This window comes from Cedecea colo (assembly GCF_011808225.1).
Taxonomy (GTDB): domain Bacteria; phylum Pseudomonadota; class Gammaproteobacteria; order Enterobacterales; family Enterobacteriaceae; genus Dryocola; species Dryocola colo.
Window position 1 is genome coordinate 1 of record NZ_SOYS01000006.1, and the last position, 56529, is coordinate 56529.

Genomic DNA, 56529 nt, shown 5'->3' on the forward strand with positions numbered 1-56529 from the left:
CGGTGCTCAAAGATTACTTTCAAATAATTCACTTAAATGAATTACTGTCTGGTCACTCTTCAAGGCTTGATATTTTTTTGCACCCGAAGATGCTGAGATATCAATCCTGCGAGTGCCCACACAGATTGTCTGATAAATTGTTAAAGAGCGGTGCAATCAGCGGCTCAGCCTGCTGTTGCGAGGTGGCGTATATTACGCTTTCCTCTTTCAGAGTCAACCCCGAATTTCAGGATTTTTAACTCTCATCGCCGCCGTTACTCTGTGATGTTGTTCACATGTTCCGTGTCGATGGAGGCGCAGTATAGGGATTTTTCGGAACGTGACAAGCATAAAATAGAAAAAACTTATCGTTTGCTTATTTTCCAGGCAATAAGTCTGCGATTAACTATTTATCGCCTGGTTTTTAAGCAAAAACGAACCCAAAAGGGCTCGTTTTTGCTTTTTGGTGTATCACTGCACTGCAACAATATGACCGTCTTTTACTTCCAGCTTGACCATTTTCCCTGGAATCAGCTCGCCGGACAGGATTTGCTGAGCCAGCGGGTTCTCAATTTGCTGTTGAATCGCACGTTTCAGCGGCCGCGCCCCGTAAACCGGGTCGTAACCATTTTCGCTCAACAGCTTCAGTGCATCGTCGGAGATAGTAACTTCGTAGCCACGCTCTTCCAGACGTTTGTACAGACGCTGCAGCTGAATCTGCGCGATAGAAGCAATATGACGCTCACCCAGCGGGTGGAATACCACAACTTCATCTATACGGTTGAGGAACTCCGGACGGAAACTATGGCTGACAACGCCCAGCACCAAATCCTTCATATGCCCGTAGTCCAGTTCACCGAAACGTTCCTGAATCAAATCCGAGCCCAGGTTTGAAGTCATAATGACAACGGTGTTCCTGAAGTCGACCGTCCTGCCCTGCCCGTCGGTAAGACGACCATCATCCAGCACCTGCAGCAGAATATTAAAGACATCCGGATGCGCCTTCTCGACTTCATCAAGCAGGATCACAGAATAAGGACGACGACGAACCGCTTCTGTCAGATAGCCGCCCTCTTCATAGCCTACATAGCCCGGAGGCGCCCCAACCAGACGCGAGACCGAATGTTTTTCCATAAACTCGGACATATCGATACGCACCATCGCATCGTCGCTATCAAACATAAAGTTCGCCAGCGTTTTGCATAATTCGGTTTTACCAACCCCAGTCGGCCCAAGGAACAGGAACGAACCAATAGGTCGATTAGGATCGGACAACCCGGCACGGCTGCGGCGGATAGCATTCGAAACCGCTTCTACCGCTTCATCCTGGCCGATAACGCGCTGATGCAGGTCGTTCTCCATCCGCAGCAGTTTTTCACGCTCACCTTCGAGCATGCGGGCAACAGGGATCCCCGTCCAGCGCGCCAGCACGTCAGCGATTTCTACATCCGTTACTTTATTACGCAGCAGCCGCATGGTTTTGCCTTCGCTCTGGGTCGCAGTCTCAAGCTGCTTCTCAAGCTCAGGGATTTTCCCGTATTGCAGTTCGGACATACGCGCCAGATCGCCCACACGGCGAGCCTGCTCGATAGCAATTTTCGCCTGCTCCAGCTCGGCTTTAATTGTCTGCGTGCCAGAGAGCGACGCTTTTTCTGCTTTCCACTCTTCTTCCAGTACCGAATAGTCGCGCTCTTTCTGTTCTAACTCTTCATTAAGCATGCTGAGGCGTTTCTGGCTGGCTTCATCCGACTCTTTCTTCAGCGCCTGCTGTTCCAGCTTTAGCTGGATGATACGGCGATCGAGGCGGTCAAGCTCTTCCGGCTTCGAGTCTATTTGCATACGAATGCTGGAAGCGGCCTCATCAATAAGGTCGATGGCTTTATCCGGTAGCTGGCGGTCGGCAATGTAGCGATGAGATAGAGTCGCCGCCGCAACGATGGCCGGGTCAGTGATTTGCACATGGTGGTGCAGTTCGTAGCGTTCTTTCAGCCCACGTAAAATAGCGATGGTATCTTCAACGGAAGGTTCCGCCACGAATACTTTCTGAAAGCGGCGCTCAAGCGCTGCATCCTTCTCTATATATTGCCGATATTCATCAAGCGTGGTGGCACCCACACAGTGAAGCTCACCACGCGCCAGCGCTGGTTTGAGCATATTGCCCGCGTCCATTGCGCCGTCTGCTTTACCCGCGCCAACCATAGTATGCAGCTCATCAATAAACAGAATGACGTTGCCTTCCTGTTTTGAAAGATCGTTAAGCACGGCCTTCAGGCGCTCTTCAAATTCACCGCGATACTTCGCCCCGGCTACCAGCGCGCCCATATCCAGAGCCAGTACGCGACGGCCTTTCAGACCTTCCGGCACTTCACCATTAATAATGCGCTGCGCCAGACCTTCGACGATGGCTGTTTTACCCACGCCGGGCTCGCCGATAAGCACCGGGTTATTTTTGGTACGACGCTGCAATACCTGAATGGTGCGACGAATTTCTTCATCACGACCGATAACCGGATCCAGCTTGCCCTGTTCGGCTCGCTCGGTAAGGTCGACGGTATATTTCTTCAATGCCTGACGTTGGTCTTCAGCACTCTGATCGTTCACGCTTTCGCCTCCACGCATTTGCTCAATCGCAGATGTCACATTTGCCGTGGTGGCGCCGGCTGATTTCAGTAAGTCGGTTAATGTGCCGCGCGATTCAAGCGCAGCCAGAACAAAGAGTTCTGACGAGATAAAATTGTCGTTTCGTTTTTGTGCGAGCTTGTCGCAAAGATTAAGCACGCGCATCAAATCCTGCGAAGGCTGCACATCGCCACCGGTTCCTTCAACCTGCGGTAAGCGACTCAGCGCCTGCTCGATTGCCGTGCGTAGCTGCCCCGCGTTCACGCCAGCGGAGGTCAATAAAGGACGTACAGATCCTCCTTCCTGATTGAGCAGCGCGCTCATCAGGTGAAGAGGTTCGATGAATTGATTGTCGTGCCCGAGAGCCAAAGATTGGGCATCGGCGAGGGCAAGCTGGAATTTATTGGTAAGACGATCCAGACGCATAACTCCTCCCATATACAGGTCAAATTTGCTACTGGAGATTAAATGAGGTCATCCCTCAATTATTCAAGGTTAATGACCTGAAATAGGCAAGCGTTGAGTTACCCGTACTGGATCGTCTTGATTCTATAGGTTATATCAGCCAAACGAAACTTGCCATACGGCCGGTGATTCTGTCGCGGCGATATGAGAAGAAATCGCCTGTTTCGCTGTGAGTGCAGCGATTACCGCCGTAGACCTGTTTTATCCCTACATTTGCAAGACGCTGACGTGCAAGGCTGTAGATATCGGCATAATATTTTTCACCCACGGGGCGAAAAGCCGTATCTGCTTTTGCATCTTTAGCCATAAACGCTTCGCGAACTTCCGGTCCAACCTCGAATGCGCTCGGGCCGATGGCAGGCCCAAGCCAGGCTATAATGTTTTCCGGACGGTCTTTAAAGCAAGCGACCGTCTCTTCGAGAACGCCTTCGCATAATCCCCGCCATCCCGCATGTGCCGCAGCGACTTCGGTTCCGGCCTTATTACAGAATAGCACCGGTAAACAATCCGCGGTCATTACGGCACAAACCGTCCCCGGCGTATTGCTATAGCTGGCATCCGCCCGCTTTGAAGCGTAAGGTTCACCACCGAGTTGCAACACCGCCTTACCATGCACCTGCTCCAGCCAAACCGGTTTTGCAGGTAAGCCAGCCGCCGCATAAAACAGGCGACGGTTTTCTTCAACATGTTCAGGGACATCGCCGCAATGCGCGCCAAGATTGAGCGAATCATAGGGGAACTGGCTGACTCCGCCGATACGCGTCGAACTGCAGGCGCCGACGCCGTGCGGAACCGGCCATTCCGGGACTATCAGTTGCGGGGTAAGCGTTTTACTCATAGCCAGTCCATTTGGTCCTTATGGGCTTCAGTATCCACGCGCAGCGCTTCAATCAGTTCCACCATGTCCGGTGGAATCGGCGCATGCCATTCCATCAGCATGCCGCTAATCGGATGATAAAGACGCAGCATTGTCGCGTGCAGCGCCTGGCGGTCAAACTTACGCAGCACCGCTACAAACTCCTCGGACGCGCCTTTTGGCGGACGCGGACGGCCGCCGTATAGCTGATCGCCAACCAGTGGATGCGTGATATGGGCCATGTGAACGCGGATCTGGTGCGTACGGCCTGTTTCCAGACGTAAACGTAGACGAGTATGCACGCGGAAGTGTTCCATAATGCGGTAATGCGTTACCGCCGGTTTGCCCATCGGGTGGACGGACATATGTGTACGTTTGGTTGGGTGACGGCTGATAGGTTCTTCCACCGTGCCGCCCGCGGTCATGTGACCAATCGCGACCGCTTCGTATTCACGGGTGATTTCACGCAGCTGCAGCGATTCCACCAGCCGAGTTTGCGCGGGAACGGTCTTGGCCACCACCATCAAACCCGTGGTGTCTTTATCCAGACGGTGAACGATGCCCGCACGCGGCACATCGGCAATCGGTGGATAATAATGCAGCAATGCGTTTAGCACCGTGCCGTCCGGGTTGCCAGCGCCAGGGTGAACAACAAAGTCACGAGGCTTGTTGATGACCAGAATGTCATCATCTTCGTAGACAATATTGAGCGGGATATCCTGCGCTTCCCAGCGTACATCCTCTTCGATTTCGGCATTGATGGTGACGCTCTCACCACCCAACACTTTTTCTTTCGGTTTATCGCTGACTTTGCCATTGACCAGCACGCGCTGGTCAAGAATCCATTCTTTTATACGCGAACGTGAATAATCCGGGAACAATTCGGCCAAAGCCTGATCTAAGCGTTGACCGAGTTGAGATTCGGATACTGTTGCGTTGAGTTGTACTAGTTGTGCCATAGACAGCTTCTTCGTTAACGTTGGGTTTTACGGCAATGCCGTTTAATATAGTGTGCTATTGTAGCTGGTCTTCATCGGGAGCTGGAACTGTGAGCCTCCCGGAATAACATTCTGAGGAAAGTCAAAACGTCATGACGCGTATGAAATATCTGGTGGCAGCTGCCACGTTGAGCCTGGCTTTGGCTGGTTGCTCCAGTTCCAAGGATGAGGTTCCTGATAATCCACCTTCTGAGATCTATGCGACTGCTCAGCAAAAGTTGCAGGACGGTAACTTTAAAGCGGCGATAACGCAACTGGAAGCTCTGGATAACCGTTATCCGTTCGGGCCTTACTCGCAGCAAGTGCAGTTAGATCTGATTTACGCTTACTACAAAAACGCTGACCTGCCGCTGGCTCAGGCGGCGATTGATCGCTTTATGCGCCTCAATCCTACCCATCCAAATATCGACTACGTGCTTTATATGCGTGGTCTGACGGACATGGCGTTGGATAATAGCGCATTACAGGGGTTCTTCGGTGTTGATCGTTCCGATCGCGATCCGCAGCACGCGCGTGATGCCTTCAATGATTTCTCAAAACTGGTCCGCGGCTACCCAAACAGCCAGTACGTCACTGACGCTACCAGGCGTCTGGTGTTCCTGAAAGATCGTCTGGCTAAGTATGAGCTTTCCGTGGCGCAATACTACACCAAACGCGGCGCGTGGGTGGCAGTTGTTAATCGTGTCGAAGGCATGCTGCGTGATTACCCGGATACCCAGGCAACTCGTGACGGCTTAAAACTGATGGAAAATGCGTATCGCGAAATGCAAATGCCGGGTCAGGCGGACAAGGTGGCGAAAATTATCGCAGCCAACGGCAGCAATACCTGATTAGCGAACTCCGGAACGACAAAACGGCAGCCGCGGCTGCCGTTTTTATTGCCTGAAACGCAAAACTGAAACGGTTTAGCGTCAGGCCATCCCATCAAATATGAACGCTATTTTTGCGTTCCACAAGCAGTATCGATGGTTATCCTGTTCTGTCTCACAAAAAGGCTTCCTTGACAAAAAGTGACAAAATAACGTGATTTTGATCACACATTTTGACATTGAGCGAGGTATGCTGAAGTTACCAAGACGGGAAAGACAAGAGGTAACTTTATGACAATGAACATTACCAGCAAGCAAATGGAAATCACCCCAGCTATTCGCCAGCACGTCGCGGACCGTCTCACCAAACTGGACAAGTGGCAAACTCATCTCATTAATCCACACATAATCTTGTCCAAAGAACCCCAGGGTTTTGTGGCTGATGCCACCATAAGTACGCCGAACGGACAGCTCGTCGCGAGCGCCAGGCATGACGATATGTATACGGCCATCAACGAATTAATCAATAAACTGGAGCGGCAGTTAAATAAGGTGCAGCACAAAGGTGAAGCGCGCCGTGCCACAGGCTCAGTGAAAGATATTGCCTTCGCGGAAGAATCTGAAGAAGAGTAATTTTGACAGTGAATTCACATTAGCAACGCGCCTTCGGGCGCGTTTTTTATTGCTAACCAACCCTATGCTGGCAAAAACAACAAGCAGACCTTCTGTAGAAATAAACTGGAAAATCAATAAATTAATATTCAGCAATGTCATGACAAAAAAGGAAAAACCCCGCTTTCTCCTTCTTTGGCAGCTACCTTCAACGCGCCTCCGGGCGCGTTTTTTATTGACAGGGCGAAAACAGAGCGAGTAAGTTAACCCTCAGACTTGTCAGGAATCAGCCCATGAGACTTCTACCGTTTTTCTTCGCATTCTTTTTTACCTTCCCCTGACCGGGAGGCAATTCGTCGTGTGATAAAGAATGCGAAGACGAACAAACAGGCCTCCCAAAACGGGAGGCCTTTTTTATGGACATCGAAAAGGTAGCGTTATGAATGAGACAAACCCCTTGCTGGCTCTGCGCGATAAAATTAGCGCCCTGGATGTAAAGCTGCTGGCGCTGCTGGCGGAACGCCGCGGGCTTGCCGTAGAAGTGGGTAAGGCGAAGCTCGAGTCTCACCGCCCGGTACGCGACATTGACCGCGAGCGGGATTTGCTTGAGCGCCTGATTACGTTGGGTAAAACGCATCAACTGGATGCGCACTACATTACCCGTCTGTTCCAGCTCATCATCGAAGATTCGGTTCTGACCCAGCAGGCATTACTGCAACAACATCTGAATAAAACCAATCCGCACTCTGCCCGCATCGCTTTCCTCGGTCCTAAAGGTTCTTACTCTCACCTCGCTGCTCGCCAGTATGCCGCGCGCCATTTCGAGCAATTTATCGAAAGCGGCTGTGCCAAATTCCATGATATTTTCAATCAGGTAGAAACCGGCCAGGCCGATTACGCCGTGGTGCCAATTGAAAACACCAGCTCCGGCGCGATTAACGAGGTATACGATCTGCTCCAGCACACCAGCCTTTCAATCGTTGGTGAGATGACGGTACCTATCGACCACTGCGTACTGGTAAGCAGCACAACAGCGTTAGAAGAAATCGAAATAGTTTACAGCCATCCGCAGCCTTTCCAGCAGTGCAGCCAGTTCATTAACCGTTATCCGCACTGGAAGATTGAATATTGCGAAAGCACCTCCGCCGCGATGGAAAAAGTTGCTCAGGCCAATTCTCCCCGTGTCGCGGCCCTGGGTAGCGAAGCCGGCGGCGCGCTCTATGGCCTGCAGGTGCTTGAGCGTAACCTGGCAAATCAGTCGCAAAATATTACCCGCTTCGTCGTACTGGCGCGTAAAGCAATTGACGTTTCAGAGCAGGTTCCGGCCAAAACGACGCTGCTTATCGCGACAGGTCAGCAGGCTGGCGCGCTGGTTGAGGCCCTGCTGGTCCTGCGCAATCACAATCTGATTATGACAAAGCTTGAATCCCGCCCGATCAACGGCAATCCGTGGGAAGAGATGTTCTATCTGGATATTCAGGTCAACCTGAAAAATATGGAAATGCAAAAAGCTCTGCGAGAGCTGGGCGAGATTACCCGCTCGATGAAAGTGCTTGGCAGCTACCCGAGTGAGAATGTCGTGCCTGTCGATCCTGTCTGACGCTGCCCTAAGAAAGCCAGCCTGAGGCTGGCTTACCGGCTTTCTTTAAACTTCGGTTTTGTCAGGCCCGCAACGTTCACCTGCAGCGTGAAAATAGCCCCCGAAAGCGGACGTTCAGCGATTTCTGCTTCATCCATATTTTCCCGCGTAGTGGTGATAAACAGCGTTTTCATATCGTCGCCTCCAAAGCACACCATTGTCGGGCAACGTACTGGCAAAGCGTGTATCTCCAGGATTTCACCCTGCGGGGATAAGCGCGCGATGCGATAGCCATCGAACAATGCGGTCCAGTAGCAACCTTCCATATCTATGGCGGCACCATCAGGAATGCCCTCCCCCGGCGCAAATCGTTTGAATACCTGCCGTACGCCGGGCTCACCTCTCTCATCCAGCGGCGTGCGATAAATCACGCTGTTTGGCGTATCAGATGTGTACATCCACTTTTTGTCTTCGCTAAAAGCCAGACCGTTCGCGCCATGAATATCGTGCTGAATAATATGCGGCGTCAAATCATTATCAACGCGGCACAGCAGAGCACCGTTATAATCGCCCGGCCCCCAGAATGTTCCCGCATAAAAACGTCCTTCACGATCGGTACCGCCATCGTTAAAACGCGCAAGCTCGGGATTATTCGGGTTATCACAGATCTTTTGGGTGATAAGACCCGTTTGATTGGTAAGGTAGATCCCGCTGCGTAACGCTACGATAAAACCGCCGTTTTCACGAAAGGCAAAGCAGCCCACCTCTTCGGAAAACTGAATAACGTCATGCCTGGCGCTTACCGGGTGGTAGCGATGAATTTCGTTTTCAAGAATATCGGTCCAGTAAATGCTCTGTTCTTCTGCATTCCACGTTGGGCATTCGGGTAGGTGACCGGTGTAATCAAACAGGACTTGCGGCTGTGCCATCTCAGGTATCCTTATCGCAAAAAAAAGCCAGCGGGCTTTTCCACTGGCTTTGATTATAAAACCTTTTTACTGCTACTGGCGGTTATCATTTGCCTGACGTAACAAGGTGCGGCTTTCGCTCTGGAAACGCTGGGCGTAGTCCCCGAACCAGTGTTCAATTTTGCGGAAACTGTCGATAAACGCCTGCTTATCGCCATGCTCAAGCAGGCTAATCGCCTCGCCGAACCTTTTGTAGTAACGCTTGATCAGCGCCAGATTATTCTCCGACGACATGATGATATCGGCGTACAGTTGAGGATCCTGTGCAAACAGACGCCCGACCATCGCCAGCTCCAGCCGGTAAATGGGTGATGAAAGCGCCAGCAACTGCTCCAGTTGCACATTCTCTTCTGCCAGATGCAGACCATAGGCAAAAGTGGCAAAGTGGCGCAACGCCTGTATAAACGCCATATTCTGATCGTGCTCAACGGCACTGGAGCGATGTAAGCGCGCGCCCCAGACCTGTATCTGCTCCAGGAACCATTGATAGGCTTCCGGCTGGCGCCCATCGCAATAGACCACAACCTGTTTTGCCAGGCTGCCGCTATCCGGCCCAAACATGGGGTGTAGACCTAATACCGGCCCGTTGTGGGCAGCTAACATCGCCTGCAACGGCCCATTCTTCACTGAGGCGAGATCAACAAGCACGCAGTCTGCAGGCAGCGGCGGCAGTTGAGCAATAACCTCTTCGGTAAGATGGATCGGCACGCTGACAATCACCATGCCGGCATCGGCCATCATTTCAGCAGCCCGGGGCCAGTCTTCTTTTTCAAAGATGCGAACCTGGTAGCCAGAGAGCATGAGCATTTTTTCGAATAAACGCCCCATCTGGCCGCCACCGCCGACAATCACCACTGGCCGTAATGCCGGATAAAGCGTTTTGAACCCTTTATCGTTCTCGCTGGAATAGGACTCACGCATCACGCGACGCAGCACATCCTCAATGAGATCGGGAGGAACACCGAGCATTTCAGCTTCTTTACGGCGAGAGGCCAGCATTGTCGCTTCACGTTCGGGAACATAAATGGGTAAACCGTAGCGGCTTTTGACTTCGCCAACTTCCGCTACCAGTTCCAGACGGCGCGCCAGAAGATCCAGCAACGCCTTGTCTACCTCGTCGATTTGATCGCGTAACGCGGTCAATTCAGCAACCATAGTAAAACCTCTTATGCCTTACGCGCCGCAAGCGTACCGTGCAGATCTTTATGAATCTCACGCAGCAGGCCTTCCGTTGTTTCCCAGCTGATGCAGGCATCGGTGACGGAAACGCCATATTTCATTGCGCTGCGTGGCTGCTCAGACGATTGATTGCCCTCATGGATATTACTTTCAATCATCAGACCAATAATCGAACGGTTACCATCTTTAATCTGCGCGATGGCGGATTCAGCCACGCCCGGCTGGCGGCGGTAATCTTTGTTGGAATTGCCATGGCTGCAATCTATCATCAAGGCCGGACGCAGTCCCGCTTGTTCCATCTCTTTTTCGCACTGGGCAACGTCAGCCGGACTGTAGTTTGGCGCTTTACCGCCGCGCAGAATCACGTGACCGTCCGGATTGCCCTGGGTTTGCAGCAGGCAAACCTGCCCCGCCTGGTTGATGCCGACGAAACGGTGCGGCATCGCAGCCGCGCGCATCGCGTTAATTGCCGTACCCAGGCTCCCGTCAGTCCCGTTTTTAAAGCCAACCGGCATTGAAAGACCTGAAGCCATTTCACGGTGAGTCTGGGACTCGGTAGTACGGGCGCCAATTGCCGACCAGCTAAACAGATCGCCCAGGTATTGCGGGCTGTTCGGATCGAGCGCTTCAGTCGCCAGCGGCAAGCCCATGCTGACCAGTTCCACCAGCAGATTGCGCGCTATTTTCAGACCCGCTTCCACATCAAACGAGCCATCCATGTGCGGATCGTTAATCAGCCCTTTCCAACCCACGGTAGTACGTGGTTTCTCAAAATAGACGCGCATGACGAGGTACAGACTATCGCTGACTTGTGCAGAAAGTTCTTTAAAACGACGAGCGTATTCAATGGCGGTTTCCGGATCGTGGATCGAGCAAGGTCCACAAACCACCAGCAGACGAGGATCGCGGCCGGCGATAATGTCCGAAATCGTCTGGCGTGACTGTTCGATCTGTGCCGTCTGTGCGGCGGTGAGCGGGAACTCGGCTTTAAGCTGATCCGGAGTGATTAATACCTGTTCGTCAGAAATATGAACGTTATTCAGCGCGTCTTTTTGCATGATGGCGGTCCTGTTTGGCTCGTTTGCGATAGTCGTTTCCTCAGTGAGGAAGCAATACCTTACCATGCATAGTAAAGATTGCAATCCATATTACGTAAATAATACGTTACACTGACGAGTTATATGGCGCTTAATAGGCGATCACCCATAAATTTCGTAAAGTTATTTTTACACAACCGCTAGTTACATAGTCTGGTAACGGGCCGGTTAAACCAGCGCAGCTATGAGCTACTCCGCATAAACGCCCGCGATGAGTTTTCGATGACCTTCGCTCAGGCGCTAAGGGAAACATTCCCGGCCTCGCTTGCTATTAATAACCAGGTTGTTAAAGCCAGATGCGTAGACGTTTACGGCACGGCGGTGTTTTTTACGGAATATTCTGATGACCGCTTATCGCTTAAGATTAATTGCCAAATTATTTACTTCTTTTAACAATTTACTGCGCCAAATTTTCGGCCTCTATCTTTTTTGATCTATGCTTAACAGGGTATGGATAAATAACTTTATAAGTTTATGTCAGCTATTCCTGTTATTTATTAGGCATTTATTTAAGTAGCAATATGTCCGGGTAAAATATGTCAAATAAAAGTGACACCGAAAAAGAGCTGGCCACGACCAAAGACACCGTATCCCTTGCAGAGGAGCGTGTTGAGCTGGGCACAAAGAAAGTTATCGACCGACGCGTACGCATCACGCGCTCCACGCGGGCCGACCAGAAGCTGATTGAGACGGAACTGACGCACGAAGATGCGATAATTAAACGCGTCTTAAAAAACGAAGCGGTAAAACCCGAAAATATCCCTCAGGTTCGCCAGGAAGGTGACGTCACAATAATCCCTGTTATCGAAGAGCGTGTTGAAATAGTTAAATATTACGTTCTCACCGAAGAAATTCACGTTATTAAAAATCTCAGGAAAGAGACTCATCAGGAAAATATCACTTTGCGATCGCAGGAAATTAATATTTCAACGGAAGATGAATGACAACCTTTTAGACTTATCAAGAGGAACATTAGATATGGCACACGAAAAAATCGTTACGGCTTTCACCCAACCTCAGCAGGCAGAAGTTGCTAAAGAGAAACTCATTGCGGAAGGTATCTCGGGGGATGACATCGATATTATTTCGGGCGAAAGGTTACGCGTTGAAGATAAAGAAATTCGTCACCCCAGTTTCTGGCAGCGTTTGTTTGGCGATGATGTTGATGATGATTATGCGTCAGAGTACAACAAAGCCATTCGCGCTGGCGGAGTGCTGTTAATTGCCCGCGTTGATAAAGATGATGCAGACAGAATCGAAACGCTGCTGGATAACTGTGCCAGTGATTACGCGACAGGTAGCGGCGTTGGCGATGATGTCTATGGTAAAAATTTCCTTGGGGAAACCGATGATGTCGCGTCCCGCCCCATCGGACAGGACATCGCCACCGACCCGACATTAAGGGATGAAGATGTCGTGGCTAAAACGCTTCCCGGCGACGCTGACTACGTAAGTGGGCGTACCGCCTCTGCGGATATCGCAGGAGGCGTGACAGACGATGTTCAGACTAACCAGGCTTACAGAGAGAGCGATAACCGTGAAACCCTGACGCTGGCCGAAGAAGAGATTGACGTAGGCAAGCGCCGGGTCAGCGACGGTAAAGTCCGTCTGCGCCGTTATACGGTTGAGGATGAAGTAGCGGAAGATATCTCGCTTACCGAACAGCACGCCGATGTGTTCCGTTCCGCCCTTAACGAACCGGCCTATCTTAACGATGTGGACTGGTCAGAGAAGACGCTTGAAGTTGAAGAGTCGCATGAAGTGCCTACGGTGAATAAAACCGCTCATGTGCGTGAAGAAGTAGGTCTGCGCACTGAAACCACGGCGCGTGACGAAACGGTTAAAGATACGGTTCGCCGTCAGGAAGTTGAAGTGGATAAAGACGGCGTTGAAAGCGATCTGAACAAATCGAAATTCCCACCAAAAGAGTAATGTTCCGTTGGTGTATTAGTGATTAATACGCTAAATGGCCTGCTGTGGGCACCAGAAACAAAAAAGGGGTTAGCATATTGCTAACCCCTTGTTTCACTTTAACTTTTGGATGTCGCGTTAGCGATATCTTAGTTAAGACGCTCTTTGATACGAGCAGACTTACCAGTACGCTCACGCAGGTAGTACAGTTTAGCTTTACGAACGGCACCACGACGTTTAACGGTAATGCTGTCGATTACCGGGGAGTGAGTCTGGAATACGCGCTCAACACCTTCGCCGTTGGAAATTTTACGAACAGTGAATGCAGAGTGCAGACCGCGGTTACGGATAGCGATAACCACGCCCTCAAATGCCTGCAGACGTTTTTTAGAACCTTCAACGACCCATACTTTCACTTCCACGGAGTCGCCCGGACGGAAGGAAGGTACATCCTGTTTCATCTGTTCTTGTTCAATTTGCTTAATAATGTTGCTCATAATTTAATCTCTTATCCTGGGTAAACTGATGTTTCCCCTGCATATTTGAAGCTGTATCCGCGCTGACTGCGTTTCTTCACCTGAATAACTTACTAAAGTAAGCTCATCGGGATTCACTCGCTTGCCGTCTTGCTACAACTCCAACTATTTTGGGGTTCTGGGAGGTATTAACCTTGCCCATCATGTTTATGCTGCTGTAGCGCGTGTTCCCGTTGGAACTCGGCCAGCAACCTTGCTTGCTCTTCAGTCAGAGCCAGGTTTTCCAGAAGTTCAGGTCTTCTAAGCCAGGTGCGGCCCAGCGACTGTTTCAGGCGCCAGCGGCGAATCTCTGCATGGTTCCCCGACAGCAACACCGGCGGTACTTCCATGCCCTCTAACACTTCAGGACGAGTATAGTGCGGGCAATCCAGCAATCCATCAGCAAACGAATCTTCGATCGCTGATGCTTCATGGCCCAGTACACCCGGAATAAACCGTGAGACGGAGTCAATCAGCGTCATTGCCGGTAGCTCACCACCGCTGAGAACGTAATCGCCGATTGACCATTCTTCGTCAATTTCGGTCTGGATCACGCGCTCATCGATTCCCTCGTAACGGCCACAAACCAGAATCAGCTTCTCGTTGGTTGCCAGTTCACAGACGCCTGCTTGATCAAGCTTGCGTCCCTGAGGTGAAAGATAAATTACCTTTGCGCCTTCCCCTGCCGCCGCTTTCGCTGCGTGGATGGCTTCCCTTAACGGGTTTACCATCATGAGCATACCCGGTCCGCCGCCGTAAGGCCTATCGTCCACGGTACGGTGTCGGTCATAAGTGAAGTCACGCGGACTCCAGCTCTGGATGCTCAGCAGGCCATTTTTAACTGCCCGGCCAGTTACCCCGTAATCGGTAATTGCGCGGAACATCTCTGGAAACAGGCTAACTACACCAATAAACACAAGCCTTTCCCCATCACGCCGTTTTGTTACCGTTTATCCGGAGGTTTAGAAACCAGGATCCCAATCTACTTCAATCGTTTGAGTAGCGAGATCGACTTTCTTGATAACCTGCCCATCGAGGAACGGAACCAGCCGCTCCTTGATACCGAACGCATCTTTCAGGTTTGCCTTAATGACGAGTACGTCATTGGAGCCGGTTTCCATCATATCGATGACTTTACCGAGCTGATATCCCTGAGTGGTTACTACCTGGCAGCCCATAAGGTCTTTCCAGTAATAGTCACCCTCTTCGAGATGAGGCAACTGCGATGAATCAACCACAATTTCGCAATTAGTGAGAAGATTCGCGGCATCCCGATCGTCAACGCCTTTCAGCTTGATGATCAGATCCTGATTGTGGTGCTTCCAGCTCTCAAGCTGTACTTGCTGCCACTGACCCGCCTTCTGGATAAACCAGGGCTGATAGTCAAAAATGCTTTCGGCGTCTTCGGTGGAGGAAAACACTCTGAGCCAACCACGAATACCGTAGCAGGAGCCCATTTTCCCCAACACGATTGGGTTAACAGGTACCGAAGCTGCGAATTGATTGCTCATCATGACCACCGTGACAGATTAAGCTGCTTTTTTTGCTGCTTTGATCAGCGCAGATACGCGATCGGAAACGGTAGCGCCAAGGCCAACCCAATGCTCGATACGATCCAGATCCAGGCGGCTTGCCTCGTCTTTCTCACTGGCGATAGGGTTGAAGAAACCAACGCGCTCAATGAAGCGACCGTTACGTGCATTACGGCTGTCAGTAACAACAACCTGGTAGAACGGACGCTTTTTAGCGCCGTGACGTGCTAAACGAATAGTTACCATAACATCCTCTTTAGTGAATAAAACACCGGGCTCCATCGAGGGACGGAACCCGGTGTCATATTAAAAGCCCGAAAATTTTACTCATTTGGGCGCAAAAAGCAATCTAAATGAGCTTAACGGCCTGGGAAACCTGGCGGCATCATGCCTTTCATGCCGCGCATCATTTTCGCCATTCCGCCTTTCTTCATCTTCTTCATCATGCGCTGCATGTCATCAAACTGCTTGAGCAGACGGTTAACGTCCTGCACCTGCATGCCGGAACCCTGCGCGATACGGCGCTTGCGGGAACCTTTAATGATTTCTGGCGCCGCGCGTTCTTTGAGGGTCATGGAGTTGATAATCGCCTCCATGCGCACCAGCACTTTGTCATCCATCTGGGATTTGACGTTGTCCGGCAGCTGCCCCATGCCCGGCAGCTTGCTCATCATGCTCGCCATGCCGCCCATGTTTTTCATCTGCTTAAGCTGCTCAAGGAAATCGTTGAGGTCGAAGCCATCGCCTTTCTTCAGCTTGCTGGCGAGCTTCTCGGCCTGAGCGCGATCAACTTTGCTTTCGATATCTTCGATAAGCGACAGCACATCGCCCATACCCAGAATACGCGAAGCAATACGATCCGGATGGAACGGCTCCAGCGCTTCGGTTTTCTCACCGACGCCGAGGAATTTAATTGGCTTGCCGGTGATATGGCGAATAGACAGAGCCGCGCCGCCGCGCGCATCGCCGTCGACTTTCGTCAGAACCACGCCCGTCAGCGGCAGCGCTTCGTTAAACGCCTTAGCGGTATTTGCGGCATCCTGACCGGTCATGGCATCGACCACAAACAGGGTTTCAACCGGATTAATCGCGGCGTGTACCTGTTTGATTTCGTCCATCATCGCTTCATCTACGTGCAGACGCCCGGCGGTATCCACCAGCAGCACGTCGTAGAACTTCAGCTTCGCTTCTTTCAGCGCCGCGTTGACGATATCGACAGGTTTTTGCCCAACGTCAGACGGGAAGAAATCGACACCGACCTGCTCAGCCAGGGTTTCCAGCTGTTTGATTGCCGCCGGGCGATATACGTCGGCAGAAACAACCAGCACCTTCTTCTTATGCTTTTCGCGTAAAAATTTACCCAGCTTGCCGACGCTTGTGGTTTTACCGGCACCTTGCAGGCCCGCCATCAGCACCACGGCTGGCGGCTGCGCGGCAAGGTTCAGCACGGCGTTTTCTTCGCCCATTGCCGCAACCAGTTCGGCGCGAACAATTTTGACGAATTCCTGACCCGGCGTCAGGCTCTTGTTAACCTCGTGACCAACCGCTTTTTCTTTTACACGGCTGATAAAATCGCGCACCACCGGCAGCGCAACGTCCGCCTCCAGCAGGGCCATGCGCACTTCGCGCAGCGTTTCTTTAACGTTCTCTTCAGTCAGCCGCCCACGGCCGCTGATATTGCGCAGGGTACGCGACAGACGGTCAGTTAAATTATCAAACATTGTATTTTGCCTAACGTGGTAACTTAGGGCCGCAGTACGCGACACAAAACAGAATTTGGCGGATTATAACATGAAGCCGCCCTGCATGTGATGCAACGGTTAGAGTTGGAGCAGGCGACAGGTGACGTTATACTGCTTTTTTTCATCTCTGGCTAACTGACCGACACCTTATATGCCTGTTTTCGCACTCCTTGCGCTTGTAGCCTACTCCACCAGCCTCGCGCTGATTATTCCTGGTCTTCTCACGAAGAACAGTGCATGGCGCCGCTTAGCAATTTTATCGGCCACCATTGCGCTTGTCAGCCACGCGCTGGCGCTGGAAGCCCGCATTTTTGCGGGTGACGGCGGGCAGAACCTCAGCCTGCTGAACGTCGGTTCGCTGGTCAGCCTGATGATCTGTACGGTAATGACGATTGTTGCCTCACGCAACCGCGGCTGGTTACTTTTGCCGATTGTCTATGCGTTTGCCTTAATTAACCTCGCCTTTGCCATTTTCGTGCCTAACGAGTTTATTACTCATCTGGAAACCACGCCGGGCATGATGATTCACATCGGCCTTGCGTTATTTGCCTATGCCACGCTGATTATCGCCGCCCTGTATGCGCTGCAACTGGCGTGGATAGACTTCCAGCTAAAAAACAAAAGGCTCGCCTTTAGCGCTGAAATGCCGCCGCTGATGGCTATTGAACGCAAAATGTTTCACATCACTCAGGTTGGCGTGGTGCTGTTAACGCTGACGCTCTCCACCGGCCTGTTTTATATGCACGATCTCTTCAGCACGGAGAACGTCGACAAAGCCGTGCTGTCTATTCTTGCCTGGTTTGTCTACATTATTTTGCTGTGGGGACACTATCATGAAGGTTGGCGGGGCCGCCTTGTGGTGTGGTTTAACGTCGCCGGGGCCGCGATCCTGACCCTCGCCTACTTCGGTAGCCGGGTTCTGCAACAGTTCGTTGGCTAATTTTGCAATTTAAAGGATATAACTTTTGGAACACATCTCAACCACCACGCTGATCGTCACTCTGGTCATCATGGTGGTGGTTTCAGCGTACTTCTCCGGGTCTGAAACCGGCATGATGACGCTCAACCGCTATCGTCTGCGCCATCTTGCCAAGCAAGGTAACCGTGCCGCCAAACGCGTCGAAAAATTACTTCGCAAGCCGGATCGCCTGATTAGCCTCGTTCTGATCGGTAATAATCTGGTGAATATTCTCGCCTCCGCCATTGGCACCATCGTGGGTATGCGCCTTTATGGCGATGCTGGCGTGGCTATTGCTACCGGTATCCTTACTTTCGTGGTGCTTGTCTTTGCCGAAGTGCTGCCGAAAACCATTGCCGCGCTCTATCCGGAAAAAGTCGCCTTTCCAAGTAGCTTCTTGCTTGGCCCGCTGCAGGTTCTCATGATGCCGCTGGTCTGGCTGCTGAACGTTATTACCCGCATGTTGATGCGCATGGTGGGTATTAAAACCGATAACGTGATCAGCGCAGCGCTCAGCAAAGACGAGCTGCGCACCATCGTGCATGAGTCCCGTTCGAATATGTCGCGTCGTCACCAGGACATGCTTCTTTCGGTGCTGGATCTGGAAAAGATCGGCGTGAACGACATCATGGTCCCGCGCAATGAAATTGTGGGTATCAATATCAACGACGACTGGAAATCTATCGTCCGCCAGCTGACGCATTCCCCGCATGGCCGCATCGTGCTTTATCGCGATACGCTGGACGACGTCATTAGCATGCTACGGGTGCGGGAAGCTTACCGCCTGATGACAGAGAAACAGGAGTTCACCAAAGAGACGCTGCTGCGCGCCGCTGATGAAGTTTATTTTGTCCCGGAAGGCACGCCGCTGAGCGTGCAACTGGTGAAATTCCAGCGCAACAAAAAGAAAGTCGGCCTGGTGGTGAATGAATACGGTGATATCCAGGGGCTGATCACCGTGGAAGATATTCTGGAAGAGATCGTGGGTGACTTCACTACCTCTATGTCGCCAACGCTTGCCGAAGAAGTGGTGCCGCAAAATGATGGTTCAGTGATTATTGAAGGCAGCGCTAACGTGCGCGAAATCAATAAAGCTTTTAACTGGACGTTGCCGGAAGACGATGCCCGCACCATAAACGGCATGCTGCTGGAGGAGTTACAGGAGATCCCGGCTAACGATACCCGCGTGCGTATTGAACACTACGACATTGATATTCTCGACGTGCAGGACAATATGATTAAGCAGGTACGCGTCACGCCGGTGAAACCGCTACGTCAAAGCGTGGAAGAGTAACAGACAAAAAAGCCAGCCCCGAGGCTGGCTTTTTGTTAAAAAATTACTTCCCTTTCGCCACGGAAACCATTGCTGCGCGAATGGTGCGGCCATTGAGGGTGTAACCCTTCTGCATCACCATCAGCACGTGATTTGGCGCAACCTCTTCAGATTCAACCATCGCGATAGCCTGGTGAACATCCGGGTTGAACGGCACATTAATGTCGCCAACCACTTCTACGCCAAACTTGCGAACCACATCCAGCATCGATTTCTGAGTCAGCTCGATGCCTTCGATCATGGCCGCCAGATCCGGGTTGGATTTGTCAGCCACTTCCAGGGCGCGATCGAGGCTATCAATCACCGGCAGCAGTTCGTTTACAAATTTATCCAGCGCAAATTTGTGCGCTTTTTCGATATCCAACTCGGTGCGACGACGCAGGTTTTCCATCTCGGCTTTGGTGCGCAGCAGGCTGTCACGCTCGCGCTGCTGGACTTCTTCCAGCTGTGCCGTCAGATCGGCAATGTGTTCGTCGCGCGGATCCACCTCGACGCCTTCTACGGCCTCTACTTCGTCGTGGCTTTCCATTGCAATATCTTCCGGGACTTGCTCGTCTGGTGTTTTCTGTTCTTTACTACTCATGAAATTCTCCGCGTTTTTAGCATTCATCTCGCTGGTTCGCTTATTATGGGGATCAGTTTCCGGGATTCAAGGGAACGTGACATATTGTCATAAACGTCTGCGTATAAGGACCACCACGATGACTACCAGAATAGCGAACACTCATTTCAGTTGCATTGGCATTGTCGGGCATCCTCGCCACCCTACGGCACTGACCACACATGAAATGCTTTACCGTTGGCTATGCGAAAAGGGCTACGACGTCATCGTGGAACAGCAAATCGCCCAGGAACTGAAGCTTAAAAACGTCAAAACCGGCACGCTGGCGGAGATCGGCCAGCTTGCCGATTTGGCCGTGGTGGTCGGCGGCGATGGCAACATGCTTGGCGCTGCACGGGTGCTTGCGCGTTACGACATCAAGGTCATCGGCATCAACCGTGGCAATCTCGGCTTCCTCACCGATCTCGATCCCGATAATGCACAGCAACAGTTGGCAGACGTGCTGGAAGGCCATTACATCGCCGAAAAACGCTTCCTGCTGGAAGCCCAGGTATGCCAGCAAGATACGCCAACCCGCCTGAGTACCGCTATCAATGAAGTGGTGCTGCACCCCGGCAAAGTTGCACATATGATTGAATTCGAAGTCTACATTGATGAAGTCTTCGCCTTCTCGCAACGCTCTGACGGCCTGATTATCTCAACGCCAACCGGTTCAACGGCCTATTCACTTTCCGCCGGCGGCCCAATTTTAACACCTTCCCTGGATGCCATAACGCTGGTGCCGATGTTTCCGCACACGCTTTCAGCCCGCCCGTTAGTTATCAATAGTAGCAGTACCATCCGCCTGCGCTTTTCGCACATGCGCAGCGATCTGGAGGTGAGCTGCGACAGCCAGATTGCCCTGCCGATACAGGAAGGAGAAGATGTGTTGATCCGCCGCTGCGACTATCATCTCAACCTGATACATCCCAAGGATTACAGCTACTTCAATACGTTGAGCTCGAAACTCGGCTGGTCAAAAAAATTATTCTAAAATATGCTTAAGCCACTTTACTGTATAAGCAACCAGGATATACTGTACGTAACTACAGCTATGTTGTTATATACAGGAAGGTGGCTATGCTGGCACAACTTACCATCAGTAACTTCGCAATCGTTCGTGAACTGGAAATTGACTTTCATCACGGCATGACGGCTATCACCGGCGAAACCGGTGCCGGTAAATCCATTGCGATTGATGCCTTAGGGTTGTGCCTGGGTGGCCGGGCAGAAGCAGACATGGTCCGTCAGGGCGCCAGCCGCGCTGATTTATGCGCGCGCTTTTCGTTAAAAGATACGCCCGCCGCCCTGCGCTGGCTGGAAGAAAATCAACTGGAAGATGGCCGGGAATGCCTGTTACGCCGCGTTATCAGCAGCGATGGCCGCTCGCGTGGCTTTATCAACGGCACCGCCGTTCCCCTTTCCCAGCTTCGCGATCTTGGTCAATTGCTCATTCAAATCCACGGCCAGCATGCGCACCAGCTTCTGCTAAAACCTGAACATCAAAAAAATCTGTTAGACGGTTACGCAGGCGAGCACGCGCTCATTGCACAAATGACGGAACGCTATCGCGCATGGCACCAAAGCTGTCGCTCTCTGGCTCAGCATCAACAGCTTTCCCAGGAACGCGCTGCACGCGCAGAGCTGCTGCACTACCAGCTTAAAGAACTTAATGAATTTGCACCTGTTGCCGGTGAGTTCGAACAAATCGACGAAGAATACAAACGGCTGGCCAACAGCGGGCAGCTGCTTTCAACCAGCCAGCAGGCTCTGAATATTCTCGCCGACGGTGAAGACTGCAATTTGCAAAATCAGCTTCATACCGCAAGGCAGCTAATGGCCGAACTTATCGGTATGGATAACAAGCTCTCCGGCGTGCTGGATATGCTTGAAGAGGCCGCCATCCAAATTTCCGAAGCCAGCGACGAGCTACGCCACTATAGCGACCGCCTGGATCTCGACCCTAACCGCCTGTATGAACTGGAACAACGCATTTCGCGGCAGATAAACCTGGCGCGTAAGCACCACATATCTCCAGAGGAGCTGCCGTTGTTTCATCAGAAATTGCTTGATGAACAACAACAGCTCGACGAGCAGGCCACCTCGCAGGATGAACTGATGCAGGCGGTGGCGCATCATCATCAGCAAGCGCTGTCCGTGGCTCGTGAACTACACCTGCGCCGTACCCATCACGCAGCCGAACTGTGCCAGCTCATCACAGAAAGTATGCACTCACTTTCTATGCCGCACGGTAAGCTGGCTATTGACGTTGAATTCAATGAAAACCATCTGACCGCCGAAGGCGCCGATCGTATCGATTTCCGCGTCAGCACCAACCCTGGGCAGCCTTTGCAACCCCTGGCGAAAGTCGCCTCCGGCGGCGAGCTGTCGCGTATCGCGCTGGCCATCCAGGTGATCACCGCTCGTAAAATGGAAACACCGGCGTTAATCTTCGATGAAGTGGATGTCGGTATCAGCGGGCCAACGGCTGCCGTGGTAGGTAAGCTGCTGCGTCAGCTGGGCGAATCAACGCAGGTTATGTGCGTAACGCATCTGCCGCAGGTCGCAGGCTGTGGGCATCATCACTTTTTTGTCAGTAAAGAAACCGATGGTGAAATGACGGAAACCCATATGCAACAGCTCGACAAGCGCTCACGTCTGCAGGAGTTGGCCCGTCTGCTTGGCGGCAGCGAGGTCACCCGCAACACGCTGGCTAACGCTAAAGAGCTGCTGGCAGCATAATTGCACTCAAGGGCGCGGCAGGGCGATCTGCCGTCCACCGTTCAAAAAATCAGCATTCAGCCAACGCTTTGGCAATTGCGCAGCTTTTGAGCCAACTTTTTTGGCCTCTCAGGGTCTGAGTTGAGCGCCTTAAGGTTTTAAACTGCGAAAAGGTTTATTATCATCGGCATATTACGAATGAGCCACGTGCTGCTCGGGCCCGAAAAGGAATCAAAACATTATGCGCTGTAAAACGCTGACTGCTGCCGCAGCGGTTCTTCTGATGTTGACCGCAGGCTGTTCCACTCTGGAGCGAGTGGTTTACCGCCCCGATATCAACCAGGGGAACTACCTGACACAGAATGATGTGTCGAAGATCCGTACCGGTATGACTCAACAGCAGGTTGCTTATGCCCTGGGTACGCCGATGATGTCCGACCCGTTCGGCACCAATACCTGGTTCTACGTGTTCCGCCAGCAGCCTGGCCATGAAGGCGTAACGCAGCAAACGCTGACTCTGACCTTCAATAGCAGCGGCGTATTAACCAACATCGACAACAAGCCAAAGCTGGAAAAAAATCAATAAGGTGAGATGGTGAGATACCAATAAAAAAAGGCGCTTAATGCGCCTTTTTACTTTTGTGCTTTAGCCGCGCGTTGGCGCCGTAGCTCTTTGGGATCGGCAATCAGTGGGCGATAAATTTCCACCCTGTCGCCTTCGTTCACCTCATCGGTGAGTTTTACCGGACGGCTAAAAATACCGACTTTATTTTTGCTTAAATCGATATCGCTGCGCAGTTCCAGCAGACCCGAAGCTTCTATCGCCTGCGCTACCGTGCTGCCCTGCGCCAGTTTTACCTGACGCAGGTATTGCTTTTCGGACAGAGCATAAACCACCTCAACCTTGATTTCAGGCGACACTGTAAACCTCTTTGGCCCGCACGGTGAAAGCCTGAACCATACTGCTGGCAAGCTCTTTAAAGATGCGGCCAAACGCCAGTTCGATTAGCTTGTTGGTGAATTCAAAATCAAGCTGGAACTGAATGCGGCAGGCATCGGCATCCAGTGGCGTAAAGGTCCAGCCTCCTCTGAGCGATTTAAACGGCCCATCGACGAGGTGCATTGAAATGCTCTGGTTGCTGGTTAATGTATTGCGTGTGGTGAACGTTTTGCTGATCCCCGCTTTCGAGACATCTACCGCCGCCGTCATCTGGCTGGCGGAAGCATCAATGACCCGGCTGCCGGTGCAACCAGGTAAAAAGTCCGGGTAGGCGTCTACATCGTTCACTAACTGATACATCTGCTCCGCGCTGTAAGGCACCAGGGCAGTACGACTGATCTGAGGCATAGTAATTCCTGTGAGTCATACACCCCATAAATAATAACATCTATCCTCAGGCAAAGAAAAACTCTTAGCCCGCAGGCATGCTAAGATATCTCCTTTCCGCCCGTGAGCTACGCGGGATGTCTTTGAACTCTTGATTGCGTATACTGAGCAGCACTATGACAAAGAAAAAAGCACATAAACCAGGCTCAGCCACCATTGCGCAGAATAAGCGCGCCCGTCACGAATACTTTATCGAAGATGAATTTGAAGCGGGTCTCGTACTGCAAGGCTGGGAAGTAAAAACACTGCGCGCCGGGAAGGCCAACATCAGCGACAGCTACGTCATACTGAAAGACGGCGAGGCCTTTTTGTTTGGCGCAAACTTTACGCCGCTGAATGTCGCCTCCAGCCATGTTGTCTGCGATCCAACCCGCACCCGTAAGCTGCTGCTGAACCAACGCGAACTGGATAACTTATACGGCCGCATCAATCGTGATGGCTACACCGTCGTTGCGCTTTCCATGTACTGGAAAAACGCCTGGTGCAAAGTAAAGATTGGCGTCGCGAAAGGTAAGAAACAGCACGACAAACGTACTGACTTGAAAGACCGAGAATGGGCGTTGGATAAAGCGCGTATTATGAAGCACGCGGGCCGCTGATTCCTGCCGTGTGAGCGTTAACAAAGCAGAGGGCTGGTAACGGACGGCATAACTCTGTTATACTGACAAAACACTTGTGGGGCTGATTCTGGATTCGACGGGATTTGCGAAACCCAAGGTGCATGCCGAGGGGCGGTTGGCCTCGTAAAAAGCCGCAAAAAAATAGTCGCAAACGACGAAAACTACGCCCTAGCAGCTTAATAACCTGCTAAGAGCCCTCTCTCCCTAGCCTCCGCTCTTAGGACGGGGATCAAGAGAGGTCAAACCCAAAAGAGATCGTGTGGATACCTTGCCTGGGGTTGAAGCATTAAAGTTAATCAGGATAGTTTGGTAATGGCGTGTCTGTCCGCAGTTGCCCGGCGAATGTAAAGATATGACTAAGCATGTAGTACCGACGGTCTAGGAATTTCGGACGCGGGTTCAACTCCCGCCAGCTCCACCAAAATCCTCCGTCAGTGGTTACCAGAGCCACCTGATGAAGTCCTGAAAGCCCGCATAGCGAAAGCTACGCGGGCTTTTTTGTGCCCTCAATTTGTCCCGCGAAGAAGAGCATCGGCCCCTACCCGTCAGTTACGCTTACCGATACCAGAAACTATCGGGCAGAGTCTCGCCCTCTCCTGGCGAAATAGATCGATCCGCAGGAACATCAGCAAGAACAACTGCGCAGTTCGCATGAAGCCAAAACCAATACATTCCAATTCGTAGCTGAACGTCGGTGGAATGTAAAGAAAGCCAGTGTGACAGAGGACTACGCAAAGGATATCTGGTGCTCTCTTGAGAGAGATGTCTTTCCTGCGATTGGCGACGTTAGCGTTACAGATATTAAAGCTCATAACTGGTTCAGGCCGTTCAACCTGTTCAGGCCAGAGGAGCACTGGAAACTGTCCGTCGTCTTTGCCAACATATCAATGAAGTCATAATATATGCCCAGAACACAGGCCTGATTGATGCGGTCCCCAGCGTTAATATTGGCAAATCCTTCGAAAAACCGCAGAAAAAGAACATGCCCAGTACAGACGCAGCAGGCGTCCAGCGAGGCGCTGGAGATTAAACGCGCTGATCCGCTGGTTGATTTCTGCGCCTACCTGATGCCGATAAGTATCGCAACCAGCCTCTTTATGGGTAACGCCAATATCCGCCCGCTGAATCCGAAGCGCTATTTTTATCACACTTATCTGGCGCTTATGGAATCACGTGGGCATCAGCACCCGCTCAGCCTGACAGCCTTCGGCCAGGCTATGCCGCAGACGCTGGAAGAGTATGAACGAGTGTTGCTAAAGCGCCGCACGAATAACGACATACAAACCAATCTCACGCTACATGAAGATAGCGAGGCAGATGGCTACCAGCATGTAGCGCCAGATAAAATCACCCCGCACAAACCGGCCTAAGCCGGTTTTTTATCATCCCCGCTAAGGTGATCACTCTTAGTGCACCCTCGTGCACATCTCGCCTCGAACCATTCGCCATCTAACAGATTGAATTTAATAAGTAAAAAATCGCAGTGAACAGTGTGAAAACTTTTCTATAAGATCATTTTTGTTTGATCGGCTCATACGCAGAAATCGACATTGATCACTGTTTGATCAACTGACTATTTATAGATTACATTAAAAAATATTAATGAATTAATAAGGATCATTCTTATGGACGAAGTTGATAAGCTACAAATAAAACCCTTTCTCTCAATACTTTTAGGGATGTGTCATCAAGCTACAAGTGCAGCTGAAACGCACGAAAAAATTGCGGGTATAATTCGAACTGAAGGCCGAAAAGAACAGATCGTTGAGATGAACCCCACTAAAGAGAGTTCATCTGGCGAAACTCTTATTTTTTATACTCATTATGCAGTTTTAAAAAACCCAAGCTGGTTTTCAGGAAATACACTAACTGATGTTGAAAATCATGTTTTCATTACCTTTAACCTAAACAATATATTTGCATTCTATATGTCTGAGAAAGGTTTAAAAGATGAAATAAGAACGTATTTTTTCACACCATTACTTCCTAATCTCAAAGTAATTAACATTAGCCATCTAAATTATCTTTTCATTAATGAAGATAACATCAAAATGCTATGGCTTTTGGGTACGCATGGTAGAGAAAGTTTTAAGGCTGATTCGAAAGTTTTAGGCGGAGAGAGTGTGGCAGACACTTTAAATCCTCTTGAGGATCAATCGTTTGTAATGTCCGCAGTGCGAACATCCTTAGACGGTACAGAAAAAACAATCGGCTTAAACCCATATAAGTCATCTTTATGGAGAGGCCCATGTAAGGATTGGGAAACATTTGAAAATAGAGTAATTGAAATAATAGACACAATTGATAAGAACAAAAATGAAGTCGAGAACCCAATAAGCATACTAGCCATACCAATTGCAGAGATGAAAGGGGTGAACAATCTTTATGACCTATCATTTCTCGATCCTGAGTTCAATAGAAGTGATCTAAGCGAGAGCAAATTCGAACGACTGCATACAATTAAAAGCACATATACTTTTAAGATATTGGATACGTTAAATTCACCTGATATAAATCTAGAAGTATTTAAAGGCCTCGGAAGCATTGGGGAAATAAAGGTATCCCCAAAAATATTGGACTACACAGTCGATTTTGATGTAATTGAGAAAATCCCTAAAAGAGGAAAAAAACCTGAGATTGAATACTTTGCCAATACATTTAAATATCCAGAACTAATTAAATGCTGGTATGAATCAGGGCATGCAATAATTAACAGCAGAGTATTCAAAACAGAATATCGCGATGTTGCTTATAATAATTTTATATGGGCAAACTTTGAAGGTTTTGACATCTCACAAGAAAAACCCGAACTAAATGGAAAAGTGGCATTAGATAAAATTGGCAACCAAAAATCACTCTTTTGCTGGATGAAACATCATTGGAGTGGTCTTTGGGATTCACATGAAAATTTCATGACGACTGATAAGCCCTCCGGGTGGCTATTCTGCGATGATGGAGCAGGAGAAAAAGCTGATTTCATTCATATTGATGAGCATAAAGACAGGGTCTACATTTCTTTAGTCCATATCAAAGCCGCGAACTCAAAAAGTCCAGATCGAAGAATTTCAGTTGGTGCTCATGATATAGTTTTAAATCAAGCAATCAAAAACCTTCGATACATTAGTAGGAAAAAATTAATAACTGATCTTAGAGAGCGAGCTGACAATGCTGCCACAAAGTTTTGCTGGAATGATAATAAAATAAGTGATCACAACTCATTTTTAAATGCCATCGAGACGCTTGAAAAGAATAGCAAGATCAAATTTAGAGTGATAGTTGTACAACCTCACACTATGAGAAGTTACTATGATAGGAATATTCAATCTAACATAAGGAAACAGCTAGACGTCTTGTTAGTTAGCGCCGAATCAGCCATTAGAGCATCAGGTGCAGAATTCTACATAATAGGTCATGACGATGTTCAGCCGAAAAATCGACTTAATTGATAACGAATTGTAAGTATGAATAAGCAGAATTGGAACACGTTTAGATACACGCAACAAAACTGTATTGTCGTAAAACGTTTAATTTCATGCGGTTGCGCAATATACCTAAACTCCCGCCAGCTCCACCAAAATCCTCCATCAGTGGTTACCAGAGCCACCTGATGAAGTCGAAAGCCCGCATAGCGAAAGCTACGCGGGCTTTTTTGTGCCTAAGCAAAAGCTGTTGCGGACCGCCTCAGCGGCAGGATACGACATCGGCCGTAAGTTTTCTCGCCCAGCATGGAAATAGTGTAGGAACATTCGGTGAAGCTTATAGGCACCGATTTTTTACCCACCGTTATATCAGTGATATCAATGGATAGATCCGAACCGCCTGCCCGTTCAGAAACCACTCAAGCCCCTCTTTTCAGCATTCCCTTATGGTTGAGCCATAATTATCGTACCAGGCTTGTCTGTTTTCTCCATAAGGATCTATCCGTATGCGCCGTTTTCTTATGTCAATTTTTTCCAGTCCCGAGCTGCTTTTACAGGTGATGAGCCATCAGGATGTTGTTGAATCCGTTGAGGACGGAGATCGCATTATTATCGATCAGGACGGTAACGCATCGGTGAATTTTAAAAGCAAAGAAGCGCGACAAGATTTTCTGCGTCATGTTAACGCCCTGAAGCGAGCCTGATATGGGAACGGCAATTTTTATGGTGTTGATGGTATGCGGCTACTGGTACACAAGCCGGGATCTGTCCACGCGTTTTAAAATTAAGCGCTCCTTTGGCTGGGATGTCTATTTCCTCGTCGCCCTTTATGGCTGCGTCTTCGTGCTGCAGGGCGTGATTGCCACAGGGCTTATCTGGCTGCTTTTGCTGGGCTTGTCTGCCGTCGTCAACGGACTGCACCTCATGCCGGGTAAATATGCCGACTGGCAAATGGAGTTCATGAACTGGAGCTTTCTTGGCATCCAGGCTCCCGTAGTTATCATGCTGACCTTCGCCGTATTTTTCTGCCTGTATCGTTCTAACTGGGCGGGCAGCGCGAGGCTGGACGGCAACGGCAGGAAAACGCTCTATAAAAGTCTTGCACGCTCAAGCGGCATCGAACAACTGCTCTATCAGTGCATGGAAGAAGGTGAGCTGGCGCTGGTTACGCTTAAGTCGAGGCGGATTTACATCGGAATGATACATACCGCGACCCTTGAATACGAAAAGACGGCAAACGTAGTTCTGATCCCGATGCTGAGCGGCTATCGCGACGGGGAGTCGATGAACCTGTGTATTGAGCATAATTACAGCAAATGGTATGCCGATCATGACATCACCCTGGATTCAGAGCCTAAAAGCGCCATGGCTTTTCGTAAGGTGATTATGCTGGATCAGATTGAGAGCCTTTCCCTCTTTGATCCCGCCAGTGCGAGCGCGCTGGCGATGGAGCAGCATCCGCAGAAGATCGATTAACGCTGCTCAGGTCTTTGTATTATTCCAGTCGCGAAAGAAACCGGATCGCTGTTATCCCACAGACGTCAGCGCTCCGGTTTTGCGGCAATCGATCTTAAGTCAGATCAACGTCTTTATGACCAAAGAACCAGGTAATAATAAAACCGCTAATATAAGAGATCAGTACGCCCGCCGCGTAAATCCCCATGCCCGCATAAATACCCTGTGCGGAGGTCATCAGCGGCAGCGATACCAGACCGGACGGACCGAACACGGTGTTAAGGCCAATCGGCAGGCCGAACCATGCCACCAGCCCGATAAAGAAGCCGCCGCAGGCGCCGCCAAGACAGGCGGTGACAAAAGGCTTCACGCGCGGTAGCGTTACGGCGTAAATCAGCGGTTCGCCAACGCCCAACAGGCCCGGAATAATCGCGCCTTTAACCTGGTTACGGGTCATGGAATGCTTAGCCGAACGGAAGTAAAGCGCAAGCGCCGCGCCAACCTGTCCGCCACCGGCCATGGCCAGAATCGGGAACAGCGAATTGAAGCCCTGCACATCCATCAACGCAAAATAGACCGGGATAAAGCCCTGGTGAACGCCAAAGACCACCGCAATCAGGAACAGGCCCGCGAGGATAGCGCAGCCAAACGGGTTTCCGTTCAGGTGCAGAAACAGCCAGGACATGCCTTTAAACAGCTCGCCACCGAAAGGCATAATCAGCGTAAAGGTCAGCGCCCCGGCGATCAGCAGCGTCAGCAGCGAGGTGACGATCATATCCAGGTTATCCGGAACGATCTTACGGATCTGGCGCTCAATCCACGCGCCCAGAATAGACGCAATCAGCACGCCGATGATATTGCCGCGCGGGTCAATGCCCATACCGAAGAAGTTATCGATACCGGAGAAATAACCCACCGTCGCTTCCGGGTTGTAACCCAGCAGGAACAAAGAGGCGATAATGGCACCGTTTACGCCCGAGCCGCCAAAGGCTTTCTGCGCGTTATAGCCAATCAGGACAGGCAGGAAGGTAAAGAGGCCTTTGCCGAAAATCTTCATGTAACCAACGATATGCACGATGGTGGCATTTTTTTCGGCGGCCTCCGCCAGCAGGCCTTGTTCAATTAAGGTAGCAAAGCCCAGCAGCATCCCCGCGGCGATAAAGCCCGGGATCAGCGGCGTAAAGATGGTGGCAAATTTAGCAAGGAACTGGTGTACCACGCTGGTTTGCTTCGCCTTCATCTTCTGTCTGGTATCACTGGCAACTGAACCCACGCTCGCTTGCTCAGCGGCAGAATCAGGCCCGCCGGCCAGCATGGCGTTCATCATTTCCGCAGCGGTTTGAGCTTTACCCGGCCCGAGGATAATTTGCAGTTGTTCGTCGCTGTTGATAACGCCCAGCACGCCAGCCAGTGCCTTAAGTTTGTCATGCTCGATCAATTGATCGTTGTTAAGCGTCAGACGCAGGCGAGTCATACAGTGCCCGCAGGTCTGGATATTACTTTTATTGCCCACCAGTTGCAGAATGGTGGCAATTAATTGTTCTGTGATCTTCGCCATTGCTAAATCTCCGTATTGGCCAGGGCCTTGCGAATAAATCCGTTATTTTTATTTAACAGCGCTTTTGCCTGCGGCGCTTCAAGCCCGGTCAGCACCATAACAATGGCCGTTTTGCAGTGGCCTTCGCAGGCTTCGAGCGCCTGTGCCGCGGTTTGCCCATCGCAATCGGTCGCCTGCATAACGATGTTTTTCTGGCGCTGCACCAGCTTCAGATTGGTCGCTTCCACATCCACCATCAGGTTGCCGTAAACTTTCCCGCTGCGGATCATCGCCCCGGTGGTCAGCATGTTCAGCACCAGCTTTTGCGCCGTGCCCGCTTTCATACGCGAAGAGCCCGTCACCACTTCCGCCCCAACGACCGGCATAATGGCGATGCTGGCAATTTGCGTGATTTCACTGCCCGCGTTACAGGTCAGCGCAACGGTGGTCGCGCCCAGGCTGTTGGCATAGTTCAGCGCCGCCACGACGTAAGGCGTACGGCCGCTGGCGGCAATCCCAACCAGCACGTCATTGGCGTTGAACCGGAGGTTTTTCAGATCCTCAACGCCCATCGTCAGGCTGTCTTCCGCATTTTCGACCGCCTGTAAAATGGCCTGATGGCCGCCTGCAATCAGCGCAACCACCTGTTCACGCGGCGTACCGTAGGTTGGCGGGCATTCACTGGCGTCAAGGATACCCAGACGGCCGGAGGTGCCGGCGCCGCAGTAAATTAAGCGTCCACCCTTCTGAAAAGCAGCAACGATGGCATCGACAGCCTGAGTAATAGCCGGGATCGCCTTCTCAACCGCCAGGGCTACCTTCTGGTCCTCTTTATTAATAACTCTCAGCATCTCTTCTGTAGAGAGCATGTCGATATTTTCGCTTTGAGTATTACGGCCTTCGGTAGTCAGGGCAGATAAATCGATTTTCATCATTGTCTCGCTATTCGTTGATGCCGGTTGGCAACATTACAGTTCCAGCGCCCAGCGCAAAAAAGCTTTGCGTTGAGTCGCATCTAATTTCAAAAATTCATTCTGGATCTGGTTTAAAGACGCGCCATGTCCGTTCGGTGCATCGTCTCCGGCCCGTGGAGAGACTGAAGTTCCGGGTAAATACTGGCTGTAATCCGTCAGTAAAGTGCTTTGCGGCAGCGTCAGAGGCTGGCTTTTTAATTCAATCGCCGGGCCATGAATATTCCTGAGCGCAAAGTGAGGATCTTTAGCAGCCTTACGCGTTTCATTTTCCGTACGCGGCCTCGCCGTGGTCAGAATAATCTCCCCGGTGAGCGGCGCATCAAAGGTCAGCAGCCAGGCATCGGAGGTAATACGGCCCTGGCTTTCGTTTGCGGAGCCGGGATTGGTCGGCGCATCAAAGCGCACAATCATTGCCTGTTCGCCGGCCCCAAGCGTTATCGACTTCGCCAGGGGATTGATCTGCGCATCGCGTGCCGCCAGGACATTCACATTTTCCCCCATTTTCAGCGTGGCGGCCACGCCGAGGCCGGAAAACGTAAGCAACAGCAGAGTTATCATAGTTCTGAACATCGAATACTCCTTTTGCGGCCGGAACAGTTGCCCTGCTCCGGCCAGCCAGCTTTATCAGAATTCGTAGCGAAGCCCGGTATGCCAGAAGCTCTCTGAAGCAGAGCTTCCGCCGAATGAAACGCTGCGGCCGGTCATAACGTTTTTGCCGTCGTGTCCGTTACGCAAAATATAAGCCGTGTAGATTGAGCTACGCGGGGTCAGCTTATATTGCGCCTCGAAAGTGGTATCACGCAGCACCAGCTCATCGCCGCCGTCATTATTGAGATAACGGTAACCGGTTCGTATCGCCCAGTCGCTGTTGACGTTATAAACGGCGGTGAACTCCCAGTTTTTATCTTTGCTGTCCGCCAGCCCGTGGGTATAGGCCACCGCGTCCTGCGAGTAGAGCAAACCAAGCATCAGTGAACCGAGGTAGTAACGCGTACCTGCGCCACCATAAGTAAAGGTGTCTGCTCCATTGGTGCGGCCGTTATCGCTCTGCTTCGCACGGGTTTTCTGGAAAGCAACAACCGGAGCCAGTTTCCCCGCATCGCCCATATCCAGCGTGTAACGCATCGCGGCGTTATAGCCGTAATCCAGATCGGAGGTGTTATTACCGATGATATACGCGGTAGAAAAATCAAAATTACCGAACGTGTTCTGGTACTGCACCGTGCCGTCCTGGCGGAATACCTGTACGGCTGTCGGGTCGATGTGCCTTGCCTGACGGCCGGTTGAAACGTCCGAGCTCGCGAACACATCGCCAATATCGGTAAACATAATCAGCCCGGAGGAAACGCGTCCGCCGGTAATTTTTCCGTATTCGGACATATCCAGACCTGCCCAGACATAGCGCGCGGTCAGGCTGTCGTTTTTACCTTCAACGTTGTTGGCGTACTCAGCAGAGTTGACCTGATACTGAGCAAGGCCGATAACCGAAACGGTATCATTCACCACCTGACGCCCGCTCAATCCGAAGCGGCCATCAAAATCGCCCTGGATATCGCCGGTTTTTTTATCGGAGATGTTAAACCCTAAACGCCCGTACAGCTCCACGGCAGATCCGTGTTTATCTTTATAAATTTCAGCGGCTTGTGTAGTAAAACTCGCCATCATGGCAAGGAGAGAAACGGTAAAAACCTTTATTTTCATTATCGTCATTCCATTAGCGAATAAATTATAGAGTGGTCTGGCGCCGGATGGAATAATTAATGATCAAAATTTAATTTAAAAGGAATATTTTATTCTTTGGCAAGTAAATGTGAGCTAACGCATACTTTTTGTGCGGTTAATTTAAGCTTATAAAAACAGATTTGTAGCGAGGATTGTTGCTTTTCAGGCCAGAGAAGGTAACGATCGCGCAGGATTTTTTTGAGAGGAAACTCTGGCGCTGTAACGCCAAAAATTGATTGCGAACCTGGCGCGCTTTACTCCCGGCGAACGCAAAATTGCGGATTTCATTATCAACGGTCCCGACGCTTTGAAAGAGCTCTCTTCACAACAGCGTGCGCAAACGCTTGCCGTCGGGGCGGGCCATTTCCTTCTCCGGCCAGCGCAAAGAAATGCTGCTGGCAGCAGAGATAGCCAAATCCAGAGGCGCAGTTGCGATCGCGATAATTTCCCTGCGGGACAGCGGCCTCAGAAAGCTGGCCGCTCACACGCTCAACACGGTTTCGGATGAACAGCGCTGTCGCAGTTTCTCCATTTCATCGCGCACGGGGCAATTGTGCGTAATCGCTCTGCTGTTTATGGGCCTGCTTCAGCTTAACGAAAGCGAAGGCATGAAGATGATAGAACAGAGCCGCAAGCTGGTTGATAAGCTATCCTGACTGCGCCCTTGTCTTCGCAAAATGACTCAAATTTCCTGAGGAACCACATGATTATTCAAAGTATTTCCCCTGCCGAAGCCAGAGCGCTGCTTGCACAAGGCGCGGCGCTGATTGATATCCGTGAGCGGGATGAATATGCACGCGAGAATATCCCTGAGGCGCATCTCCTGTCGCTTTCTGCGATTGAACATGGCGACCGGCTTGGCCCATTCGAACCGTACGATACGGTGATTTTTTATTGTCAGTCGGGCACGCGCTCGTCGCAAAACGCGCAGAAACTGGCAGAGGCCGTCGCCCCGGCAAAAATCCTGCTGCTGGAAGGTGGGCTGAACGCGTGGAAAAAAGAGGGACAGGAAATCCTTGCCGATAAATCACAGCCGCTGCCGCTGATGCGCCAGGTGCAGATAGCGGCGGGTACGCTGGTACTGGCCGGTGTCGTGCTGGGATATGCCATTAATCCCGCGTTCTTTTTGCTTTCCGGGTTTGTGGGTGCGGGCCTGCTGTTTGCGGGTATCAGCGGATTTTGCGGTATGGCTCGTCTGTTGGCCGTCATGCCGTGGAATCGTCGCTAACAGTCATACATTTCCGTCCAGTTATAGTTGGTGAAGGCAAGCCGGACAGCAGAGGAAACTTTACCGTAATTGTCCGCCTGATGCGCCATGAAATACTCTCTGAACCGGGCGGGCAGAAAGTCCGCCTGGTAACGCAATATCGTGCTGTGCCAGAACGGCGGCGGCAAAGGTATATCGCCGTGCCGTTCGCGCAGTTTATCGCGCCAGGGAGAATCAAGCAGCTGCCGGACGAACGCCTCTTTTGCCTCATAGCTTTTCACGTCCGGCGTTCCGGCAATCAGCAGTTGATTAGGCAACGCAACCAGCCGCAGGTTGTTAATGGTTACCGTCTGGTTTTTTACCTGTCTGGCGAAGATAGCCAAAAGATAAGGATCGGTGTCGGCAATATCCGCACGCTGGTAAACCGGCATGGTGATGGCAAAAAAGGTAAAATGCAGCCCCGATAAAGGCATGACATCGGCCAGCGGATCGTGCTGAGCGAGTTCGCTTATCTCATATAATAAATCGCGTAGCGGCGCAGTGAGCGGAGGCTTAATGCCGCTGGTAATAGCAAGCTTATGCTGGTCGTAAAACGCCTGCTGCATGACTTCCCCGCAATCGGGGTGCATTGTCCATTTCGCAAGGGTATCCTCGCTCGTCATGGAATAAAGCTTTTGTAACTTATTGGGATTAAACATACTGCCTCCTTTCCTTTACCTTATATCAGAGACGGCTTTATCGCCTGGGCAGTCTGATCTATGGTTAAAGATACCGGCTGTCAGCCGCGCTGGCTGGCAGTTTACTACCTGACTTTTAAGAGGCTGGATATGTTTAAAGTGGGCGATCTTGTTCAACCCAAAAAGGGTGGACCTAAGCTTGAGGTGCTTGACGTGCAGGGAGATGAGGTGATTTGTACACCGGCCAATATTCTCAGCGGCGAGAAGGTCACGCTAAAGGTATCAGAAGTAACGCTGTATGAAGAAGACGGTGATTTCGGCGTTTGCTAATGGTTCAGACGGGCGTTGTCGCCCGTCTGAAAGTAATAAAATATGCCCTTTCCCTGTCGTCGCCAGTTCTCAATAACCGGGCATAGCGGTATATAACGCGCTAATCAATAGCCTTTTTCGTAACCCGCCAAAAAACATTTAACAGCGACCTCAGCGTTAACTTCTTTAAAAAAGTCCACCACCGCTTCTTTATCAAGGTTGTAACGGCGCGTCAGAATACCTGCTTCCCAGGCAGCACGCTGGCGATCGCCGGTTTGCTCAGAAATGCGGTGGGTGAACCCCAACACGAAGCCGCGTTTATAGTCGGAGCAGAACCGCGTCACTTTGGTGACACTGTCGGCTTCACGAGCCTTAAGCCCCGCCATCAACCCCTTGCCAAAATGGTTTTCCATTTGCCTGCCCTCGCCTGAATAATCGCTATATAAAATAGTATATAACGATAGTTTAAACGCCGGATAGCACAAAAAACGGCACGCAGATTAACCCTATGATATTAAAGTTAAAAAATAGAAAAAGGCGACAAAATCAGGAAATAGTGGCGGATAACTGACCTTTAGCAGATTTTATTGACAAAACGCCAGTAAATAAAAATTTTACGCTAATTGCTCAATTCAATGTAGCGATATAATCTACTACCAATAAATAACACAATCCTTATCACTGCGAATAGCGCCAAAAACTGGTGCTTACAGCTAATATATTCCCGGAGTCAGAATAATGTTTTCTCCTGAGTCGCGCCTGCGCCACGCTGCAGCGGATACTTTTGCGATGGTGGTTTATTGCTCGGTAGTGAACATGATGATTGAGATCTTTCTCTCCAGTATGAGTTTTGACCAGTCGCTCTCATCGCGCCTTGTCGCTATCCCGGTGAACATTCTCATCGCATGGCCATACGGCATATATCGTGATGCTTTCATGCGCCTCGCCAGACGCCACAGCAATGCAAGCTGGGCCAGGAACCTGGCGGACGTGCTGGCTTATGTCAGCTTTCAGTCACCGGTCTACGTGGCGATCCTGCTGGTGGTCGGCGCCGACTGGCATCAGATTATCGCAGCCGTGAGTTCAAATATCGTTGTGTCGATGATGATGGGTGCCGCTTACGGTTATTTTCTGGACTATTGCCGCCGCCTGTTTCGTCTTAGCGGCTACCGGAACGCGAAAGCCGGAGCGTAAGCGGTGTGACTGGCGCTGCGCCAGTCCTGAAGATTAATGCTCGCCAAATAACCCTGATAAGTAGCGCTCCAGCGCGATGCGTGAGCTAAAGCCGTGCGGGATGCCGTAATGCTGGTGCGTTTCCCCGGCAAGATAAAGCGGAAACTGCTGATAGTGATCGCAAGTTTTAACATCCGACGCGGGCTCGGCTAGTGACTGGCTGCGTTCTTTCAGCGTCGGATGAATAACCAGCGCCGTACGCCCCATACGCGCTTCACGGTTAACATACACATAGTTTTCACCGCGGCGATAGCCATAGGCTTTAGGGGTCACTTCATCCATGGTAAAACCGGCTTTTTCAAGTACGCGGGCCACCTCGTCAGGTCTTAAATACATAATTTTTCCTCGTCATCTTTTTAGCCACTGCACCATACATTAACCAGCATTAGCAGGGCTTTCAGATTAGTCCATAAAGACGGTGAAAGACCGTGACCTGACTCATTACTAAAAATTCTGGTCTACACTAAAAGTCACATCGCAAATAGGGAGAGACACATGCTTAATCGACCAAATCGAAACGAAGTTAATGAAGGCGTTGACGATATTAACCACGACGTGAGCCAGCTGGCGGACACGCTGGAAGAGGTTCTTAAGTCTTTCGGTAGCGATGTTAAAGAGGAAGGTGAAGCGGCGCGTAAAAAAGCTGAGTCTCTTCTGAAAGAGACCCGGGCCCGCATTCAGGGCCGTGGCCGTGTGAAACAAGCTGCCTGTGACATGGTAAGCTGTGCGGATACTTACGTTCGCGACAAGCCATGGCACAGCGTTGGAATCGGCGCTGCCGTCGGTCTTTTCCTCGGTGCTCTCCTGACTTCACGCCGCTAGGACTCATCTGTACATACTAAAACAGAGAGTGATAGCTGATACTGAATACACGTAAAACCCCGGCCCCTGCTCCGGGGTTTTTACGTTATTGCCTGCCGTAATCGTTTTGCATAGTGCTGCGCCATCTACAGCGAGCCTACGTTCGTAAAACTCATGAGAATTCCCCCCTCGCCTTTTGAGGTCATTCGCCAGTCGCTTAATGCCTGAACGGCAAGACCAGACGCACGGGCGACCAGAGCACGATCGTCACCCTTCATGCGCATCACCAGCTGAATGCCTGCTTTCTGCGGCACCACGTCAAACCCTTCGCCCTGGAGCGCCGTTTCCAGCCAGGCAATCAGTATGCGGAGGTAATTTTTGTGGTGAATTGAGCTGACGTTTATTCACTCTAAGTAACACCTTCAAATTTATCCGGAGCCGGTAAACAACTTGCCAATCGCCACTCGGCCCTCGCCAGGCTGCTTCCTCACCGCCACGCTATTCATGCGTAGATTGCTTATCTAAAAATACTATATCTTGTATGGTTGATAATTTTATCTCCCACATCTAGTATTCATATTCTCAACCACAGAGAGAATAAGAATCATGCGCATTACCATATACACTCGTAACGACTGCGTGCAGTGCCATGCCACGAAGCGCGCTATCGAAAGCCGCGGCCTTACTTTCGATCTGATTAACCTCGATTTACACCCTGAAGCAGCGGACGATTTGCGCGCCCAGGGCTACCGCCAGCTACCGGTGGTAATGACCGAGCAGGAAAGCTGGAGCGGCTTCCGCCCGGACATGATTAACCGGCTACGCGTCCAGGCCAGCGCATGAGTAATCTCGTCTACTTCTCGAGCGCGTCGGAAAATACTCTGCGTTTTGTTGAACGCCTTGGATTACCCGCCCTGCGTATTCCGCTGGACGTTAAACAGCGGCTGGAAGTGACGGAACCCTACATTTTGATGGTGCCGAGTTACGGCGGCGGCGGTATTGCAGGCGCGGTGCCCGCCCAGGTGATTCGGTTTTTAAACAACCCTGCTAACCGGGCGCTGCTGCGCGGCGTGATTGCCAGCGGTAATCGTAACTTCGGAGAAGGGTTTTGTCGGGCGGGCGACATCATCGCCCAAAAATGCCAGGTGCCCTATCTCTACCGTTTTGAGCTGCTCGGCACCGAACAAGACATTGAGAACGTGCGTAAGGGAGTAAGCGAATTTTGGCAACGACAGAAACAATCCGCGTGACGGCGACAGACGGTGCGGACTATCACGCGCTAAACGCCATGCTGAATCTCTATGATTCAGAAGGCCGCATTCAGTTTGAAAAAGACGAACTGGCGGTGGAAAAATTTCACCAGCAGCATGTGCTGCCCCGCACGCGACCGTTTGCCAGCCAGCATGCGCGTCTTACCTGGCTGGTTGCGGAAGGCTATTACGATGAGCATGTGCTCACGCGTTACGATCGCGGATTTGTCGTCGCTTTGTTTGAAAAAGCGCATAACAGCGGTTTCCGCTTCAAAACCTTTCTCGGCGCATGGAAGTTTTACACCAGCTACACGCTGAAATCTTACGACGGCAAAGAGTACCTTGAGCATTTCGAAGACAGAATAACCATGGTAGCGCTGACGCTGGCGCAGGGTGACGAGAAGCTGGCATATCGCCTGGTGGAAGAGATGCTCAGCGGCCGCTTCCAGCCCGCCACGCCGACTTTTCTGAACTGTGGAAAACAGCAGCGCGGGGAGCTGGTCTCCTGCTTCCTGCTACGCATTGAAGACAATATGGAGTCGATCGGGCGCGCGGTGAATTCTGCGCTTCAGCTTTCCAAACGCGGCGGCGGCGTGGCATTCCTGCTCTCTAACCTGCGTGAGGCGGGCGCGCCAATCAAGCGCATCGAAAACCAGTCATCCGGCGTTATCCCGATTATGAAAATGCTGGAAGATGCGTTTTCCTACGCCAACCAGCTTGGCGCGCGTCAGGGCGCCGGGGCCGTTTATCTCCATGCTCACCACCCGGATATCTTCCGTTTTCTTGATACTAAGCGAGAAAACGCCGACGAGAAGATCCGCATCAAAACGCTTTCGCTTGGGGTAGTCATCCCGGATATCACTTTCCAGCTGGCAAAAGATAATCAGCCGATGGCGCTCTTCTCGCCTTACGATGTGGAACGTATTTACGGTAAGCCGTTTGGCGATATCGCCGTTAGCGAGCTTTATGAAGAGATGGTGGCGGACGAGCGCATTCGTAAAACGTTTATCAACGCCCGTGATTTCTTCCAGCGTCTGGCTGAGATCCAGTTTGAATCCGGCTATCCGTACATCATGTTTGAAGATACGGTAAACCGCGCCAACCCGATTGCCGGGCGCATTAATATGAGCAACCTGTGCTCGGAAATTTTGCAGGTTAACAGCGCCTCGACCTACGACGAGAACCTTGACTATGCGCAGATCGGCAAAGATATCTCCTGTAATCTCGGCTCGCTGAATATTGCCCATACCATGGATTCACCAGACTTCGGTCGCACCGTGGAAACCGCGATTCGCGGGCTGACGGCGGTTTCAGATATGAGCCATATCCGCTCGGTGCCCTCCATTGCAGCGGGGAATACCGCCTCTCATGCCATTGGGCTTGGGCAGATGAACCTGCACGGCTATCTGGCGCGCGAGGGAATCGCCTACGGCTCGCCGGAAGGGCTGGATTTCACCAATATTTATTTCTACACCATTACCTGGCATGCGGTGCGCGCTTCAAATTTGCTGGCGCGGGAACGCAAACAGCGTTTTGCAGGGTTCGAAAATTCACGCTATGCCAGCGGGGAATATTTTAATCAGTACGTGCAGGAAAGCTGGGAGCCAAAAACTGCGAAAGTGCGCGAACTGTTTGCCAGAGCGGGCATTGCCATTCCGACGCGCGAACAGTGGCAGCAGTTGCGTGACGATGTAATGGCGTTCGGCCTGTACAACCAGAACCTGCAGGCGATTCCGCCGACCGGCTCGATTTCCTATATCAACCACGCCACGTCGAGCATTCACCCTATCGTCTCGCGTATTGAGATCCGCAAAGAAGGCAAAACCGGGCGCGTTTATTATCCCGCACCGTTTATGACCAACGACAACCTGGCGTTTTACCAGGACGCCTACGATATCGGCCCGGAAAAAATTATCGATACCTACGCCGAAGCCACACGCCATGTGGATCAGGGGCTTTCCCTGACGCTATTTTTCCGCGATACCGCCACGACGCGCGACATCAACAAAGCGCAGATTTATGCCTGGAAGAAAGGTATCAAAACCCTTTACTACATTCGCCTGCGGCAGATGGCGCTGGAAGGCACGGAGGTGCAGGGCTGCGTGTCCTGCGCTTTATAAGGAGCAAACATGACACAGTTAACCCGCATCAGCGCCATCAACTGGAATAAAATTGAGGATGAGAAAGATCTCGAAGTCTGGAACCGGCTGACCAGTAATTTCTGGCTACCGGAGAAGATACCGCTGTCTAACGATATTCCCGCGTGGCAGTCGCTTGCACACGATGAGCAGCAGCTTACCATCCGCGTGTTTACCGGGCTGACGTTGCTGGATACCATCCAGAACAATATTGGCGCTCCGGTGCTGATGGCGGATGCCGTCACGCCGCACGAAGAAGCCGTCATGTCGAATATCAGCTTTATGGAGGCGGTTCACGCTCGTTCTTATAGCTCGATTTTCTCAACGCTTTGCCAGACCAAAGATGTGGATGCGGCCTACGCCTGGAGTGAGGAAAACGAGCCGTTGCAGCGCAAGGCGCAGACGATCCTCGCCCATTACCATGCGCACGATCCGCTGAAGAAAAAGATTGCCAGCGTGTTTCTGGAATCTTTCCTCTTTTATTCAGGCTTTTATTTGCCGATGTACTGGTCAAGCCGCGGCAAATTAACCAACACCGCCGATCTGATTCGCCTGATTATTCGGGACGAAGCGGTTCACGGTTATTACATCGGCTATAAATTCCAGAAGGCGCTGGCGCAACAAAGTTCGCAGCGGCAAAGCGAGCTGCAAGACTTCGCGCTGGATTTGCTGATGGATCTCTACGATAACGAAGTAGCCTACAGCGAAGCGCTGTACGACGGCGTAGGCTGGGTTGAAGAGGTGAAAGCTTTCCTGTGTTATAACGCCAACAAGGCGCTAATGAACCTCGGTTACAACGCGCTCTTCCCGGCAGAGATGGCGGAGGTTAACCCGGCGATTCTGGCCGCGCTTTCTCCCAACGCCGATGAAAACCACGATTTTTTCTCAGGCTCGGGATCGTCGTATGTGATGGGCAAAGCGGTCGAAACGCAGGACGAAGACTGGGATTTCTGATTTATAAATCAACTGCGGGTGGATATCGCCAAATGCTTATCCGCCCGCCAATTTATTCATTCCGCCCTTCCTCAATATATGAATACTCGTTCTGTCTGAATATCACCCTATTCACACAGAATTATCCACTGCTGACAAAAAATATCGCTTTCATCTGATTTGCTCGCAGCCCCCGGTATCACGGGAAATTTCAGCCGCACGCGCAATGCGGATATTTGTTATGCCGCTAATTGAGGGTTGTCTCAGATTCTGAGTATGTTAGGGTATATCCAGGTGATTATTTCCATCAGGAATTGTATATATAAATTAAATATGGGATTAACTTTATTGCATGGCAATTAAATTAGAAGTAAAGAATTTATATAAAGTATTTGGTGAGCATCCACAACGCGCATTCAAATATATAGAAAAAGGTTTATCAAAAGCTGAGATATTAGAAAAAACAGGGCTGTCGCTTGGCGTGAAAGACGCCAGTCTGGCCATTGAAGAAGGCGAGATCTTCGTCATCATGGGGTTATCGGGTTCCGGTAAATCCACCATGGTTCGCCTTCTCAATCGCCTGATTGAACCAACCCGCGGACAGGTACTGATTGACGGCGTAGACATCGCCAAAATATCAGACGTTGAACTCCGTGAGGTACGCAAAAATAAGATCTCGATGGTCTTCCAGTCCTTTGCTTTGATGCCGCATATGAACGTGTTAAATAACACGGCGTTTGGTATGGAATTAGCTGGCATGCCGGTGGCTGAACGTCAGGAAAAAGCGCTTGACGCCCTGCGTCAGGTTGGGCTGGAAAATTATGCCCATGCTTATCCCGATGAACTCTCAGGCGGTATGCGTCAGCGCGTTGGTTTAGCCCGCGCGCTGGCCATCAATCCAGATATATTACTGATGGATGAAGCTTTCTCAGCCCTCGATCCATTAATTCGTACTGAAATGCAGGACGAATTAGTTAAATTACAGGCTAAGCACCAGCGCACCATCGTATTTATTTCTCACGATCTGGATGAAGCGATGCGTATTGGCGACAGAATCGCCATTATGCAGGGTGGTGAAGTGGTGCAGGTCGGCACTCCGGATGAAATCCTTAATAATCCGGCGAATGACTACGTGCGCACCTTCTTCCGCGGCGTGGATATCAGCCAGGTATTTAGCGCAAAAGATATCGCCCGCCGCAGCCCGACGGGCCTGTTGCGCAAAATTCCCGGCTTTGGTCCGCGTTCCGCCCTGAAACTGTTGCAGGATGATGACCGCGAATATGGCTATGTCATTGAGCGCGGACAGAAGTTTCTCGGCATCGTCTCAACCGATTCACTGAAAGCCGCGCTGGCCGAGGGCCAGGGTTTAGACAGCGCGTTTCTGGATTCCCCGGCGGCGGTCTCCGCCGATACGTCACTGAGCGACTTGCTCACCCATGTAGGCCAGGCACCGTGCGCGGTACCGGTAGTGGGTGAAGAAAATCAGTACGTGGGCATCATCTCAAAAGGGGTGTTGCTGCAGGCATTAGACCGTGAGGGGGCAACCAATGAGTGATTCATCAAATCCGTGGGATACCGGTAGCGTGGCTGCCGATACAACAACTAATCAGGCCGCATCCAGTGCAGATGCATGGGGCAGCCAGGCCACCACAACGCCAGATGCGAGTAGCGGTGCCGACTGGCTAACCTCCGCTCCAGCGGCGCAGCCTGAACATTTTAATATTCTCGATCCGTTCCATAAAACGCTGATCCCGCTCGACAGCTGGGTAACGCACGGCATCGACTGGGTAGTCACCCATTTCCGTCCGCTGTTCCAGGGCATTCGCGTGCCGGTGGATTATATCCTGAGCGGCTTCCAGCAGCTGCTGCTGGGGATGCCCGCGCCGGTTGCCATCATCGTGTTTGCGCTGATTGCCTGGCAGATGTCCAGCCTCGGCATGGGTATCGCGACGCTGGTTTCCCTGGTGGCGATTGGCGCAATCGGCGCCTGGTCGCAGGCGATGGTGACGCTGGCGCTGGTACTGACGGCGCTGCTGTTCTGTATGATTATCGGGCTACCGCTCGGCATATGGCTTGCCAGAAGTGAACGTGCCGCGAAGTTCATCCGTCCGCTGCTGGATGCGATGCAGACTACGCCGGCGTTCGTTTATCTGGTGCCGATCGTCATGCTGTTTGGTATCGGTAACGTGCCGGGCGTGGTGGTGACTATTATCTTCGCCCTGCCGCCTATTGTGCGTCTGACTATCCTCGGCATTAAACAGGTGCCGGCAGATCTGGTCGAGGCCGCCCGCTCGTTCGGCGCCAGCCCGCGTCAGATGTTGTTCAAAGTACAGTTACCGCTGGCCATGCCAACCATTATGGCAGGTGTAAACCAGACGCTGATGCTTGCCCTCTCGATGGTAGTTATCGCTTCAATGATAGCCGTTGGTGGGCTTGGCCAGATGGTGCTGCGCGGCATTGGCCGTCTTGATATGGGCCTTGCTACCGTCGGCGGCGTGGGGATTGTTATCCTCGCCATTATTCTCGACCGACTGACACAGTCCATTGGCCGCGATTCACGCAGCCGTGGCAACCGCCGCTGGTATACCACCGGCCCACTGGGTCTGCTGACCCGCCCCTTCAGTAAAGCGGATAAGCGCTAGCGCCATCCACCATCTCAATACTCTCCGGCGGGTAGCACTACGCTTACCCGCCCTACGACAAAAAAGGAATAACGATGCGACACACAGCTATTTTAGCCACGGCCCTTGCCACACTCGTTACCACCAGCGCCTTCGCGGCTGACCTGCCGGGTAAAGGCATTACCGTTAAGCCTGCGCAAAGCACCATCTCAGAAGAGACGTTCCAGACGTTAATCGTCAGCCGCGGGCTTGAAAAACTGGGCTATACGGTCAATAAGCCAAGCGAAGTTGATTACAACGTGGCCTATACTTCAATCGCCTCTGGCGATACCACTTTTATCGCCACCAACTGGAAGCCGCTGCATGACGATATGTATGCCGCAGCAGGCGGCGACAAAAAGTTTTATCGTGAAGGTACTTATGTAGAGGGTGCTGCTCAGGGCTACCTCATCGATAAGAAAACCGCCGAGCAGTATAAAATCACCAATATCGAGCAGTTAAAAGATCCAAAGATCGCCAAACTTTTTGATACCAACGGCGACGGCAAAGCAGACCTGACCGGCTGTACTCCAGGCTGGGGCTGCGAGGCGGTTATCAATCATCAGATTGACGCGTATGGCCTGAGCAAAACCGTGGTGCATAACCAGGGTAATTACTCCGCGATGATCGCCGATACCATTACCCGTCACAAAGAAGGCAAGCCAATCCTGTACTACACCTGGACGCCGTACTGGGTGAGCGATGTAATGGTTCCGGGTAAAGATGTGGTGTGGCTGCAGGTGCCGTTCTCATCCATGCCGGGCGAGCAGAAAGGCATCGACACCAAACTGCCAAACGGCGCCAACTATGGCTTCCCGGTGAACACTATGCACATCGTGGCGAACAAAGCCTGGGCGCAGAAAAATCCACAGGCGGCAAAACTTTTCAGCCTGATGAAGCTGCCGCTGGCGGATATCAACGCCGAGAACGCGATGATGCATAACGGTCACGCTTCTGAAGCCGATATTCAGGGTCACGTTGACGGCTGGATCAAAGCTCACCAGGCGCAGTTCGACGGCTGGGTAAAAGAGGCTCTGGCAGCTAAATAACCTCTCGCTTTTCGCCTGTCCCTCTTCTTCTCAGGAAGAGGGACATCGATCTTTCCCCCGCCGCACAATCTGACGCCTGTCCTTATAAATTTTCGTTATTATTCCCGCTTCCCCACCACTTGCAGAAGATAACAATGAAAAATTCCGCACATGGACTGAGCGCCACGCTGATTGTCCTGATGTCCGTGGCGACCGGGCTTGCGGTTGCCAGTAACTACTACGCGCAACCCCTGCTTGCTACCATCGCCAACGCTTTCTCCCTGTCCATCAATCAGGCCGGTTTTATTGTTACCGCCGCGCAGCTCGGCTATGCGGCAGGGTTGCTGCTGTTGGTCCCGCTGGGCGATATGTTTGAGCGCCGGGGGCTAATCGTCTTTATGACTTTGCTGGCCGCGGGCGGCATGCTGATCACCGCCACCAGTCAGACTTTGGGAATGATGATCCTCGGCACCGCGTTAACCGGCTTGTTCTCCGTTGTAGCGCAGATTCTGGTGCCGCTCGCCGCTCATCTTGCCGAGCCGGAAAAACGCGGTAAGGTCGTTGGCACTATTATGAGCGGCCTTTTACTGGGTATTTTGCTGGCGCGTACCGTGGCTGGCCTGCTGGCAGACATGGGTGGCTGGCGCACCGTTTACTGGGTTGCGAGCGTGCTGATGATGTTGATGGCGCTGGCGCTGTGGCGCGGCCTGCCCACGGTGAAACAGGAAAGCCATCTCAATTATCCGCAGCTTCTTGGCTCTGTCTTCAGCCTCTTTATTAAAAACGGTCTGCTGCGCACCCGCGCTTTGCTGGGTTGTCTGACCTTTGCTAACTTCAGCATCCTGTGGACCTCAATGGCATTTTTACTGGCCTCGCCGCCGTTTAACTTCTCTGAAGGGATTATTGGTCTGTTCGGGCTGGCTGGCGCTGCGGGGGCGTTAGGCGCGCGCCCTGCGGGAGGTTTCGTTGACAAAGGCAAGGCGCATCTCACCACAACGGTGGGCCTGGCGCTGCTTCTGCTGTCGTGGATTGCCACGGCGCTGGGGCAGTTCTCGGTTATCGCGCTGATTATCGGCATTCTGGTGCTGGATCTCACGGTACAGGGCGTACATATCACCAATCAGGCCGTGATTTATCGCATGATGCCGGAAGCCCGTAATCGCCTGACCGCCGGGTATATGACCAGCTATTTTATCGGCGGCGCGGCTGGGTCGTTGATTTCGGCAAGCGCCTATCAGCACGCCGGGTGGAATGGGGTCTGTCTCGCGGGTGCCATTATGGCCCTACTAAATCTGGTGGTGTGGTGGCGTGGTTATCACCGCCAGACGGAGTGCCGGTAAACCTTTATAACCTCTGTGGGCATTTGGGGGTGTTAAGGCCAGGGACAGTCTGTTAAGGTTGTTCCTGATTATTAATTCGAGTGACATTAACGCTGGTTATTTATAAATAATTAATATGGACAGTCCCGCAATAATTTCTGGTGAGAATCAACCCGTTGAAGCAACCTGGCTTGAAGGACTGAAAGACAGTTTACCCATCGTCATCAGCTATATTCCCGTCGCCTTTGCCTTCGGTCTCAATGCTACCAGGCTTGGATTCACTCCGCTCGAAAGCCTGTTTTTCTCCTGTATTATTTACGCCGGCGCCAGCCAGTTTGTGATAACCGCGCTGCTCGCGGCGGGAAGCTCCCTTTGGGTTGCAGCGCTCACCGTTATGGCAATGGATGTGCGCCACGTGCTTTATGGCCCTTCCCTGCGTAGCCGCATCACAAAAACGCTCAGTAAACCAAAAACCGCCGTTTGGGCCTTTGGCCTGACGGACGAAGTGTTCGCCGCTGCCACCGCGAAGCTGGTAAGAGATAACCGCCGCTGGAGCGAAAACTGGATGATCGGCATCGCCTTCTGCTCCTGGTCCTCCTGGGTGCTTGGTACAGCTCTGGGTTCGTGGTCCGGCAACGGTTTGCTTGATGACCTCCCGGCGGTGGAAGCCGCGCTGAGCTTTATGCTGCCCGCGCTGTTTCTCAGTTTCCTGCTCGCCTCATTCCAGCGTCAGCAATCCTGGATCGTGGCTGCGGCGCTTGCAGGTGCTCTGCTGGGCGTCACCCTGGTGTCGATTCCGGCAGCTATTTTAGCGGGCATTGTCTGCGGCTGCCTGGCGGCCCTGGCACAATCGCTCTGTCACAAGGAGGCGTGATGCATACGCAAGTGCTGCTGCTCGGCCTGCTGGTCGGTTTAGCTAACTATTTATTCCGCTATTTACCGCTACGTTTGCGGGCGAACGCCCCTCTTGCGACAAAACGCGGTGCAACCAGCGTGCTGCTGGATAGCATTGGCATCGCGTCTATTTGCGCCCTGCTGGTGGTATCAAGCGCGCCGGAAATCATGCAGGACAGCAAACGTGCGCTACCGACGCTTGTCGGCTTTGCCATCCTTGGCATGAGCTTTTATAAAACCCGCAGCATTATCATTCCGACGCTGCTTAGCGCTCTGGGTTATGGATTAGCCTGGAAATTTATGATGGTGATGTAAGCCAGATGAATTAAAGCGTCTGAATAATACATTTACTTTATTTGTCACCATCGTTACTATATCGGCTGCAACTAATGAGGTTATGCCAAAATGGATAGTTCGTTTACGCCCATTGAACAAATGCTAAAATTTCGCGCCAAGCGCCATCAGGATTTTCCCTATCAGGAAATTCTGCTGACCCGTCTGTGTATGCATATGCAGGGGAAGCTGCTGGAAAATCGCAATAAGATGCTGAAAGCTCAGGGGATTAACGAGACGTTATTTATGGCGTTAATTACTCTTGAGTCTCAGGAAGACCATAGCATTCAGCCGTCCGAACTGAGCTGTGCCCTGGGTTCGTCACGCACCAACGCGACCCGCATCGCCGATGAACTGGAAAAACGCGGCTGGATTGAACGCCGCGAAAGCGACAACGATCGCCGCTGTCTGCATCTGCAACTGACCGATAAAGGTCACGAGTTCCTGCGTCAGGTCTTGCCGCCACAGCATAATTGCCTGCATGAGCTGTGGTCTTCCCTCAGCGGTACTGAAAAAGAGCAGCTGGAAGCCATTACCCGTAAGCTGCTCACCCGCCTTGATAAAATGGATGTAGATCAGTCAGTACCTGAAGCCGTGCGCTAAGTACCGCCTTCACGCCGATTCACCTGTCTCATAAAAAATGGCAACTTAGAGGCCAGCAACTCACCTTGCTGGCCTCTAAGATCTAACAGGTCGGCCCTTTAGCCGATCACAATAATAAAAAAATAAAGTGTGGAGATAAGCATGAGCGCACATGCGGAGACTCAAAACCCGCAGCAGCCGGTAAACAAGAAAGGTAAACGTAAAGGTGCCCTTCTGCTGTTGACCCTGCTGTTTGTAATTATTGCTGTGGCGTACGGGATTTATTGGTTTTTGGTATTGCGGCACTACGAAAATACGGACGATGCGTATGTGGCGGGGAATCAGGTACAGATTATGTCCCAGGTTTCAGGCAGCGTAACTAAGGTCTGGGCCGATAATACCGACTTCGTCAAAGAGGGTGACGTGCTGGTAACGCTCGACCAGGCTGACGCTGAACAGGCGTTTGATAAAGCACAGACCGTGCTGGCATCAAGCGTGCGTCAGACGCGCCAGCAGATTTTCAACGGCAAGCAGTATCAGGCCACTATCGAACTGAAAAAGACCGCACTGGCACAGGCGCAAAGCGACCTGAACCGCCGTGTGCCTCTGGGCAGCGCGAACCTGATTGGCCGTGAAGAGCTGCAGCACGCTCGCGATACCGTGGCGTCCGCGCAGGCTGACCTTAACGTTGCCATCGAGCAATACAACGCGAACCAGGCGATGATTCTGGGCAGCAAGCTTGAAGACCAGCCGGCTGTGAAACAGGCCGCTGCCGATTTACGTAACGCCTGGATGGCGCTGCAACGTACTAAAATCGTCAGCCCGATGACCGGCTACGTTTCTCGCCGCGCCGTACAGGTTGGCGCGCAAATCAGCCCCACAACGCCGCTAATGGCTATCGTGCCGGCCAGCGGCTTATGGGTGGATGCAAACTTCAAAGAGACGCAGCTTGCGCATATGCGTATCGGCCAGCCAGCCACCGTGGTCAGTGATATTTATGGCGACAAAGTAGAATACACCGGCAAAGTGGTCGGTCTGGATATGGGGACCGGCAGCGCCTTCTCTTTACTGCCTGCCCAGAACGCCACCGGTAACTGGATCAAAGTGGTTCAGCGCCTGCCGGTACGTGTCGAGCTGGACGCAAAACAGCTTGAACAGCATCCGCTGCGCATCGGCCTCTCTACTTTAGTCACCGTCGACACCTCAAACCGCGACGGCAGCGTGCTGGCAAGCCAGGCTCGTACTTCTCCGGCTTATGAAAGTAACGCGCGTGAGCTGAAGCTGGAACCGGTTAACGAACTGATTAAGCAGATAATCCAGGCAAATGCGGGTTAATAAAGCGGAGGTTGTATGGCACAGCAAAAACCGCTAGAAGGCGCCCAGCTGGTCATCATGACCATCGCTTTGTCGATGGCGACCTTTATGCAGGTGCTGGACTCCACCATCGCCAACGTGGCGATCCCAACGATTGCCGGTAACCTTGGCTCATCCATGAGCCAGGGGACATGGGTTATTACCTCGTTTGGCGTGGCCAACGCTATCTCGATTCCTCTGACCGGCTGGCTTGCCAAACGCATCGGCGAAGTCAAACTGTTCATGTGGTCGACGATACTGTTTGTTATCGCTTCCTGGGCGTGCGGCGTTTCCAACAGCCTGGAAATGCTGATCTTCTTCCGCGTGATTCAGGGGGTGGTCGCCGGGCCGCTAATCCCGCTGTCGCAGAGTTTGCTGCTCAATAACTATCCGCCAGCAAAGCGAAGCATCGCGCTGGCGTTATGGTCGATGACGGTGATCGTTGCGCCTATCTGCGGGCCCATTCTCGGCGGTTATATCAGCGATAATTACCACTGGGGCTGGATCTTCTTTATCAACGTGCCGATTGGTGCTGCGGTAGTACTGATGACCCTGCAAACGCTGCGTGGCCGCGAAACCAGGACGGAACAACGCCGCATTGACGCCATCGGCCTTGCGCTGCTGGTGGTCGGTATCGGTAGCCTGCAGATCATGCTCGACCGGGGCAAAGAGCTGGACTGGTTTAACTCGACGGAAATCGTGGTGCTGACCGTGGTCGCCGTGGTGACGATAAGTTTCCTGATAGTCTGGGAGCTGACCGACGATAACCCGATAGTCGATCTGTCGCTGTTTAAGTCGCGAAACTTTACCATCGGCTGTCTGTGTATCAGCCTTGCCTACATGCTCTACTTCGGCGCGATTGTTCTGCTGCCGCAGCTGTTGCAGGAGGTATACGGCTACACGGCGACCTGGGCGGGTCTGGCGTCGGCGCCGGTTGGGCTGATTCCCGTACTGCTGTCACCGATAATTGGCCGCTTTGCACATAAGCTCGATATGCGACGGCTGGTAACGTTCAGCTTTATTATGTACGCGGTCTGTTTCTACTGGCGTGCCTGGACCTTCGAACCGGGAATGGATTTTGGCGCGTCGGCCTGGCCGCAGTTTATTCAGGGCTTCGCCGTGGCATGCTTCTTTATGCCGCTGACGACCATTACCCTTTCCGGCCTGCCTCCGGAACGTATGGCCGCAGCCTCGAGCCTGTCGAACTTTACCCGTACGCTTGCCGGCTCGATAGGTACATCAATTACGACAACGCTCTGGACTAACCGTGAGGCGCTGCACCATGCGCAACTCACGGAGTCGGTCACGCCGTTTAATCCGAATGCGGTGGAAACCTATAATCAATTGCAGGGCTTAGGGATGACGCAGCAGCAGGCTTCCGGCTATATCGCGCAGCAGATAACCAACCAGGGACTGATTATCTCGGCTAACGAGATATTCTGGTTCTCCGCCGGCATCTTCATTCTGCTGTTAAGCCTGATATGGTTTGCTAAACCTCCGTTTGGCGCGGGCGGTGGCGGCAGCGGCGCGCACTAGTTCGGCAATCCGAAGGTATCACCCGGCTCCTTCTGCTTAAGGATGACCGCCCGAAAAGCGTGGCTTTCGGGCGGTTGAGGCAAAACAGAAGATATAATCCTTTGATTTTAAACATACCGGCAAAGTAACTTTCAATATCTGAGGGCTTTGTCAGCAGTCGCAAGGGGCCAGACGGCCCCTTTTTGTTGCCTGCCGCCTGGCGGTTTCGCAGCACAGGTTGTCAGTTTTGCGCCAGTAATCTGTGCCCCGGCTTGTCAGGATAAAGGCTGACCGAGACCAGGGAGAAATATCATGCTGCAAGACCCGTCACAAAAATACCTTCCGTATCAGCCCATCCATTTGCCCGACCGTCAGTGGCCGGACAAACAACTGACCCATGCGCCACGCTGGCTTTCTACCGATCTGCGCGACGGCAATCAGGCGCTGGCCGAACCGATGGACAGCGCACGCAAGCTGCGTTTCTGGGAGCAACTTCTTAAATGCGGCTTTAAAGAGATCGAAGTCGCTTTCCCGTCCGCCTCGGAGACAGATTTTCAGTTTGTTCGCCAGCTAATTGAAGAACAGCGCATACCGGAGGACGTCAATATTCAGGTGCTGACCCAGGCGCGCAGCGATCTTATTGAGCGCACCTTTGCGGCGCTTGCTGGAGCAAACCGCGCCACGGTGCATCTTTATAACGCCACGGCGCCGCTCTTCCGTCGCCTGGTATTCCGCCAGAGCAAAGAAGAAATTATCCAGCTGGCGACCAGCGCTACGCGTCAGATCCGGGCGCTGTGTGAAGCAAACCCGCAGACAAAGTGGAGCTATGAATACTCCCCGGAAACGTTTTGCTTTACCGAGCCTGATTTCGCCCTGCAAATCTGCGAGGCGGTGGCCGATGTCTGGGAGCCTTGCGCGCAAAGGCCAATGATCGTCAACCTGCCCGCGACCGTGGAGGTGAATACGCCGAACGTTTACGCCGATCGGATTGAGTATTTCTGCCGTCACTTCTCACGACGCAGCGCGGTGTGTATCAGTATTCATCCTCATAATGACCGCGGGAGCGGTGTCGCGAGCGCCGAACTGGCATTGTTGGCGGGCGCTGACCGGGTGGAGGGCTGCCTTTTCGGTAACGGCGAACGTACCGGAAATGTCTGCCTCGTTACCCTGGCGATGAATCTCTACAGCCAGGGTGTTTCTCCGCAGCTGGATTTCAGCGATATGAAGCAGCTCGTGGAACTGGTGGAACAGTGCAATCAGCTACCGGTACACCCTCGTCATCCTTACGCCGGAAAGCTCGCCTTTACCGCCTTTTCTGGCTCGCATCAGGATGCCATCAAAAAGGGCTTTACGGCTCGCCAGCAGTCCCCTTCCCCGCTCTGGGAGATGCCTTATCTGCCTGTAGATCCCCAGGATATCGGCTGTAGCTACGAAGCGGTGATTCGGATAAACAGTCAGTCAGGGAAAAGCGGTGCCGCGTGGATGCTGGAGCAAAACCACGGTCTGGTATTACCGCGCAGCCTGCAACAGGATTTTAGCCGCCACGTGCAGCTACAAACTGACCGTGACGGCAATGAGATGACGCTGAGCGCGCTCTGGCAGTTGTTCCGTGAGCTGTATGGCCCGCATCAGCTCGCCGGACGGCAGCTTCTGGATTACCGCAGCGAAAGTCAGGCAGACGGTGCCCTGTCGCTACGAGCGCATATTCAGACCGAAAAAGGCGTTCTGAGCTTACAGGGAAAAGGCAACGGGCTGCTTTCTGCCGCTGCCGATGCGTTGAAAAGGCAGTTTAATACCGCTTTTGCTATTGAAGATTATCATGAGCATACGCTTGGCAGACACAGCGAGAGCCGCTCGGCGGCCTATATTCGCCTTACGTTTGCTAAAGGCGAAAGCCGCTGGGGCGTGGGCATCGACAATGATATCTCGCGCGCCTCCCTGCAAGCGTTGCTTAACGCTCTACCGCTAGAAAGTTAGTCGCAGAAATAGTCGCTCGGCGAAACACCGAGAATACGGCGAAACATCGCGCTAAATGCGCTGTGGCTTTCATACCCCAGATCCAGCGCCACACGCAGTACCGATTGCCCCTGAGCAAGGCGGCTTAAGGCGTCCATCAGCCTTGCCCGTCGTACCCATTCGCCATACGCCAGGCCGGTTTGCTGGCGGAAATGGCGCAGCAGGGTTCGCTGGCTAACGTTAAGCTGCCTTGCCGCCAGCTCCGTCGACCATGCCTTACCCGGATCGGCCTGGATCTGACGGCATAACGCCTGCAACGTTGCGGTTTCAGGTTCCGGCAGATTAAACGGCAGCACCGTCATGACGCGGATCTCATCGAGGATTAGCTCATAGATTCGCTCTTCTCTGCTCCCGGCAGGATACGTTTCAGGCAGCGTGAGCGAGGTAACGATCAGCTCCCGCAGAAGAGCGGAGACCTGCACAACCTGGCACACTGACGGTAAATCCGCTCTTGCGAAGGGATCGATAAACAATGTTCTGGCGGCGACGTTTCCCGTCACCTGAAGACGATGCCGCGTTCCCGCAGGAAGCCAGACGCCGCGACCAGGAGGTACGACCCAATAGCCCTGCTCCGTTTCAACTCGCGCCACACCGCTTAACGTATGCAGCAACTGTGCGCAGTCATGGCTGTGCCAGGGCTCCATCGCTCCATGAGAATAGTCATGGGCGAAAGGCACCAGCGGGCGTGTGGCAAAGCTGAACTGCAGCGAGGTCGACATAGTTTTATTTTGGAAGAAAAAGAAGAAGATAGCATATGTCAGATGTAAAAAAGGAGCCATCCGGCTCCTTTTTGTAACGCAAAGAACTAGATGTGCAGCTCTTTGAGCGTCTCTTTCGGCAATGCCAGTTCTTCATTGCTATTGACGGTTACGCCGTGCTCAATGATATGGCGCGCGATATCCTGCGCTTCCTGCAAAGAGTGCATATGGTAAGTCCCACATTGATACACGTTCAGCTCAGGAATTTGGTTTTGCTCTTTAACCTTCAGCACATCTTCCATTGCCGCTTTCCAGGCGTCGGCAACGCGGGTCTCGTCTGGTACTCCGATCAGGCTCATATAAAAGCCGGTACGGCAGCCCATTGGCGAAATATCAATGATCTCGACACCGTTACCGTTGAGATGGTCACGCATAAAGCCTGCGAATAAATGTTCCAGCGTGTGGATCCCTTTTTCCGGCATCACTTCCTTGTTGGGAACACAAAAGCGCAGGTCAAACACGGTGATGGTATCGCCATGCGGCGTGTGCATCGTCTTGGCTACACGCACTGCTGGCGCACCCATGCGAGTATGGTCGACTGTGAAGCTATCCAACAACGGCATCTGGTCACCTCCGATAAGTGATTTTTTTAAAATAAAATGAACCATTCTGTTTAATGTGCGTCTGAGTATATGAAAGACGCGCATTTGTTATCATCATCCCTGTCTTCAGAGATGAATATTTTGGCCACATTGACTGTGGCCTTTTTCTTTGGTGCTAAGCCTGCTTCGCAAGCCATGTATCAAATGGCTCGGTATCACTGGCCTCTCTTTCACGCTGACGCTGCCAGGAAGCGTCGTGCTCCTGCTGCAGGGCGTCCGGCGTCAAAATCTCCAGCTGTTCCTGAATTAATATCTGACGATACTGCTCCGCCAGGGCAAGCCCCGTACCGCCAATACCATTATCAATCATAGATCGCAGAATGCGTGCTGAATACGTCAGTTCAGGATCGTCGAAACAGACGACGAGTTGATCGCATACGCGCTGGTATTCATTATTCCCGGCAATGCCATCGAGCGTTTCGGCGACGCGACGTAAATCTGCAAATAAATCCTTGCCCACTTTAGACAGCAAATGCTGTGCGGTTTCGCAACCGATGCCAAGCGTCAGGCCAGGCTTACGGCCCTCAAGGATCACCCGGTTCCAGTTGGTCCGCGTACACAGCAGTTCATCGCTGCTCATTTCCGGGGCATCAGCCAGCACGCACCAGATCATAAACAGATCGAGGAAGCGAATCTGCTGCTCGTCCATGCCGATTGGGGAAAACGGATTGATATCCAGCGAGCGAACTTCAATGTACTCGATGCCGCCGCGCAGCAGCGCATCTGATGGCGACTCGTCTTTCCCGGTCACGCGCTTCGGGCGAATCGGCGCATAGAGCTCATTTTCGATTTGCAGCACGTTGGCGTTGATTTGCAGACGCTTGCCGTCCTTCTCCAGGCCAATCATCGCAAACTCTTCCGAAGGCGTTTTGATCGCTTTTTTCAGCCCTGCAACGTATGTCGCCAGATCGTTAAAAGTAATGCCAAGATTGCTCTGCGCTTTACTGGTATAGCCCAGATCGCTCAGGCGCAGGGAGGTTGCATAGGGTAAATAATTCATGCCGCATTCCGTCTTCTCAAACGGCAGCGAACTTTCTTTGCCCTGTAAGAACGACGAGCAAATCGCAGGCGATGCGCCGAACAGGTACGGGATTATCCAGCCAAAACGGTAATAGTTTCGAATCAGGCGGAAATAGCCGGCTGAGATCTCTTCTTTACCGCTCTGCGCATCTTTTACACCAAGGCGGGCCTGCCAGAACTCCAGCGGCAGCGAGAAGTTGTAATGCACGCCAGAAATCGTCTGCATCAGCGCACCGTAACGGTTCTTCAAACCTTCACGGTACAGGGTTTTCATCCGCCCCGTGTTAGACGAGCCGTACTGCGCCAGTTCAAT

59 protein-coding genes, 1 other RNA gene, 3 pseudogenes and 1 other annotated feature (1 of these 64 only partly in view) are annotated in these 56529 nt (G+C 52.0%); of the genes and pseudogenes, 38 read left to right on the forward strand and 25 right to left on the reverse strand.

What is annotated here, in order from left to right; translation table 11 throughout:
• On the forward strand, positions 1-239 hold a 239-nt coding region (locus tag E2L00_RS21650), incomplete at its 5' end, for a hypothetical protein (protein ID WP_236127747.1).
• A 211-nt stretch (positions 240-450) separates the two neighbouring features.
• On the opposite strand, the gene clpB is transcribed toward E2L00_RS21650, so the two are convergent.
• From clpB to rluD, 3 genes are all read right to left on the reverse strand, one after another.
• Positions 451-3024, reverse strand: a complete 2574-nt coding sequence (gene clpB / locus E2L00_RS13315) for an ATP-dependent chaperone ClpB (protein WP_167612395.1) — start codon at positions 3022-3024, stop codon at positions 451-453.
• Between the two features lie 130 nt (positions 3025-3154).
• A complete protein-coding gene (yfiH, locus tag E2L00_RS13320; protein ID WP_167612398.1) occupies positions 3155-3901 on the reverse strand; it encodes a purine nucleoside phosphorylase YfiH in 747 nt (248 codons plus the stop codon).
• Entirely contained in the window at positions 3898-4878 is a 981-nt protein-coding gene (gene rluD, locus E2L00_RS13325; protein ID WP_167612401.1) for a 23S rRNA pseudouridine(1911/1915/1917) synthase RluD, read from the reverse strand. The genes yfiH and rluD overlap by 4 nt, the downstream gene beginning before the upstream one ends.
• Positions 4879-5009: 131 nt before the next feature.
• Here rluD and bamD point away from each other — a divergent pair, with 131 nt between their 5' ends.
• The 4 genes from bamD to pheA all read left to right on the forward strand — a co-directional run bounded on the left by bamD (position 5010) and on the right by pheA (position 7938).
• A complete protein-coding gene (gene bamD, locus E2L00_RS13330; RefSeq protein ID WP_167612405.1) occupies positions 5010-5747 on the forward strand; it encodes an outer membrane protein assembly factor BamD in 738 nt (245 codons plus the stop codon).
• A 270-nt stretch (positions 5748-6017) separates the two neighbouring features.
• Positions 6018-6359, forward strand: a complete 342-nt coding sequence (raiA, locus tag E2L00_RS13335) for a ribosome-associated translation inhibitor RaiA (RefSeq protein WP_167612408.1) — start codon at positions 6018-6020, stop codon at positions 6357-6359.
• A 271-nt stretch (positions 6360-6630) separates the two neighbouring features.
• Positions 6631-6756, forward strand: a sequence feature (Phe leader region).
• On the forward strand, positions 6632-6679 hold the full coding sequence (pheL, locus tag E2L00_RS21420; protein ID WP_201279432.1) for a pheA operon leader peptide PheL: 48 nt from the start codon (positions 6632-6634) through the stop codon (positions 6677-6679). Its footprint overlaps the feature before it by 48 nt.
• Before the next feature lie 21 nt (positions 6757-6777).
• Positions 6778-7938, forward strand: a complete 1161-nt coding sequence (gene pheA, locus E2L00_RS13340; protein ID WP_167612411.1) for a bifunctional chorismate mutase/prephenate dehydratase — start codon at positions 6778-6780, stop codon at positions 7936-7938.
• Between the two features lie 32 nt (positions 7939-7970).
• On the opposite strand, the gene E2L00_RS13345 is transcribed toward pheA, so the two are convergent.
• The 3 genes from E2L00_RS13345 to aroF all read right to left on the reverse strand — a co-directional run bounded on the left by E2L00_RS13345 (position 7971) and on the right by aroF (position 11122).
• A complete protein-coding gene (locus E2L00_RS13345) occupies positions 7971-8846 on the reverse strand; it encodes an SMP-30/gluconolactonase/LRE family protein (RefSeq protein ID WP_201279426.1) in 876 nt (291 codons plus the stop codon).
• A 72-nt stretch (positions 8847-8918) separates the two neighbouring features.
• Positions 8919-10040, reverse strand: coding sequence for a bifunctional chorismate mutase/prephenate dehydrogenase (tyrA, locus tag E2L00_RS13350; protein WP_167612414.1), 1122 nt, complete (start codon positions 10038-10040; stop codon positions 8919-8921).
• An 11-nt stretch (positions 10041-10051) separates the two neighbouring features.
• A complete protein-coding gene (gene aroF / locus E2L00_RS13355) occupies positions 10052-11122 on the reverse strand; it encodes a 3-deoxy-7-phosphoheptulonate synthase AroF (protein WP_167612417.1) in 1071 nt (356 codons plus the stop codon).
• Between the two features lie 575 nt (positions 11123-11697).
• On the opposite strand from aroF, the gene E2L00_RS13360 reads away from it, so the two are divergent.
• Positions 11698-12105: a DUF2382 domain-containing protein gene (locus E2L00_RS13360; protein ID WP_167612420.1), complete on the forward strand. Its 408-nt coding sequence runs from the start codon at positions 11698-11700 to the stop codon at positions 12103-12105.
• 34 nt (positions 12106-12139) lie between these two features.
• On the forward strand, positions 12140-13093 hold the full coding sequence (locus tag E2L00_RS13365; RefSeq protein WP_167612423.1) for a YsnF/AvaK domain-containing protein: 954 nt from the start codon (positions 12140-12142) through the stop codon (positions 13091-13093).
• A 128-nt stretch (positions 13094-13221) separates the two neighbouring features.
• Here the strand turns inward: E2L00_RS13365 and rplS are convergent, their stop codons facing one another.
• The 5 genes from rplS to ffh form a co-directional block, all read right to left on the reverse strand.
• Positions 13222-13569: a 50S ribosomal protein L19 gene (gene rplS, locus E2L00_RS13370; RefSeq protein WP_031374778.1), complete on the reverse strand. Its 348-nt coding sequence runs from the start codon at positions 13567-13569 to the stop codon at positions 13222-13224.
• 167 nt (positions 13570-13736) lie between these two features.
• Positions 13737-14504 (reverse strand): tRNA (guanosine(37)-N1)-methyltransferase TrmD, encoded by a 768-nt coding sequence (gene trmD / locus E2L00_RS13375; RefSeq protein WP_167612426.1) that lies wholly within the window; start codon positions 14502-14504, stop codon positions 13737-13739.
• 45 nt (positions 14505-14549) lie between these two features.
• Positions 14550-15098 carry a ribosome maturation factor RimM gene (rimM, locus tag E2L00_RS13380; RefSeq protein WP_167612834.1) on the reverse strand — a complete coding sequence of 183 codons (549 nt, stop codon included), beginning with the start codon at positions 15096-15098 and terminating at the stop codon, positions 14550-14552.
• An 18-nt stretch (positions 15099-15116) separates the two neighbouring features.
• A complete protein-coding gene (rpsP, locus tag E2L00_RS13385; RefSeq protein ID WP_167612429.1) occupies positions 15117-15365 on the reverse strand; it encodes a 30S ribosomal protein S16 in 249 nt (82 codons plus the stop codon).
• 113 nt (positions 15366-15478) lie between these two features.
• Positions 15479-16840 carry a signal recognition particle protein gene (ffh, locus tag E2L00_RS13390; protein ID WP_167612432.1) on the reverse strand — a complete coding sequence of 454 codons (1362 nt, stop codon included), beginning with the start codon at positions 16838-16840 and terminating at the stop codon, positions 15479-15481.
• A gap of 172 nt (positions 16841-17012) precedes the next feature.
• Between ffh and E2L00_RS13395 the strand changes: the two genes are divergently transcribed.
• Together E2L00_RS13395 and E2L00_RS13400 are read left to right on the forward strand one after the other, a co-directional pair.
• The gene (locus tag E2L00_RS13395; protein ID WP_167612435.1) at positions 17013-17801 is read left to right on the forward strand and encodes a cytochrome C assembly family protein; all 789 of its coding nucleotides are present in this window, start codon (positions 17013-17015) and stop codon (positions 17799-17801) included.
• Positions 17802-17826: 25 nt separating this feature from the next.
• Positions 17827-19113: an HlyC/CorC family transporter gene (locus E2L00_RS13400; protein WP_167612438.1), complete on the forward strand. Its 1287-nt coding sequence runs from the start codon at positions 17827-17829 to the stop codon at positions 19111-19113.
• A 43-nt stretch (positions 19114-19156) separates the two neighbouring features.
• Here E2L00_RS13400 and grpE read toward each other — a convergent pair whose 3' ends face one another.
• Positions 19157-19735 (reverse strand): nucleotide exchange factor GrpE, encoded by a 579-nt coding sequence (gene grpE, locus E2L00_RS13405; RefSeq protein ID WP_167612441.1) that lies wholly within the window; start codon positions 19733-19735, stop codon positions 19157-19159.
• Positions 19736-19853: 118 nt separating this feature from the next.
• Between grpE and nadK the strand changes: the two genes are divergently transcribed.
• The 3 genes from nadK to bamE all read left to right on the forward strand — a co-directional run bounded on the left by nadK (position 19854) and on the right by bamE (position 23060).
• Positions 19854-20747: an NAD(+) kinase gene (gene nadK / locus E2L00_RS13410; RefSeq protein ID WP_167612444.1), complete on the forward strand. Its 894-nt coding sequence runs from the start codon at positions 19854-19856 to the stop codon at positions 20745-20747.
• An 86-nt stretch (positions 20748-20833) separates the two neighbouring features.
• Positions 20834-22495 (forward strand): DNA repair protein RecN, encoded by a 1662-nt coding sequence (gene recN, locus E2L00_RS13415; protein ID WP_167612447.1) that lies wholly within the window; start codon positions 20834-20836, stop codon positions 22493-22495.
• A gap of 220 nt (positions 22496-22715) precedes the next feature.
• Positions 22716-23060 carry an outer membrane protein assembly factor BamE gene (bamE, locus tag E2L00_RS13420; protein ID WP_167612450.1) on the forward strand — a complete coding sequence of 115 codons (345 nt, stop codon included), beginning with the start codon at positions 22716-22718 and terminating at the stop codon, positions 23058-23060.
• A gap of 47 nt (positions 23061-23107) precedes the next feature.
• Here the strand turns inward: bamE and E2L00_RS13425 are convergent, their stop codons facing one another.
• A complete protein-coding gene (locus E2L00_RS13425) occupies positions 23108-23395 on the reverse strand; it encodes an RnfH family protein (protein ID WP_167612453.1) in 288 nt (95 codons plus the stop codon).
• The gene (locus E2L00_RS13430) at positions 23385-23822 is read right to left on the reverse strand and encodes a type II toxin-antitoxin system RatA family toxin (RefSeq protein WP_167612456.1); all 438 of its coding nucleotides are present in this window, start codon (positions 23820-23822) and stop codon (positions 23385-23387) included. The genes E2L00_RS13425 and E2L00_RS13430 overlap by 11 nt, the downstream gene beginning before the upstream one ends.
• A 155-nt stretch (positions 23823-23977) precedes the next feature.
• Between E2L00_RS13430 and smpB the strand changes: the two genes are divergently transcribed.
• The 7 genes and pseudogenes from smpB to E2L00_RS13465 all read left to right on the forward strand — a co-directional run bounded on the left by smpB (position 23978) and on the right by E2L00_RS13465 (position 29376).
• Positions 23978-24460, forward strand: a complete 483-nt coding sequence (gene smpB, locus E2L00_RS13435; RefSeq protein WP_121264295.1) for an SsrA-binding protein SmpB — start codon at positions 23978-23980, stop codon at positions 24458-24460.
• Positions 24461-24538: 78 nt separating this feature from the next.
• Positions 24539-24902, forward strand: a transfer-messenger RNA (tmRNA) gene (ssrA, locus tag E2L00_RS13440).
• 97 nt (positions 24903-24999) lie between these two features.
• Positions 25000-25472 (forward strand): annotated as a pseudogene (locus E2L00_RS13445) (phage integrase central domain-containing protein); the annotation flags it as partial.
• Positions 25471-25826, forward strand: a pseudogene (locus E2L00_RS13450) (winged helix-turn-helix domain-containing protein); the annotation flags it as partial. The pseudogenes E2L00_RS13445 and E2L00_RS13450, both read left to right, overlap by 2 nt.
• 280 nt (positions 25827-26106) lie before the next feature.
• Positions 26107-27927, forward strand: coding sequence for a hypothetical protein (locus tag E2L00_RS13455; protein WP_167612459.1), 1821 nt, complete (start codon positions 26107-26109; stop codon positions 27925-27927).
• Positions 27928-28406: 479 nt separating this feature from the next.
• A complete protein-coding gene (locus tag E2L00_RS13460) occupies positions 28407-28604 on the forward strand; it encodes a hypothetical protein (RefSeq protein WP_167612462.1) in 198 nt (65 codons plus the stop codon).
• A gap of 1 nt (position 28605) precedes the next feature.
• Positions 28606-29376 carry a hypothetical protein gene (locus E2L00_RS13465; protein ID WP_167612465.1) on the forward strand — a complete coding sequence of 257 codons (771 nt, stop codon included), beginning with the start codon at positions 28606-28608 and terminating at the stop codon, positions 29374-29376.
• Between the two features lie 94 nt (positions 29377-29470).
• Here E2L00_RS13465 and murP read toward each other — a convergent pair whose 3' ends face one another.
• Genes murP through E2L00_RS13485 form a run of 4 tightly spaced genes read right to left on the reverse strand, consistent with a single transcriptional unit; the run spans position 29471 to position 33567 of the window.
• Entirely contained in the window at positions 29471-30913 is a 1443-nt protein-coding gene (gene murP, locus E2L00_RS13470; RefSeq protein WP_167612468.1) for a PTS N-acetylmuramic acid transporter subunit IIBC, read from the reverse strand.
• Positions 30914-30915: 2 nt separating this feature from the next.
• Positions 30916-31824 (reverse strand): N-acetylmuramic acid 6-phosphate etherase, encoded by a 909-nt coding sequence (gene murQ, locus E2L00_RS13475; protein WP_167612836.1) that lies wholly within the window; start codon positions 31822-31824, stop codon positions 30916-30918.
• A gap of 36 nt (positions 31825-31860) precedes the next feature.
• Positions 31861-32436, reverse strand: a complete 576-nt coding sequence (locus E2L00_RS13480; protein ID WP_167612470.1) for a DUF2057 family protein — start codon at positions 32434-32436, stop codon at positions 31861-31863.
• Positions 32437-32490: 54 nt separating this feature from the next.
• Entirely contained in the window at positions 32491-33567 is a 1077-nt protein-coding gene (locus tag E2L00_RS13485; protein WP_167612472.1) for a porin, read from the reverse strand.
• Positions 33568-33920: 353 nt separating this feature from the next.
• Here E2L00_RS13485 and E2L00_RS13490 point away from each other — a divergent pair, with 353 nt between their 5' ends.
• Together E2L00_RS13490 and E2L00_RS13495 are read left to right on the forward strand one after the other, a co-directional pair.
• Complete coding sequence (locus E2L00_RS13490; protein ID WP_167612474.1) at positions 33921-34244, forward strand: SIS domain-containing protein; 324 nt, start codon at positions 33921-33923, stop codon at positions 34242-34244.
• A gap of 47 nt (positions 34245-34291) precedes the next feature.
• Positions 34292-34816, forward strand: coding sequence for a rhodanese family protein (locus tag E2L00_RS13495; RefSeq protein ID WP_167612475.1), 525 nt, complete (start codon positions 34292-34294; stop codon positions 34814-34816).
• Here the strand turns inward: E2L00_RS13495 and E2L00_RS13500 are convergent.
• Positions 34813-35493 carry a hypothetical protein gene (locus E2L00_RS13500; protein WP_167612476.1) on the reverse strand — a complete coding sequence of 227 codons (681 nt, stop codon included), beginning with the start codon at positions 35491-35493 and terminating at the stop codon, positions 34813-34815. The genes E2L00_RS13495 and E2L00_RS13500 overlap by 4 nt on opposite strands.
• 129 nt (positions 35494-35622) lie before the next feature.
• On the opposite strand from E2L00_RS13500, the gene E2L00_RS13505 reads away from it, so the two are divergent.
• Positions 35623-35802 (forward strand): YodC family protein, encoded by a 180-nt coding sequence (locus tag E2L00_RS13505; RefSeq protein WP_167612838.1) that lies wholly within the window; start codon positions 35623-35625, stop codon positions 35800-35802.
• 104 nt (positions 35803-35906) lie between these two features.
• Here E2L00_RS13505 and E2L00_RS13510 read toward each other — a convergent pair whose 3' ends face one another.
• Complete coding sequence (locus E2L00_RS13510) at positions 35907-36194, reverse strand: DUF2623 family protein (protein ID WP_167612478.1); 288 nt, start codon at positions 36192-36194, stop codon at positions 35907-35909.
• Between the two features lie 325 nt (positions 36195-36519).
• Between E2L00_RS13510 and alaE the strand changes: the two genes are divergently transcribed.
• Positions 36520-36975, forward strand: a complete 456-nt coding sequence (gene alaE, locus E2L00_RS13515; RefSeq protein ID WP_167612480.1) for an L-alanine exporter AlaE — start codon at positions 36520-36522, stop codon at positions 36973-36975.
• Between the two features lie 33 nt (positions 36976-37008).
• Here alaE and E2L00_RS13520 read toward each other — a convergent pair whose 3' ends face one another.
• Positions 37009-37350: a DUF2002 family protein gene (locus tag E2L00_RS13520; protein WP_167612482.1), complete on the reverse strand. Its 342-nt coding sequence runs from the start codon at positions 37348-37350 to the stop codon at positions 37009-37011.
• Positions 37351-37509: 159 nt separating this feature from the next.
• Between E2L00_RS13520 and E2L00_RS13525 the strand changes: the two genes are divergently transcribed.
• Positions 37510-37836: an ElaB/YgaM/YqjD family protein gene (locus tag E2L00_RS13525; RefSeq protein ID WP_167612484.1), complete on the forward strand. Its 327-nt coding sequence runs from the start codon at positions 37510-37512 to the stop codon at positions 37834-37836.
• 125 nt (positions 37837-37961) lie between these two features.
• Here the strand turns inward: E2L00_RS13525 and E2L00_RS13530 are convergent.
• Positions 37962-38168, reverse strand: a pseudogene (locus E2L00_RS13530) (MocR-like pyridoxine biosynthesis transcription factor PdxR); the annotation flags it as partial.
• A 253-nt stretch (positions 38169-38421) separates the two neighbouring features.
• On the opposite strand from E2L00_RS13530, the gene nrdH reads away from it, so the two are divergent.
• The 14 genes from nrdH to leuA all read left to right on the forward strand — a co-directional run bounded on the left by nrdH (position 38422) and on the right by leuA (position 53797).
• Complete coding sequence (nrdH, locus tag E2L00_RS13535) at positions 38422-38658, forward strand: glutaredoxin-like protein NrdH (protein WP_167612486.1); 237 nt, start codon at positions 38422-38424, stop codon at positions 38656-38658.
• Complete coding sequence (nrdI, locus tag E2L00_RS13540; RefSeq protein ID WP_167612488.1) at positions 38655-39065, forward strand: class Ib ribonucleoside-diphosphate reductase assembly flavoprotein NrdI; 411 nt, start codon at positions 38655-38657, stop codon at positions 39063-39065. The genes nrdH and nrdI overlap by 4 nt, the downstream gene beginning before the upstream one ends.
• Positions 39038-41185, forward strand: a complete 2148-nt coding sequence (nrdE, locus tag E2L00_RS13545; RefSeq protein ID WP_201279429.1) for a class 1b ribonucleoside-diphosphate reductase subunit alpha — start codon at positions 39038-39040, stop codon at positions 41183-41185. Before nrdI ends, nrdE begins: the two co-directional genes overlap by 28 nt.
• A 9-nt stretch (positions 41186-41194) precedes the next feature.
• Positions 41195-42157, forward strand: coding sequence for a class 1b ribonucleoside-diphosphate reductase subunit beta (gene nrdF, locus E2L00_RS13550; protein ID WP_167612490.1), 963 nt, complete (start codon positions 41195-41197; stop codon positions 42155-42157).
• A gap of 331 nt (positions 42158-42488) precedes the next feature.
• Entirely contained in the window at positions 42489-43691 is a 1203-nt protein-coding gene (gene proV / locus E2L00_RS13555; protein ID WP_167612492.1) for a glycine betaine/L-proline ABC transporter ATP-binding protein ProV, read from the forward strand.
• A complete protein-coding gene (gene proW, locus E2L00_RS13560) occupies positions 43684-44778 on the forward strand; it encodes a glycine betaine/L-proline ABC transporter permease ProW (RefSeq protein WP_167612494.1) in 1095 nt (364 codons plus the stop codon). Before proV ends, proW begins: the two co-directional genes overlap by 8 nt.
• Positions 44779-44852: 74 nt before the next feature.
• Entirely contained in the window at positions 44853-45845 is a 993-nt protein-coding gene (gene proX / locus E2L00_RS13565; RefSeq protein ID WP_167612496.1) for a glycine betaine/L-proline ABC transporter substrate-binding protein ProX, read from the forward strand.
• A 134-nt stretch (positions 45846-45979) separates the two neighbouring features.
• Positions 45980-47164 (forward strand): MFS transporter, encoded by a 1185-nt coding sequence (locus E2L00_RS13570; protein ID WP_167612498.1) that lies wholly within the window; start codon positions 45980-45982, stop codon positions 47162-47164.
• 115 nt (positions 47165-47279) lie between these two features.
• Complete coding sequence (locus E2L00_RS13575; RefSeq protein ID WP_167612500.1) at positions 47280-48017, forward strand: AzlC family ABC transporter permease; 738 nt, start codon at positions 47280-47282, stop codon at positions 48015-48017.
• A complete protein-coding gene (gene ygaH, locus E2L00_RS13580; RefSeq protein ID WP_167612502.1) occupies positions 48017-48352 on the forward strand; it encodes an L-valine transporter subunit YgaH in 336 nt (111 codons plus the stop codon). The genes E2L00_RS13575 and ygaH overlap by 1 nt, the downstream gene beginning before the upstream one ends.
• A 90-nt stretch (positions 48353-48442) precedes the next feature.
• Positions 48443-48973 (forward strand): transcriptional repressor MprA, encoded by a 531-nt coding sequence (mprA, locus tag E2L00_RS13585; RefSeq protein ID WP_167612504.1) that lies wholly within the window; start codon positions 48443-48445, stop codon positions 48971-48973.
• A 141-nt stretch (positions 48974-49114) separates the two neighbouring features.
• Entirely contained in the window at positions 49115-50287 is a 1173-nt protein-coding gene (gene emrA, locus E2L00_RS13590) for a multidrug efflux MFS transporter periplasmic adaptor subunit EmrA (protein ID WP_167612506.1), read from the forward strand.
• A gap of 15 nt (positions 50288-50302) precedes the next feature.
• On the forward strand, positions 50303-51841 hold the full coding sequence (gene emrB / locus E2L00_RS13595) for a multidrug efflux MFS transporter permease subunit EmrB (RefSeq protein ID WP_167612508.1): 1539 nt from the start codon (positions 50303-50305) through the stop codon (positions 51839-51841).
• A 291-nt stretch (positions 51842-52132) separates the two neighbouring features.
• The gene (leuA, locus tag E2L00_RS13600) at positions 52133-53797 is read left to right on the forward strand and encodes a 2-isopropylmalate synthase (protein WP_167612510.1); all 1665 of its coding nucleotides are present in this window, start codon (positions 52133-52135) and stop codon (positions 53795-53797) included.
• Here the strand turns inward: leuA and E2L00_RS13605 are convergent.
• The 3 genes from E2L00_RS13605 to gshA all read right to left on the reverse strand — a co-directional run.
• Complete coding sequence (locus E2L00_RS13605; RefSeq protein WP_167612842.1) at positions 53794-54555, reverse strand: AraC family transcriptional regulator; 762 nt, start codon at positions 54553-54555, stop codon at positions 53794-53796. The genes leuA and E2L00_RS13605 overlap by 4 nt on opposite strands.
• Before the next feature lie 86 nt (positions 54556-54641).
• Complete coding sequence (gene luxS, locus E2L00_RS13610) at positions 54642-55157, reverse strand: S-ribosylhomocysteine lyase (RefSeq protein ID WP_167612512.1); 516 nt, start codon at positions 55155-55157, stop codon at positions 54642-54644.
• Positions 55158-55311: 154 nt separating this feature from the next.
• Positions 55312-56529, reverse strand: partial view of a glutamate--cysteine ligase gene (gshA, locus tag E2L00_RS13615; RefSeq protein WP_167612514.1) — the 3' portion only. Its footprint extends 339 nt past the window's final position; only the last 1218 of its 1557 coding nucleotides appear in the window; its start codon lies off the right edge, out of view — the gene reads right to left on this strand; the stop codon is at positions 55312-55314.

Excerpts from the sequence above, each read along its gene's own strand:
- E2L00_RS13505 (WP_167612838.1), top strand. The coding sequence starts at position 35,623 with ATGTTTAAAGTGGGCGATCTTGTTCAACCCAAAAAGGGTGGACCTAAG.
- aroF (WP_167612417.1), bottom strand. The coding sequence starts at position 11,122 with ATGCAAAAAGACGCGCTGAATAACGTTCATATTTCTGACGAACAGGTA.
- proW (WP_167612494.1), top strand. The coding sequence starts at position 43,684 with ATGAGTGATTCATCAAATCCGTGGGATACCGGTAGCGTGGCTGCCGAT.
- grpE (WP_167612441.1), bottom strand. The coding sequence starts at position 19,735 with ATGAGTAGTAAAGAACAGAAAACACCAGACGAGCAAGTCCCGGAAGAT.
- emrA (WP_167612506.1), top strand. The coding sequence starts at position 49,115 with ATGAGCGCACATGCGGAGACTCAAAACCCGCAGCAGCCGGTAAACAAG.
- E2L00_RS13430 (WP_167612456.1), bottom strand. The coding sequence starts at position 23,822 with ATGCCTCAGATCAGTCGTACTGCCCTGGTGCCTTACAGCGCGGAGCAG.
- E2L00_RS13500 (WP_167612476.1), bottom strand. The coding sequence starts at position 35,493 with ATGTTTAATCCCAATAAGTTACAAAAGCTTTATTCCATGACGAGCGAG.
- smpB (WP_121264295.1), top strand. The coding sequence starts at position 23,978 with ATGACAAAGAAAAAAGCACATAAACCAGGCTCAGCCACCATTGCGCAG.
- nrdH (WP_167612486.1), top strand. The coding sequence starts at position 38,422 with ATGCGCATTACCATATACACTCGTAACGACTGCGTGCAGTGCCATGCC.
- nadK (WP_167612444.1), top strand. The coding sequence starts at position 19,854 with ATGACTACCAGAATAGCGAACACTCATTTCAGTTGCATTGGCATTGTC.
- E2L00_RS13345 (WP_201279426.1), bottom strand. The coding sequence starts at position 8,846 with ATGGCACAGCCGCAAGTCCTGTTTGATTACACCGGTCACCTACCCGAA.
- E2L00_RS13395 (WP_167612435.1), top strand. The coding sequence starts at position 17,013 with ATGCCTGTTTTCGCACTCCTTGCGCTTGTAGCCTACTCCACCAGCCTC.
- luxS (WP_167612512.1), bottom strand. The coding sequence starts at position 55,157 with ATGCCGTTGTTGGATAGCTTCACAGTCGACCATACTCGCATGGGTGCG.
- raiA (WP_167612408.1), top strand. The coding sequence starts at position 6,018 with ATGACAATGAACATTACCAGCAAGCAAATGGAAATCACCCCAGCTATT.
- proV (WP_167612492.1), top strand. The coding sequence starts at position 42,489 with ATGGCAATTAAATTAGAAGTAAAGAATTTATATAAAGTATTTGGTGAG.
- E2L00_RS13460 (WP_167612462.1), top strand. The coding sequence starts at position 28,407 with ATGCGCCGTTTTCTTATGTCAATTTTTTCCAGTCCCGAGCTGCTTTTA.
- E2L00_RS13495 (WP_167612475.1), top strand. The coding sequence starts at position 34,292 with ATGATTATTCAAAGTATTTCCCCTGCCGAAGCCAGAGCGCTGCTTGCA.
- rluD (WP_167612401.1), bottom strand. The coding sequence starts at position 4,878 with ATGGCACAACTAGTACAACTCAACGCAACAGTATCCGAATCTCAACTC.
- rplS (WP_031374778.1), bottom strand. The coding sequence starts at position 13,569 with ATGAGCAACATTATTAAGCAAATTGAACAAGAACAGATGAAACAGGAT.
- ffh (WP_167612432.1), bottom strand. The coding sequence starts at position 16,840 with ATGTTTGATAATTTAACTGACCGTCTGTCGCGTACCCTGCGCAATATC.
- tyrA (WP_167612414.1), bottom strand. The coding sequence starts at position 10,040 with ATGGTTGCTGAATTGACCGCGTTACGCGATCAAATCGACGAGGTAGAC.
- mprA (WP_167612504.1), top strand. The coding sequence starts at position 48,443 with ATGGATAGTTCGTTTACGCCCATTGAACAAATGCTAAAATTTCGCGCC.
- E2L00_RS13465 (WP_167612465.1), top strand. The coding sequence starts at position 28,606 with ATGGGAACGGCAATTTTTATGGTGTTGATGGTATGCGGCTACTGGTAC.
- pheA (WP_167612411.1), top strand. The coding sequence starts at position 6,778 with ATGAATGAGACAAACCCCTTGCTGGCTCTGCGCGATAAAATTAGCGCC.
- leuA (WP_167612510.1), top strand. The coding sequence starts at position 52,133 with ATGCTGCAAGACCCGTCACAAAAATACCTTCCGTATCAGCCCATCCAT.
- emrB (WP_167612508.1), top strand. The coding sequence starts at position 50,303 with ATGGCACAGCAAAAACCGCTAGAAGGCGCCCAGCTGGTCATCATGACC.
- E2L00_RS13520 (WP_167612482.1), bottom strand. The coding sequence starts at position 37,350 with ATGTATTTAAGACCTGACGAGGTGGCCCGCGTACTTGAAAAAGCCGGT.
- nrdF (WP_167612490.1), top strand. The coding sequence starts at position 41,195 with ATGACACAGTTAACCCGCATCAGCGCCATCAACTGGAATAAAATTGAG.
- E2L00_RS13365 (WP_167612423.1), top strand. The coding sequence starts at position 12,140 with ATGGCACACGAAAAAATCGTTACGGCTTTCACCCAACCTCAGCAGGCA.
- E2L00_RS13455 (WP_167612459.1), top strand. The coding sequence starts at position 26,107 with ATGGACGAAGTTGATAAGCTACAAATAAAACCCTTTCTCTCAATACTT.
- E2L00_RS13575 (WP_167612500.1), top strand. The coding sequence starts at position 47,280 with ATGGACAGTCCCGCAATAATTTCTGGTGAGAATCAACCCGTTGAAGCA.
- murP (WP_167612468.1), bottom strand. The coding sequence starts at position 30,913 with ATGGCGAAGATCACAGAACAATTAATTGCCACCATTCTGCAACTGGTG.
- nrdI (WP_167612488.1), top strand. The coding sequence starts at position 38,655 with ATGAGTAATCTCGTCTACTTCTCGAGCGCGTCGGAAAATACTCTGCGT.
- rpsP (WP_167612429.1), bottom strand. The coding sequence starts at position 15,365 with ATGGTAACTATTCGTTTAGCACGTCACGGCGCTAAAAAGCGTCCGTTC.
- E2L00_RS13360 (WP_167612420.1), top strand. The coding sequence starts at position 11,698 with ATGTCAAATAAAAGTGACACCGAAAAAGAGCTGGCCACGACCAAAGAC.
- E2L00_RS13485 (WP_167612472.1), bottom strand. The coding sequence starts at position 33,567 with ATGAAAATAAAGGTTTTTACCGTTTCTCTCCTTGCCATGATGGCGAGT.
- E2L00_RS13480 (WP_167612470.1), bottom strand. The coding sequence starts at position 32,436 with ATGTTCAGAACTATGATAACTCTGCTGTTGCTTACGTTTTCCGGCCTC.
- E2L00_RS13510 (WP_167612478.1), bottom strand. The coding sequence starts at position 36,194 with ATGGAAAACCATTTTGGCAAGGGGTTGATGGCGGGGCTTAAGGCTCGT.
- recN (WP_167612447.1), top strand. The coding sequence starts at position 20,834 with ATGCTGGCACAACTTACCATCAGTAACTTCGCAATCGTTCGTGAACTG.
- rimM (WP_167612834.1), bottom strand. The coding sequence starts at position 15,098 with ATGAGCAATCAATTCGCAGCTTCGGTACCTGTTAACCCAATCGTGTTG.
- murQ (WP_167612836.1), bottom strand. The coding sequence starts at position 31,824 with ATGAAAATCGATTTATCTGCCCTGACTACCGAAGGCCGTAATACTCAA.
- bamD (WP_167612405.1), top strand. The coding sequence starts at position 5,010 with ATGACGCGTATGAAATATCTGGTGGCAGCTGCCACGTTGAGCCTGGCT.
- clpB (WP_167612395.1), bottom strand. The coding sequence starts at position 3,024 with ATGCGTCTGGATCGTCTTACCAATAAATTCCAGCTTGCCCTCGCCGAT.
- bamE (WP_167612450.1), top strand. The coding sequence starts at position 22,716 with ATGCGCTGTAAAACGCTGACTGCTGCCGCAGCGGTTCTTCTGATGTTG.
- E2L00_RS13525 (WP_167612484.1), top strand. The coding sequence starts at position 37,510 with ATGCTTAATCGACCAAATCGAAACGAAGTTAATGAAGGCGTTGACGAT.
- E2L00_RS13570 (WP_167612498.1), top strand. The coding sequence starts at position 45,980 with ATGAAAAATTCCGCACATGGACTGAGCGCCACGCTGATTGTCCTGATG.
- E2L00_RS13605 (WP_167612842.1), bottom strand. The coding sequence starts at position 54,555 with ATGTCGACCTCGCTGCAGTTCAGCTTTGCCACACGCCCGCTGGTGCCT.
- proX (WP_167612496.1), top strand. The coding sequence starts at position 44,853 with ATGCGACACACAGCTATTTTAGCCACGGCCCTTGCCACACTCGTTACC.
- yfiH (WP_167612398.1), bottom strand. The coding sequence starts at position 3,901 with ATGAGTAAAACGCTTACCCCGCAACTGATAGTCCCGGAATGGCCGGTT.
- ygaH (WP_167612502.1), top strand. The coding sequence starts at position 48,017 with ATGCATACGCAAGTGCTGCTGCTCGGCCTGCTGGTCGGTTTAGCTAAC.
- alaE (WP_167612480.1), top strand. The coding sequence starts at position 36,520 with ATGTTTTCTCCTGAGTCGCGCCTGCGCCACGCTGCAGCGGATACTTTT.